This is a genomic window from Campylobacter sp. RM9331 (genome assembly GCF_020137685.1).
Taxonomy (GTDB): Bacteria; Campylobacterota; Campylobacteria; order Campylobacterales; family Campylobacteraceae; genus Campylobacter_E.
This window is the reverse complement of the sequence record NZ_JACGBA010000017.1, coordinates 1-49,749: the sequence shown is the minus strand read 5'-3', so window position 1 is coordinate 49,749 and position 49,749 is coordinate 1. Positions and strand designations below refer to the sequence as shown.

General features: G+C 27.3%; 49 protein-coding genes, 1 tRNA gene and 2 pseudogenes. 32 read left to right on the top strand and 20 right to left on the bottom strand.

What is annotated here, in order from left to right; genetic code table 11:
- The 3 genes from AVBRAN9331_RS07355 to AVBRAN9331_RS07345 form a co-directional block, all read right to left on the bottom strand.
- On the bottom strand, positions 1-1,034 hold a 1,034-nt coding region (locus tag AVBRAN9331_RS07355), incomplete at its 3' end, for a cache domain-containing protein (RefSeq protein WP_336612718.1).
- A gap of 63 nt (positions 1,035-1,097) precedes the next feature.
- On the bottom strand, positions 1,098-2,090 hold the full coding sequence (locus tag AVBRAN9331_RS07350; protein WP_214120552.1) for a sensor histidine kinase: 993 nt from the start codon (positions 2,088-2,090) through the stop codon (positions 1,098-1,100).
- Positions 2,080-2,754: a response regulator transcription factor gene (locus AVBRAN9331_RS07345; RefSeq protein ID WP_239803033.1), complete on the bottom strand. Its 675-nt coding sequence runs from the start codon at positions 2,752-2,754 to the stop codon at positions 2,080-2,082. Before AVBRAN9331_RS07345 ends, AVBRAN9331_RS07350 begins: the two co-directional genes overlap by 11 nt.
- A gap of 163 nt (positions 2,755-2,917) precedes the next feature.
- Between AVBRAN9331_RS07345 and AVBRAN9331_RS07340 the strand changes: the two genes are divergently transcribed.
- Positions 2,918-3,220 carry a c-type cytochrome gene (locus tag AVBRAN9331_RS07340; RefSeq protein ID WP_214118628.1) on the top strand — a complete coding sequence of 101 codons (303 nt, stop codon included), beginning with the start codon at positions 2,918-2,920 and terminating at the stop codon, positions 3,218-3,220.
- A gap of 31 nt (positions 3,221-3,251) precedes the next feature.
- Here the strand turns inward: AVBRAN9331_RS07340 and AVBRAN9331_RS07335 are convergent, their stop codons facing one another.
- Positions 3,252-3,716 carry a YjiG family protein gene (locus AVBRAN9331_RS07335; protein WP_239803032.1) on the bottom strand — a complete coding sequence of 155 codons (465 nt, stop codon included), beginning with the start codon at positions 3,714-3,716 and terminating at the stop codon, positions 3,252-3,254.
- Positions 3,713-4,375, bottom strand: a complete 663-nt coding sequence (locus AVBRAN9331_RS07330) for a hypothetical protein (protein WP_214120551.1) — start codon at positions 4,373-4,375, stop codon at positions 3,713-3,715. Before AVBRAN9331_RS07330 ends, AVBRAN9331_RS07335 begins: the two co-directional genes overlap by 4 nt.
- Positions 4,376-4,475: 100 nt before the next feature.
- On the opposite strand from AVBRAN9331_RS07330, the gene AVBRAN9331_RS07325 reads away from it, so the two are divergent.
- The 3 genes from AVBRAN9331_RS07325 (at position 4,476) to AVBRAN9331_RS07315 (ending at position 7,870) form a co-directional block, all read left to right on the top strand.
- Positions 4,476-5,567 (top strand): amidohydrolase, encoded by a 1,092-nt coding sequence (locus tag AVBRAN9331_RS07325; RefSeq protein WP_336612717.1) that lies wholly within the window; start codon positions 4,476-4,478, stop codon positions 5,565-5,567.
- Between the two features lie 7 nt (positions 5,568-5,574).
- Complete coding sequence (locus tag AVBRAN9331_RS07320; RefSeq protein WP_214118621.1) at positions 5,575-6,726, top strand: hypothetical protein; 1,152 nt, start codon at positions 5,575-5,577, stop codon at positions 6,724-6,726.
- Positions 6,727-6,823: 97 nt separating this feature from the next.
- Complete coding sequence (locus AVBRAN9331_RS07315) at positions 6,824-7,870, top strand: hypothetical protein (RefSeq protein ID WP_214150211.1); 1,047 nt, start codon at positions 6,824-6,826, stop codon at positions 7,868-7,870.
- Positions 7,871-7,921: 51 nt separating this feature from the next.
- On the opposite strand, the gene AVBRAN9331_RS07310 is transcribed toward AVBRAN9331_RS07315, so the two are convergent.
- Genes AVBRAN9331_RS07310 through thyX form a run of 3 tightly spaced genes read right to left on the bottom strand, consistent with a single transcriptional unit; the run spans position 7,922 to position 9,913 of the window.
- The gene (locus AVBRAN9331_RS07310; protein ID WP_214118617.1) at positions 7,922-8,440 is read right to left on the bottom strand and encodes a cysteine hydrolase family protein; all 519 of its coding nucleotides are present in this window, start codon (positions 8,438-8,440) and stop codon (positions 7,922-7,924) included.
- On the bottom strand, positions 8,437-9,303 hold the full coding sequence (locus AVBRAN9331_RS07305; protein ID WP_336612716.1) for a menaquinone biosynthesis family protein: 867 nt from the start codon (positions 9,301-9,303) through the stop codon (positions 8,437-8,439). Before AVBRAN9331_RS07305 ends, AVBRAN9331_RS07310 begins: the two co-directional genes overlap by 4 nt.
- Entirely contained in the window at positions 9,290-9,913 is a 624-nt protein-coding gene (thyX, locus tag AVBRAN9331_RS07300) for an FAD-dependent thymidylate synthase (protein ID WP_336612715.1), read from the bottom strand. The genes AVBRAN9331_RS07305 and thyX overlap by 14 nt, the downstream gene beginning before the upstream one ends.
- A 63-nt stretch (positions 9,914-9,976) precedes the next feature.
- Between thyX and AVBRAN9331_RS07295 the strand changes: the two genes are divergently transcribed.
- The 16 genes and pseudogenes from AVBRAN9331_RS07295 (at position 9,977) to AVBRAN9331_RS07220 (ending at position 26,624) form a co-directional block, all read left to right on the top strand.
- Positions 9,977-11,146, top strand: coding sequence for an MFS transporter (locus AVBRAN9331_RS07295; protein WP_214118611.1), 1,170 nt, complete (start codon positions 9,977-9,979; stop codon positions 11,144-11,146).
- Between the two features lie 13 nt (positions 11,147-11,159).
- Positions 11,160-12,215, top strand: coding sequence for a recombinase RecA (recA, locus tag AVBRAN9331_RS07290; RefSeq protein WP_214118609.1), 1,056 nt, complete (start codon positions 11,160-11,162; stop codon positions 12,213-12,215).
- A complete protein-coding gene (gene eno / locus AVBRAN9331_RS07285; protein ID WP_214118607.1) occupies positions 12,193-13,398 on the top strand; it encodes a phosphopyruvate hydratase in 1,206 nt (401 codons plus the stop codon). Before recA ends, eno begins: the two co-directional genes overlap by 23 nt.
- Positions 13,398-13,667: a hypothetical protein gene (locus tag AVBRAN9331_RS07280; RefSeq protein ID WP_214120447.1), complete on the top strand. Its 270-nt coding sequence runs from the start codon at positions 13,398-13,400 to the stop codon at positions 13,665-13,667. Before eno ends, AVBRAN9331_RS07280 begins: the two co-directional genes overlap by 1 nt.
- Entirely contained in the window at positions 13,657-14,409 is a 753-nt protein-coding gene (locus AVBRAN9331_RS07275; protein WP_336609600.1) for a UDP-N-acetylmuramate dehydrogenase, read from the top strand. Before AVBRAN9331_RS07280 ends, AVBRAN9331_RS07275 begins: the two co-directional genes overlap by 11 nt.
- Before the next feature lie 395 nt (positions 14,410-14,804).
- A pseudogene (locus tag AVBRAN9331_RS07270) lies at positions 14,805-16,127 on the top strand (sodium-dependent transporter); the annotation flags it as partial.
- 32 nt (positions 16,128-16,159) lie between these two features.
- A complete protein-coding gene (pckA, locus tag AVBRAN9331_RS07265; protein WP_214118600.1) occupies positions 16,160-17,719 on the top strand; it encodes a phosphoenolpyruvate carboxykinase (ATP) in 1,560 nt (519 codons plus the stop codon).
- Positions 17,716-18,768 carry a hypothetical protein gene (locus AVBRAN9331_RS07260; RefSeq protein WP_336612714.1) on the top strand — a complete coding sequence of 351 codons (1,053 nt, stop codon included), beginning with the start codon at positions 17,716-17,718 and terminating at the stop codon, positions 18,766-18,768. The genes pckA and AVBRAN9331_RS07260 overlap by 4 nt, the downstream gene beginning before the upstream one ends.
- On the top strand, positions 18,755-19,276 hold the full coding sequence (locus AVBRAN9331_RS07255) for a ribonuclease HII (RefSeq protein ID WP_336612713.1): 522 nt from the start codon (positions 18,755-18,757) through the stop codon (positions 19,274-19,276). The genes AVBRAN9331_RS07260 and AVBRAN9331_RS07255 overlap by 14 nt, the downstream gene beginning before the upstream one ends.
- Positions 19,257-19,883, top strand: a complete 627-nt coding sequence (locus AVBRAN9331_RS07250; protein WP_336612712.1) for a uracil-DNA glycosylase — start codon at positions 19,257-19,259, stop codon at positions 19,881-19,883. The genes AVBRAN9331_RS07255 and AVBRAN9331_RS07250 overlap by 20 nt, the downstream gene beginning before the upstream one ends.
- A 64-nt stretch (positions 19,884-19,947) precedes the next feature.
- Positions 19,948-21,774, top strand: coding sequence for an RNA polymerase sigma factor RpoD (rpoD, locus tag AVBRAN9331_RS07245; RefSeq protein ID WP_214118593.1), 1,827 nt, complete (start codon positions 19,948-19,950; stop codon positions 21,772-21,774).
- Complete coding sequence (locus AVBRAN9331_RS07240; protein ID WP_214118591.1) at positions 21,771-21,962, top strand: hypothetical protein; 192 nt, start codon at positions 21,771-21,773, stop codon at positions 21,960-21,962. The genes rpoD and AVBRAN9331_RS07240 overlap by 4 nt, the downstream gene beginning before the upstream one ends.
- Before the next feature lie 382 nt (positions 21,963-22,344).
- Positions 22,345-23,265 (top strand): hypothetical protein, encoded by a 921-nt coding sequence (locus tag AVBRAN9331_RS07235; RefSeq protein ID WP_214118587.1) that lies wholly within the window; start codon positions 22,345-22,347, stop codon positions 23,263-23,265.
- A 329-nt stretch (positions 23,266-23,594) separates the two neighbouring features.
- Positions 23,595-24,602: a hypothetical protein gene (locus tag AVBRAN9331_RS07230; protein ID WP_214118586.1), complete on the top strand. Its 1,008-nt coding sequence runs from the start codon at positions 23,595-23,597 to the stop codon at positions 24,600-24,602.
- A 64-nt stretch (positions 24,603-24,666) separates the two neighbouring features.
- Positions 24,667-25,632 (top strand): hypothetical protein, encoded by a 966-nt coding sequence (locus tag AVBRAN9331_RS07225; protein WP_336612711.1) that lies wholly within the window; start codon positions 24,667-24,669, stop codon positions 25,630-25,632.
- Positions 25,633-25,646: 14 nt separating this feature from the next.
- Entirely contained in the window at positions 25,647-26,624 is a 978-nt protein-coding gene (locus AVBRAN9331_RS07220; protein ID WP_214118697.1) for a hypothetical protein, read from the top strand.
- Between the two features lie 107 nt (positions 26,625-26,731).
- On the opposite strand, the gene AVBRAN9331_RS07215 is transcribed toward AVBRAN9331_RS07220, so the two are convergent.
- Positions 26,732-27,703 carry an argininosuccinate synthase domain-containing protein gene (locus AVBRAN9331_RS07215; protein ID WP_214118699.1) on the bottom strand — a complete coding sequence of 324 codons (972 nt, stop codon included), beginning with the start codon at positions 27,701-27,703 and terminating at the stop codon, positions 26,732-26,734.
- Entirely contained in the window at positions 27,704-29,431 is a 1,728-nt protein-coding gene (gene dnaG / locus AVBRAN9331_RS07210; protein WP_239803014.1) for a DNA primase, read from the bottom strand.
- 46 nt (positions 29,432-29,477) lie between these two features.
- On the opposite strand from dnaG, the gene AVBRAN9331_RS07205 reads away from it, so the two are divergent.
- The 8 genes and pseudogenes from AVBRAN9331_RS07205 to AVBRAN9331_RS07170 all read left to right on the top strand — a co-directional run bounded on the left by AVBRAN9331_RS07205 (position 29,478) and on the right by AVBRAN9331_RS07170 (position 35,293).
- Complete coding sequence (locus AVBRAN9331_RS07205) at positions 29,478-30,182, top strand: tetratricopeptide repeat protein (protein WP_239803013.1); 705 nt, start codon at positions 29,478-29,480, stop codon at positions 30,180-30,182.
- Positions 30,179-30,568: pseudogene (gene rnhA, locus AVBRAN9331_RS07200) on the top strand (ribonuclease HI); the annotation flags it as partial. The gene AVBRAN9331_RS07205 and the pseudogene rnhA, both read left to right, overlap by 4 nt.
- Positions 30,569-30,634: 66 nt before the next feature.
- Complete coding sequence (gene rnc / locus AVBRAN9331_RS07195) at positions 30,635-31,303, top strand: ribonuclease III (protein WP_336607624.1); 669 nt, start codon at positions 30,635-30,637, stop codon at positions 31,301-31,303.
- On the top strand, positions 31,296-32,489 hold the full coding sequence (gene aroC, locus AVBRAN9331_RS07190; RefSeq protein WP_336612710.1) for a chorismate synthase: 1,194 nt from the start codon (positions 31,296-31,298) through the stop codon (positions 32,487-32,489). Before rnc ends, aroC begins: the two co-directional genes overlap by 8 nt.
- Positions 32,490-32,723 (top strand): tautomerase family protein, encoded by a 234-nt coding sequence (locus AVBRAN9331_RS07185; protein WP_214118708.1) that lies wholly within the window; start codon positions 32,490-32,492, stop codon positions 32,721-32,723. It begins immediately after the preceding gene.
- A gap of 248 nt (positions 32,724-32,971) precedes the next feature.
- Positions 32,972-33,541 carry a hypothetical protein gene (locus AVBRAN9331_RS07180; RefSeq protein WP_336612709.1) on the top strand — a complete coding sequence of 190 codons (570 nt, stop codon included), beginning with the start codon at positions 32,972-32,974 and terminating at the stop codon, positions 33,539-33,541.
- 333 nt (positions 33,542-33,874) lie between these two features.
- Positions 33,875-34,639 (top strand): PH domain-containing protein, encoded by a 765-nt coding sequence (locus tag AVBRAN9331_RS07175; RefSeq protein ID WP_214120298.1) that lies wholly within the window; start codon positions 33,875-33,877, stop codon positions 34,637-34,639.
- 417 nt (positions 34,640-35,056) lie between these two features.
- Positions 35,057-35,293 carry a hypothetical protein gene (locus AVBRAN9331_RS07170; protein ID WP_336612708.1) on the top strand — a complete coding sequence of 79 codons (237 nt, stop codon included), beginning with the start codon at positions 35,057-35,059 and terminating at the stop codon, positions 35,291-35,293.
- Between the two features lie 52 nt (positions 35,294-35,345).
- Here the strand turns inward: AVBRAN9331_RS07170 and AVBRAN9331_RS07165 are convergent, their stop codons facing one another.
- The 4 genes from AVBRAN9331_RS07165 to AVBRAN9331_RS07150 form a co-directional block, all read right to left on the bottom strand.
- Positions 35,346-35,864, bottom strand: coding sequence for a DUF2393 family protein (locus tag AVBRAN9331_RS07165; protein ID WP_336612707.1), 519 nt, complete (start codon positions 35,862-35,864; stop codon positions 35,346-35,348).
- A 9-nt stretch (positions 35,865-35,873) separates the two neighbouring features.
- Entirely contained in the window at positions 35,874-36,389 is a 516-nt protein-coding gene (locus AVBRAN9331_RS07160; protein WP_336607621.1) for a DUF2393 family protein, read from the bottom strand.
- Entirely contained in the window at positions 36,389-37,450 is a 1,062-nt protein-coding gene (locus AVBRAN9331_RS07155; protein WP_336612706.1) for an SPFH domain-containing protein, read from the bottom strand. Before AVBRAN9331_RS07155 ends, AVBRAN9331_RS07160 begins: the two co-directional genes overlap by 1 nt.
- Before the next feature lie 172 nt (positions 37,451-37,622).
- Positions 37,623-38,540, bottom strand: coding sequence for a branched-chain-amino-acid transaminase (locus AVBRAN9331_RS07150; protein WP_214118718.1), 918 nt, complete (start codon positions 38,538-38,540; stop codon positions 37,623-37,625).
- A 99-nt stretch (positions 38,541-38,639) separates the two neighbouring features.
- Between AVBRAN9331_RS07150 and msrP the strand changes: the two genes are divergently transcribed.
- The 3 genes from msrP to AVBRAN9331_RS07135 are packed head-to-tail and all read left to right on the top strand — an operon-like array spanning position 38,640 to position 40,646.
- Positions 38,640-39,506 (top strand): protein-methionine-sulfoxide reductase catalytic subunit MsrP, encoded by an 867-nt coding sequence (gene msrP, locus AVBRAN9331_RS07145; protein ID WP_336609608.1) that lies wholly within the window; start codon positions 38,640-38,642, stop codon positions 39,504-39,506.
- Positions 39,506-39,991 (top strand): hypothetical protein, encoded by a 486-nt coding sequence (locus AVBRAN9331_RS07140; RefSeq protein WP_214118720.1) that lies wholly within the window; start codon positions 39,506-39,508, stop codon positions 39,989-39,991. Before msrP ends, AVBRAN9331_RS07140 begins: the two co-directional genes overlap by 1 nt.
- Positions 39,972-40,646 (top strand): MqnA/MqnD/SBP family protein, encoded by a 675-nt coding sequence (locus AVBRAN9331_RS07135; RefSeq protein ID WP_214150241.1) that lies wholly within the window; start codon positions 39,972-39,974, stop codon positions 40,644-40,646. Before AVBRAN9331_RS07140 ends, AVBRAN9331_RS07135 begins: the two co-directional genes overlap by 20 nt.
- A gap of 30 nt (positions 40,647-40,676) precedes the next feature.
- Here AVBRAN9331_RS07135 and AVBRAN9331_RS07130 read toward each other — a convergent pair whose 3' ends face one another.
- Positions 40,677-40,991: an HU family DNA-binding protein gene (locus AVBRAN9331_RS07130; RefSeq protein ID WP_214118724.1), complete on the bottom strand. Its 315-nt coding sequence runs from the start codon at positions 40,989-40,991 to the stop codon at positions 40,677-40,679.
- A gap of 215 nt (positions 40,992-41,206) precedes the next feature.
- Here AVBRAN9331_RS07130 and AVBRAN9331_RS07125 point away from each other — a divergent pair.
- Positions 41,207-41,283 (top strand) — tRNA-Met (locus AVBRAN9331_RS07125).
- Between the two features lie 112 nt (positions 41,284-41,395).
- Here the strand turns inward: AVBRAN9331_RS07125 and AVBRAN9331_RS07120 are convergent.
- The 5 genes from AVBRAN9331_RS07120 to AVBRAN9331_RS07100 form a co-directional block, all read right to left on the bottom strand.
- Entirely contained in the window at positions 41,396-42,322 is a 927-nt protein-coding gene (locus AVBRAN9331_RS07120; protein ID WP_214118727.1) for an exopolyphosphatase, read from the bottom strand.
- A complete protein-coding gene (locus tag AVBRAN9331_RS07115; RefSeq protein ID WP_336612719.1) occupies positions 42,319-43,590 on the bottom strand; it encodes a hemolysin family protein in 1,272 nt (423 codons plus the stop codon). The genes AVBRAN9331_RS07120 and AVBRAN9331_RS07115 overlap by 4 nt, the downstream gene beginning before the upstream one ends.
- A 162-nt stretch (positions 43,591-43,752) precedes the next feature.
- A complete protein-coding gene (locus AVBRAN9331_RS07110; protein WP_336612705.1) occupies positions 43,753-47,868 on the bottom strand; it encodes a hypothetical protein in 4,116 nt (1,371 codons plus the stop codon).
- 75 nt (positions 47,869-47,943) lie between these two features.
- Positions 47,944-48,951: a sensor histidine kinase gene (locus AVBRAN9331_RS07105; protein WP_336612704.1), complete on the bottom strand. Its 1,008-nt coding sequence runs from the start codon at positions 48,949-48,951 to the stop codon at positions 47,944-47,946.
- Between the two features lie 40 nt (positions 48,952-48,991).
- Positions 48,992-49,666 carry a response regulator transcription factor gene (locus AVBRAN9331_RS07100; protein WP_336612703.1) on the bottom strand — a complete coding sequence of 225 codons (675 nt, stop codon included), beginning with the start codon at positions 49,664-49,666 and terminating at the stop codon, positions 48,992-48,994.
- Between the last annotated feature and the right edge of the window lie 83 nt (positions 49,667-49,749).

Genomic DNA, 49,749 nt, shown 5'->3' with positions numbered 1-49,749 from the left:
GCTCCGAATTCATCTTTAGAATTTAAATCAATCTTACTTGCTGTTTTTCTTTCGTGATTTATTAGTGCGAATACTTCTCTTAGACCTTTTTGAATGATTTCAAGTGGGCGTAAAGATTGCTTGATTAATAAATATAAAATAGCTGAAATTATTAGCAATGAGATGATAAACATTGTTAGGTTTTGTTTTAATAAATTATTTAAATTTTCATCAAAATCTTTGTTTTCATTAGTGCTACAAATTGTCCAATTTAATTTATCATAAGTTGTACAAACTGCATTTTTATCATGGTTTTCAAAATTGTATTCAATAGTTTTAAACCCGTTATAATCTTGTGCTTTAGACAATTCTTGTTTAATTGTGTCTATAACAGGATTTTGTTTTAATTCATACTTTGGATTTATATGTAAAGTAAATTGATTGTGTGTATCAAATGCAAATATCGCATTTGTAGCTGAGTATTTTAGTTTTAATACACTATCTTTTAATGGTTTTAGAGTTAAGTCTCCGCCAATTACTCCAATAATTTTTCCATTTTGCATAACCGGAGCATAAATTGTCGCTATAACTGTCTTTAATCTATCATCATAATAAATATCGTCACTTAAATTTACAACTTTATCAACTAAAGCTTCTTTAAACCAATTACGTTCCCTAGCATCAAAATCCTTAATTATATGTGCTGCTTCTTCATTACCCTTATAGAATGTTTTGCCATCTTTAACCTTAGCAAAATATAAAGCATTAAGTCCTGATGGAGAATATAATAAATTTAGTCTTCTTAAAATCATATCTTCATCTGTATCAATATTAACTTCTTCAATAGCTTTAGCAAATTTTGTTAAAAAATTCATCTTACCAGAGAAATATGAATCTACATAGAGCATTGTAGCTTCAAGTGTTTTTTGTTTACCTAAATTAGAATAATTTACAGCGTCATTTTTAGAACTGTTATAATTTAGCAACCCTAATAGAATAAAACAAATAACTAATGGAATGCTTACTAATAGTGGTATTTTGTTAGTTAATTTCATAGATTTTCCTTTAAAAGTAATTGCTTAAATGAAAGATTATAGATATTAAGAATTAATTAAAACTTAATCTTTGTGTTTTGTATTTTTAAATAGTAGTAAAAATTCACTCCCTTTATTTAGCTCGGAATTTAACATTATTTTAATTTTATGTATTCTAGCTATCTTTTTTACTATTGAAAGTCCTAAACCTGTGCCTTTTATTTGTTTGTTTCTGCTTATGTCTTGTCTAAAAAATCTCTCATATATTCTATTTTGAATATCCTTGCTAATGCCTATACCAGTGTCTTTTATAGATAAAACTATGTGTTTTTTGTTTATATTCAAACTAATAATTATTTTGCCATTATCTATATTATATTTAATCGCATTATCAATTATATTATAAAGCATAGTTTTTATTAGTTTTTCATTGGAAAAAAATATAAACTCATCTATATTCATAAGTATTTTTATATTTTTTTCACGGATTTTAAAATCTAATTCTTTAATAATTTGACTTAAAACATTGCTTATATTTACATTTGTCATCTCAAAATTATTAACTTCATCTAAAAATGATAATTTAATAATCTCATCAATCATCTCAAGTAAAGCACTTGATTGATTGTAAATTGTATCTATGAATTGCTTTTCATCTTCTTTTTTTACTAGATTATTTTTAAGCATTTCAGAGCTTAACATTATTGAAGTAAGTGGAGTTTTTAACTCGTGAGTAACATTTGCACTAAACTCAGCTCTTATCTTTTTAAATTGTTTATTATGTTCTTTTACTTGAGATAAAAAAGTCTTTAATTCATTGTATTGAAATGATTTATCAAGCTCGTTTATGTCAAGTTCGTATAATGGTTTTACTATGCTTTTGCTTATAAAATATGCAAGAGTTAAGCTAAGTAATGTTATTAGTAAAAATACTAAAAATATTGTTTTAAAAATTTCTATTTTAAAATCAAGATTTATAAAATAAATATTATCAAAAACGCTAAAAATCGCTGCTTGTAATAGTATCAAAACAAAAAATGAAACAAAAAATATAGCAAAAAATATCCTAGTTCTCATAAGCTATTTTATATCCTACTCCACGAATTGTTATTATGTATTTTGCATAATCTTTTAATTTATTTCTTAAAGTATTTATGTGTATATCTAAAGTCCTACTTGAAATATTTGCTCCCCAAATCTCTTTTAATAAATCTTCTTTTTTAAGGCAAATGTTTTGGTTTTTAATGAGTTTTGTAAGTAATTCAAATTCTTTTAAAGTAAGGTTTATTTCTTCTTCATTAATGCTTACTATTCTAGTTTTTAGGTTAATTTTTAAATCTTTAAAAATGATTTCATTATTACAATCAATTCTTCTTAAAATATTTCTAATTCTTGCTAGGAATTCTAAAATAGAAAAAGGCTTAGTAATATAATCACTTGCTCCTAAATCAAGACCTTTTACTTTATCGTTTTCTTGATTTAACGCACTTAGTAAAATTACTTCAATAGCTTTTGTTTTTTCATTAGATTTTATTTTTTTTAGGATACTAAAACCATCTTCGCAAGGTAGCATAATATCAAGCACTAAAATATGTGGAATTTGATTGTTTAATTCGCTAAAAAGCTCTTTTGCATTAATTAAACTAATGACTTTAAAACCACTGCTTTCTAAAGCATATTTTATTAAGTTATTAATGCTTAAATCATCTTCTAAAACATACACCAAAGGTAAATCTTGCATAAGTTATCCTAATTAAAAAATATTTAAAATATTACAAAAAATAAGTAAGAAAAATAATATGAAAATAATTATTAATTTAAATAAATTCTAAATATTAAATTAATTTTGGTTTGTTTATCAAAAAGGAATACAATTTCACTCATTTTTTAAAAAAGGAGACAAAATGAAAAAAGTATTATTAAGTTTAGCAGCATTATCTTTATTAAGCACTGCAGCAATGGCTAATGATGGAGCTACATTATTTAAAAAATGTATTGCCTGTCATGGTAAAGCAGCTGAGAAAAAAGCTCCAGGTGCAGAAATTATCATCAATACTTTAGATGAAAAAACAATTTTAGAAGCTTTACAAGGTTATAAAGCTGGAACATTTGGTGGAAAAGCTAAGAAAACTATGGAATTACAAGTTAAAAATCTTAGCGAAGATGATATGAAAGCATTAGCTGCTTATATCGTAACTTTAAAATAATTCTTAAGTTCAGGAGCAATCCTGAACTCTTTTACAAACTAACAACAATTTTCATCATAAACATACAAATAAAAGCATTTAAAATACTTGTTATTATTAGTAGTATCCAGTATTTTTTAGCAACTCCTGCAACAGCTAATAATCTTCCTAAATACTGAAGTTGAGCTCCCATTAAAAATATAGCAGGTAAAACTATGCTAACGCCAATATTATCAATAATCCCATTTGCATATAAATTAACAGCAATTCCAACTCCAGCTGAAGTGCTAAGCCACGCTGATAAAAGTATAGTAATTGCTTCTCCTGGTAAGCCAAAAATATTCATAATAACGCCACAATAATCTCCTAAGAATTTCATAACTCCTAAGATTTTTAACATTTCAGCTATTACATAAGCCATTAAAACATTAGGAATTAGATTGTATAAAGCGATATTAAAACCTTTTTTAGCACCTACTATAAAAATATCTAATGGGTTTTTGCTCTCATTATTCATTCAAAATCCTTTTTATAAAATGTATTTAAAACTATTCTTACAAAAATAGCTCCTACGAATTTCATAATTAGCATTAATATAAGTGGAATTATTGGTAAGCATACTAAATGTCCTAATAATGCTGAACCTATTGCAAAAAAGTTATTAATCATACCAGCCCCACTATATTGCCAAGCGCAAATTACTACTAAATCTTTATCGTTTATATAATTTTTATCTCTTGCTTCTTTACTCATAGCAGCACCTGCATCTGTGCTTTGTAAATCAGTAATTAATATAAGCCCACATAATCCAGGAACTCCTAAAATAGGTTTTAAAATAGGATTTAATAATTTTTGAGCAGCCTTAATAGCTCCATAATGCTCCATTACTTCAATTACTCCAAGTGCAAGCATTACAGCAGGAATTAAGCTAAATGCAAATAAAAATCCAGCCCTAGCACCACTTCCACCATCTCCTATGAAAGTTGTAGCTTTTATATTAGCTTCATCTAGGATTTTTGGGATTTTACCAAAACCACCTGTTAAAGTAGAAAAATCAAAAGCCTTTAGCATATCATGTCCTGCTAAAAGTCCTGAAAAAAATAAGATTAAAAATATTAAAGCAAGATAAGCACTAGGTTTTACTTTTCCTACTTCAAATTCTGTAGCTTTTTGCATACTACTCCTTTTAAATAAAATAAAGTTTTTATTCTACAATATTTTTTAAGAAAACAATAAGAAATAGTTATTAGTATTTATATTTTTTAAAGGAGTTAATATGGAAGTTATCAAACATTATGAGTATTTACACGAAATTCCAGAGCTTGGATTTAAAGAATTTAAAACGAGTGAGTATTTAAAAACTACTCTTAAAAATGCAGGTTTTAGTATAACTAATCTAGGAGATACAGGTTTTTATACGGAGTTAGGAAGTGGTAGCAAGGTAATTGGACTTAGGGCTGATATTGATGCTTTAGGTCATATAATTGATGATAAAGCTTGTGCAAGGCATACTTGCGGGCATGATGCACATATGTCTATGCTACTTAGTGCAGCTTTAATGGCAAAAGAGCAAAATATCATTAAAAATAACAAAATAAGATTTATATTCCAACCTGCTGAAGAATTAGGCAGTGGGGCTTTAAAAATGATAGAATTAGGAGCTTGTGAAGGTTTAAGTTCTATTTTTGGAATGCATATTCGCCCAATTCAAGAATGCCCAAGTCCTAAAGCAATAGCTTCAATGTATTATGCAGCAAGTTCAGCTATAAAAATTACTATTAAAGGCAAAGCAGCTCACGGAGCAAGACCACATTTAGGAATTAACGCAATTGATGTAGGTGTTAGCATTATTGATGCTGCGAGAAAAATTTATATAGACCCAAATAAACCAAGTAGTATAAAAGCAACTAGATTTATATGTGATAGTGGGGTTACTAATTCAATTCCTAGTGAAGCTATTTTGGTATTTGATTTAAGAGCTCAATATAATGATAGTATGCAAGAGATGAAAGAAAAACTTGAAAAAATCATAACAAATATAGCAAATGCTTATGATGCTAAGGTGAGTTTTGAATACTTAATTAATATTCCCGCAGCTGTAATTAACAAAGATTTAGCTAAGATTTGCGAAAAAGTTATAAGCAATACTTTAGGAGAAGAGAATTTAATCAAAGAGCAATTTACACCTGGTGGGGAAGACTTTTTCTTCTATCCTATTAAACTAGGCATTCCATCAGCATTTATGGGCTTAGGAGTTGATTGTGCTCCTGGACTTCATCATCCCGAAATGAGTTTAAATAAAAATGCCTTAGAAAATGGTGTTAAATTGTGGCTTAATTTAATGCTTGAGCTTGAGAATTTAAAATAGGAATTAGATGAATTATAAATTAGGCGTTATTTTATTAATTGATTTATGCGTTTTATTGTGGCAAAACAGCTTTTTAAGTATTAGCCCTTATGAATTAAACGAGCTTAGCTCAAATAGTTTTAATGGGCTTTTTGCTAATTTTGCCTTAAGTGTTTTTGGCAATGAAAATATAAGATTTGCTTATATAATCTTGCATATTTTAAGCAATATTTTGCTATATAAAATATCAATTAAATACCTTAAAAATAACGCCTATATATCTAATATTATCTTTAATCTTACTCCAGGAAGCCTTGCTTCAGCATTACTAATTAATCCTGCAGGAATTATTATATTTACTTCATTACTTCTTGTATATCTTGCTATAAAAAGGCAATTTTATATATTTTATGGGGTATTGATTGCTTGTATTTATATTGATAAAGCTATGATTTCATTATATATTGCTTGTATTTTTTATGCTTATTTTAATAGATTATCAAAGTTATTAATTTTATCAATTTTACTAATGTTTGCTACTTTTATAATGTATGGATATGATTTTTCAGGCAGACCTAGGGGGTATTTTTTAGACTCACTTGCTATTATGTCGGCTGTGTTTTCTCCGCCTTTATTTTTGTATTTTTTCTATACGATTTATTATATTAGTTTTAAGGGTAAAAAGGACTTGCTATATTGTATAAGTGCGAGTGCTTTTATAATATGCTTATTATTATCATTTAGACAAAAGCCAGAAATTGCCGAGTTTTTACCATTTTTACTACCTGCTATACCTTTAATAATTGCTAATTTTTTAACTTCTTTTAAAGTGCATTTACCACAATTTAGAGCAAAACATAATGTGATATTATTTTTTGTATTAATTTCTTTAGTGATTAGCTTTTTATTTGTGATATTTAATCCATTTTTATATAGATTTGTTGATGAAAACGAGCATTTTGCTAAAAATTATCATTTAAATAAAGAATTAGCAAAAGAGCTAAAATCACAAGGCATTAATGAAATTAGTGTTCGTAATGATAATTTTAAAGTATTAGAATTTTATGGGATTTTGCCTTGTTATCAAAATTGCAAAATAATCACTCCTTGTGAAAAAGGAAATATCAATATAAACTTTTTTGCTAAAGAATTTTCATTTTGTTTAAAGAATGAAATTTAATATAAATATATAAGTAATTATTGTAATAATTTTCAAAAATTTTTAAGTATCATTAAATAAAATTAAACGAAAATTAATTATTTAAAAAGGAGATTTAATGCAAGTTAATTTATCTAATATTTATAATAATACTTATCATAAAATGGGCGAGAGTTTTGGTGGAGTAAAGAGTGAAAGCGAATTAAAACAAATTGATGAAAATATCAAAAATAATAAAATTGATGATATAAAAACAGGCAATAATAGTGGCAATAAAATCTATTTTGAAAGTAAAAATGGCATAAGTTCTGCAAGTATTAGTGATGAGAGTTTAGATAAATTAAAAAGCCATTTTGATAGCAAAGACTTTTATAAGCGTGAAGATGGCAGTATTATTTTAAATGGTAATGCAGAAAAATATATAAGTGGTTGGTTTAGTGACATTGCTTATGCTAGGGGATATGTAGCTGCTAATAAAAACAATAATGATTTTTTAAATAAAGATGAATTATTAGAGCTTAATGTAGTAGCTAAGTTTAGTTTAGATGGAACAAATCCGCAAAATTATCAAAGCTATCAAAAAATTGAGCGTTTTTTAGCTGATAATACTACGATTTTAGATTCTGTGCCTAAAAATATTGATGAAGCATTAAATCAAACAATATTATCAAATAGTGATTTTGATGATACGATAACTTTAGGTGAGAGCGAAGAATTTGCAGCTAATAAAAATCCACAAAACCTAAACACACAAAATACAAGCACTCAAAATGTAAATCTAGCATCAAATGAAATAAAAAGTACTAATGTTGATGATGAAGAAGCAAAGAAAAAGCAAGAAATCGCAAACGCACTATCAAGTCTAACAAGGATTAAAAACACAATTAATACAAACGGAGTAAAAGCACTTAGCAAGGCTGATTTAGATAAACTTGAAATCTTAAACATTGACCCAAATTCATTGCAAAATCCTCAACTTTTAGAGCAATTTAACAAAGCTAATGATAAAGCTAACGAGCATTACGCTAATTTTTTAAATGTTGATAAGACTTATATAGATGAGAAAATGGCAAAAAGTGATGAGTTTTTAGGTGATTTTACTCACGATAGTGCTGATATAGTAAAAGATTTGCTAAAGAATAAAACACTAGATAAATTAGCATAAATTAATATTATTTAATTCAAATTCAATTTTAGAATTTGAATTAAGTATTTTTTAAATAATATTTATATGAAGACTTTTTAAAATATCTAAAGCCTTTTGGTGCAAGTCTTCATCATAACTAGCGGTTGCGTTTTTATCTATAAAAATATTTGCATTAGGAAGTGCAGATTTTGCAATTACTGCATTTGATAAGACGCAAATATTGCTTACAAGTCCAACAATTTCAATATTTTTATAATTTTTATTGCTTAGATAATTTCCAAGTTCAATTGAGCCAAAAGTATTTTTATAAAAGCATAAATGGTTTTTAGAAAACTCATTTAATTTCCCATAAATTTCTATCCCATTTGTGCCTTTAATACAATGTTTAATAGGTAGATTTTGCCCTTCTATAGTGTCTAAATAATCATCATTATGTGTATCAATAGTAAAGATTATCTCATCATTGTTTTTAAGATATTTTTCATATTTTTCTAAGATGATATTTTCTAAATTCTGTGCCTTTAAAAACCCTAAAGAGCCTGTTACAAAATCATTTTGAAAATCTACTATTATTAAAAGATTTTTCATGAATTTCTTAAGCTTTCGTATTCGCTTGGAATTAGATTAAGCCTTACATCACAAGGACTAAATCCAACTCGCTCACCTAATTTAAACAATACTTCAAGTGATTTTATTTGCTCATCTTTTAAGCTAATACTATCATCGTTTGCATAAAGACTTAGATATTTATTAAGCTCATCTTCATTTACTCTCACTTCGTTTTTGCCAAGCAATATACGACTTAATAAAGCTTTATTTTGAGTAGCGACTTTTACTGCACGAGTTAGCTCATTTTCAATTTTAATTGCATCGCTTAGCATTAAAGAACGGCGTATTGCCATTCCACCAAGTGGTAAGGTAAGCACTTCGCCACATTCAGCCTTGCAAAACTCCGCCCAAATATCCCAAATCTCACGCTCAACTCTTAATTTATCACTAAAATTAAGAATACTCTCATGTATTAACACCCCAGCATCTACACTACCATCTAAAACAGCTTTTTCTATATCTAAAAAGTTCATATAAGTAATTCTTGCATTAGGATATGCTAGTTTAAAAATTAAAGCATTTGTGGTATTTTCCCCACTTAAAGCCACTTTAAAATTAGGTTTTAAAATCTTATCTTTTAGAGTGATGAGTTTTGGACCATAGCCATTGCCAAAACTAGTAGCACATCTTAGCAAGGCGTATTCGCTTTGAATTTTAGGATACACAGCAAAAGAAATTGCACAAACATCATAAATATTATTTAAACTTGCTTTATTTAGCGTTTCTATATCATCAGCAACGCTAGTATAATTAAACTCCGAACTTATCCAACCATAGCGAATTGCCGCATACATAAAAATATCATCAGCATCAGGGCTATGAGCTAGGCTAATTTGCTTCATTTAAACAACCTTTAAAAATGAATTTATGCTCTTTAGGTAAAGCTTCATAGATATTGTAAGCTAGCTCTCTAATCTCTTTAAGTGCAGCTTTACTAGTTCTAAGAGTTAAGAAATTTTGTAAAGCTCTTGCATTTATACTCCAAGTAAGCTCGGTTTTATAACATTCTGGCAAGGCATATTTTGCAATATCTTGTGTCATTCCTTCGGTATTTAAAATAATTCTTAGTTTTTCTAAAGCACAAATACTAGCATTATCAACCAAGCGATTTCCAGTTAGCACAATATATTTTTGTGCATTAGCAAAATCAAATTCCTTAAACTCACTTTCATTTCTTAGTTCTTTTAGAGTATATCTAGTGCTTTTTACTGATAAACTTGCGTGGCGATGTCTTGCTAATTCTTGCAAACAAGCTCTTGAAATGCCTTGAATATAAAAATTATAATTTAAATGTTCAAGCGTGCTAGAGTGCTTATAAATATTTCCGATACGATTTATTAGTTCGCAGTCTTTTTCTCCTCCGTTATCGCTTTTATCAAAGCTTTGCCAACAAGTTCTCATAGCGTGAGAACAGATATTTAGTGGGGTGTAATTAAGTAGTGTAATTCTCATTATTTGCCTTTAATTTGATTTTTTTCATTATAGTTTTTTTATATAAATCTTAAGGAAACTTCAATGAATATGCTAAAAATCTCAATTTTAAGTATTTCCTTAGCAACCGTTACAGGTGGAGCTGCCGTTGCACCTGCTTTAGGACTTATTGCTAAGCATTTTTCAAATGATAGTGAATTACTTATTAAATTAATTATTACTTTACCTTCACTTTTTATTATCTTTTCAAGCTTAATTTTTGCAAAATTAGCAAATTATTTAAGCGTTAAGCAACTTGCTTTTATAGGTTTTATATTGTTTATAGTTGGCGGGGTTGCTCCGTTTTTCTTAGATGACATAATTCAGGTTTTGGTGTTTAGAGCGATTTTAGGCTTAGGCACTGGCTTTTTAATGCCATTAAGTGTTTCTTTACTTGGCTTTTTATTTAAAAAAGAAGAGCAAGGAAAACTAATGGGACTTAGTGCAATGTGTAATCAATTAGGAGCAGTTATTACCGTTAGTTTTTCTGGCTTTTTAGCGTCAATTTCTTGGCAATATAGCTTTTTAATATATCTTTTTGCTTTGGTTTTATTTGTTTTAAATATGATTTTTTTACCTAATATAAAAATAGCGGAGAAGAAAAAGAAAATAGATTTAAGAAATATAAAAAATCTTAGTGGAATTTATATTAATTTATTTTTAGTCCAAGTTTTGTTTTTTAATTTTACGAATAATTTTTCAATAATTTATCAAAAAGAGCAAATTATTAGCGCAAGTTTTATTGGTGTAATTATGGGATTTAATGGCTTGTTTGGTGCAATTGCTTCTATGAATTTACATAAAGTTGTCAAAAAAATTAGAACAAAAATCAAAATCTTAGGAGCATTTATTTATATTTTAGCCTTTTTACTTTTTGCTATAAGATTTAGCGAACATATAGAAATCGCAGGAATTAATTTAATGCTAATAATAGGAATAATTGCAGCTATTTTAAATGGTCTTGCAGTTGGCTTTAGCTTACCATTTTTGTTTTCACAAATTAGCACTAGAAGTAAAAAACAAAACCTAGCTACAAATATGGCATTAGCTAGTATTGCGACATTTAGCGGACAATTTTCTAGTCCATTAATAGATGAATTATTAGAACATATTTTCAATCTTCATCATCCAAGAGACGCATTTTTAATAGCTATGTTTATTGCAATATTCTTATTTATTTATAATCTTAGGTTAAAAATCAAATTAAGAAATTAAAAAAAGGAAAGGTATGGCAAAAGCAAAAGAAACAGCAGTAATTGAAGATAAGGCAAAAGCCCTTGAAGCTGCATTAAAAGGCATTAATAAAGCTTGTGGAGAAGGTGCTATTGTTAGATTTGGAGATAAGCCTATTGTAAAGGCTGAGCCAATTTCTACAGGCTCACTTGGGCTAGATATTGCACTTGGAATTGGTGGAGTTCCTAAAGGAAGAATAGTAGAGATTTATGGGCCAGAAAGTAGTGGTAAGACAACGCTAACACTTCAAATCGTAGCTCAAGCTCAAAAGATGGGTTATACTTGTGCTTTTATTGACGCTGAACACGCACTTGACCCTGTATATGCTAAGAATTTAGGCGTAAATATTGATGATGTTTTAGTATCTCAACCAAGTTGCGGAGAAGAAGCATTAGAGATTGTAGAACGCTTAGCAAGTAGTGGAGCGGTAGAGCTTATAGTAGTAGATAGTGTTGCTGCACTTACTCCTAAGGCTGAAATTGATGGAGAGATGGGAGATACTCATGTAGGTCTTCAAGCAAGACTTATGAGCCAAGCTTTAAGAAAACTTACTTCAGTAGTTAGCAAGATGAACTCAATGGTAATTTTCATAAATCAAATTCGTATGAAAATAGGTCAAACAGGTTATGGAAGCCCAGAGACAACAACGGGTGGAAATGCACTTAAGTTCTATGCAAGTGTAAGAATTGATATTAGAAAAACTGCTACATTAAAACAAGGCGAAGAGCCTATTGGAAATAGAACAAAAGCAAAAATAGTTAAAAATAAAGTTGCACCTCCATTTAAAACAGCAGAATTTGATATTATGTATGGAGAAGGCATTAGCTACGAAGGCGAATTAATTGATTATGGTATTAAGCTTGATATTGTAGATAAAAGTGGTGCTTGGCTTAGCTATGGTGGTAATAAACTAGGTCAAGGTAGAGAAAATGCTAAAATTTTCTTAAAAGAAAACAAAGAAATAGCAAATGAAATTGCAGAAAAAATTAAAGCTAGTATAGGCGATGATATTACATTAGAAGGAGAAGTTGGTGAAAATAGCGAAGATTGATGCACTTGAAGTGCTAGATAGTAGGGGTAATCCTAGCGTTAAGGTTAAGGTAGTTTTAGAAAATGGTATTAGTGGTGAAGCAATAGTTCCAAGTGGTGCTAGCACAGGGATTAATGAAGCTTTAGAATTAAGAGATGGTGGGAGCTATTTCTTCGGTAAAAGTGTAAGTAAAGCAGTAAATAATGCTAAGCATGTTGCAGCTGGACTAATAGGCAAATGCGTATTTAATCAAAGAGAAATTGATGAGCATTTATTAGCAGTTGATGGCACGAGTAATTATTCTAGCTTAGGTGCTAATGCAGTTTTAGGAATTTCAATGGCAGTTGCAAAAGCAGGAGCAAATGCTAGTAATTTACCATTATATAGATATTTATGTGGAGAGTTTAACGCACTTCCTACACCTATGCTAAATGTATTAAATGGTGGAGCTCATGCTGATAATAATATAGATATTCAAGAGTTTATGTTGCTTCCAACAGGTTTTGATACTTTTAAAGAAAAATTATTCTCAAGTGCAATTACTTATCATACTTTAAAAGATATTTTAAAGAAAAAAGGCTTAAGCACAGCATTAGGAGATGAAGGTGGATTTGCACCTAATTTAAGAAGCAATGAAGAAGCTATTGAATTATTACTAGAAGCTATTAATAAAGCAGGTTTTAGTGGCAAAATCAATCTAGCATTAGATGTTGCAGCAAGTGAGCTTTATAGTGATGGAAAATATGATTATGAGGGCAAAAAGTTAAGCAGCGATGAGATGATTAATGAATATGAAAAATTATTAAAATATCCTATTTTAAGCATAGAAGATGCACTTGCAGAGCAAGATTATGAAGGCTGGGTTAATTTAACTAAAAAAATCGGCTCAAGAACACAATTAGTAGGAGATGATTTATTTGTAACTAATGTTAAATTATTACAAAAAGGTATTGATGAAGGTATGGCAAATGCGATTTTAATCAAGCCTAATCAAATCGGCTCAATCTCTCAAACAATAGATGCTATTAAACTAGCTCACGCAAATGGCTATAATACTATAATGAGCCATAGAAGTGGGGAGAGCGAAGATAATTTCATAGCTGATTTTTCATTAGTTTGCAAGTATATTAAAACAGGTGCTCCTGCAAGGGGAGAAAGAACAGCTAAATATAATAGATTGCTTGAAATTGAAGCAGGATTTTAATGCAAGAATTATTAGACAATCATAATTATAAAAAGTCTAATTTAAAGATTTTTACAAAGGGCATTTTAGAAATTGCCCTTTATGTATTTATTTTATTTTTTGGGCTTTTTGCGATATTGTTTTCTAAATCATCAATAGAGACAACTATGATGCTAGATACAAGGATAGAAAAGCTAAAAAATCAAATATACGAGCTTAATAAAACCAATGCACAATTGCAAAAAGATTATTTTGAATTGCTAAGCATTCAAGGCGATTATGATAATTGATTTTTCAAAATACTCAAGCGTAAAAATCGGCGCAAATTGTGAAGTAAAAGTAATTGATGAGATGATTAAACACGATTATTTAGTCATTGGAAATGCTAGTAATTTGCTAATCAATCAGCCTAAAAATCTTGCAATTTTAGGCAAAAAATACGAATATATTAAAGAATATAATGATTATTTAGAAATAGGGGCTAGAACTAGCTCATATAAATTATTTAATTATTGTAAGAAAAACAATCTAACAGGTTTAGAATTCTTATCACACCTACCAGGACAAATGGGCGGCATTACTAAAATGAATGCAGGAATGAAAGAATTTGAAATAAAAAATTATATTTTAGAAGTAAATGTTGATAATGAATGGATTAATCCAAATTTTACTTATAGAAATAGTGATATAAAAGGCACAATTTATGCTATTAGGCTTAGATTAAACAAAGGTTTTAGCCTTGAATTAGTAGAGCAATTTAGCAAAATGCGAGAAAATCAGCCAAAAGGTGCTAGTTTTGGTAGTATTTTTAAAAACCCACAAGGCTTTAGTGCAGGAGCATTGATTGATAAAGCAGGGCTTAAAGGCAAGGTAAAAGGCGGTGCAAAGATTAGCGAAATGCACGCAAATTTCTTAATAAATTTTAATAAAGCTAGTTTTGAAGACGCATTGTATTTGATAAATCTAGCACAAGATGAGGTTTTAAAGCAATTTAACATACTTTTAGAACCTGAAGTTCTTATTTTAAATTAAATTCCAATATAAAAATATTTCAAAAAATTTTTAATTTATTTACTTTTGTTAATGGGGGGGGGTATTATAATCATTATCAATTTAAAAATTTAATAAATTATTTATATTCTAAGGAATTTGTTTTGAATATTTTCAAAATTATCATATTTGTATTGATTTTAGTAGGTTTATTGACATTTACGGCTTATTTTATTTTGCTTAGTTTTGAAATTATTTAAAGATTTTATCTTATTGTTTTAGGCAATTAACCCTAAAATATCATTAAAATTAATATTTTTATTAAAAATATACAAATAATTTTTAATTTCCTTGCATTTTGCTATCTTTTAGGTTATTATTTTGGCTTATTTTTTTAAAAAAGGAGATTATTATGAGGAGTTTACTTTGGCTCAGCTAGGAGCACTTTTTCTAAAGTAGGTTTTGTTTTAGCTCTTGCGGGTGGTGCTGTTGGACTTGGAAATGCGTGGAAATTTCCTACAATGGTTGGGACTAATGGTGGTTCTGCCTTTGTTTTACTTTATTTATTCTTATGTTTAACCTTAGGTTTATCTTTATTTTTAGCAGAAATTGCATTAGGAAAAATTACTAAAAGTGATTTAGCTACAAGTTATTTTACCCTTGCTAGATTTAAGCCAAAATTATGCAAAATGGGTGGGGTTTTTATGCTTACTGGAATACTTGTATTATCGTTTTATTTAGTGGTTTTATCTTTAGTATTTCACTATATATTTTTAAGTTTTTCTTTACCTAATACCTTAGATGAAGCAGGAACGCTTTTTAATAATGCAATAGGCGAGAATTTATTTATTAGCATAATTTGCTTTAGCATTTGCTTTTTTATGACTATTTATATAGTTAGTCGCGGGATAATTAATGGGATTGAGAAATTAAATGTGATTTTAATGCCTGCATTATTTGTAATACTTTTATTAATGCTAGGTTTTAGCTTTACTCAAGATGGATTTTTAGATGCGTGTGAGTTTTTATTTAAACCTGACTTTTCTAAATTAGGGCTTAATTCTTTGCTTGATGCTTTAGGACTTAGTCTTTTTACTTTATGTCTTGGGATAGGTTGTATTAGCACTTATGCTGCTAGTTTAGATGAAAAAACTAATATTTTAAAATCAAGTTTATTTGTAGTGTTTATAAATCTTTTAATAGGTCTTATGATGGGACTTATTGTTTTTACTTTTGTATTTAAATTCGGAGCAAATCCTAATGAGAGTGGAGCAGGACTTGTATTTGTTAGCCTTGCTACTTTATTTTCAAAATTTGGTTTTTTAGGCGAAATTTTATCATTTAGCTTTTTTATAGCTTTATTTTTTGCAGGAATTACGAGTGCTGTTTCTATGATTGAGCCATTTACTTTTTATCTTGAAAATAAAATGAGTAGAAAAAAAGCTTTGATTATTATTGGAATTTTTGTTTATATAATAGGTATTTTAGCTCTTCTTGGAATGGCTAATAAGCTTAGCTTTAATACTTTTGATGCTTTAGATTTTTTCACAAGTAATATAATGCTTCCTTTAGGAGTGTTGTTTTCTAGTATTTATGCTGGATTTTTAATGAAAAGATATTCATTCTTTAAAATCTTTTTACCTATATTTGGCAAAAATTTAACTAAGTTTTATTTTATTTTTTTAAGATTTGTAACACCAATTATAATAATTTTGATATTAATTAATAATTTTTACCCCTTAGGAAGTTTTTTAAAGTAGAATTAGGCAATTTTTATTTACAGGAGTTAAAAATGTTAGAAGATTTAGGCATAAAGCCGGAGAAGATTTTTTACAATTTAAGTTATGATGAGTTAAGAGCTCACGAGTTAGAGTGCCGTGAAGGTGAAGTTTGTCAAAATGACACATTTGCAGTTGATACAGGTATTTTTACGGGTAGAAGCCCTAAGGATAAGTATTTTGTAAATTCTCATCCATCAAGTGAAAATATAGCGTGGGGCAATGTAAATAGGGCTTGCACTAAAGATATTTTTGATGATAATTTAAGAAGAGCAAAAGAATATTTAAATGGCAAAAAGCTTTATGTTATGGATGTATTTTGTGGAGCTAGCCTTGATAGTAGAAAAAAAATAAGATTTATAACAGAAATTGCGTGGCAAGCACATTTTGTTAAAAATATGTTTATTCGCCCAAGTGATGAAGAACTTAAAGACTTCAAACCTGATTTTGTAATCATAAATGCGTGCAAATTAAAAAATGAAATGTATAAATATCAAGATTTAAATAGCGATGTATTCGTAGGATTTGATATAGAAAATAACATAGGATTAATTCTTGGCACTTGGTATGGTGGCGAGATGAAAAAAGGTGTGTTTTCTATGATGAATTACTGGCTGCCTTTACAAGGTAAGATGAGTATGCATTGTAGTGCGAATGTTGGTAAAGATGGAGATGTTTGCTTATTCTTTGGTCTTAGTGGCACAGGTAAAACTACTCTTAGCACAGACGCAAATCGTGCTTTAATAGGTGATGATGAGCATGGTTGGGATGATAATGGTGTGTTTAACTACGAAGGTGGTTGTTATGCAAAATGTATTAATCTTGACCCAAATAGTGAGCCTGAAATTTACGCAGCGATTAAGAGAAATGCTTTACTTGAAAATGTAGTTATAACTTGCACTAAAGAAGTTGATTTTTGTGATGCTAGTAAGACAGAAAACACTCGTGTAAGCTATCCAATAGAGCATATTGAAAATCACGAACCAAGCTTAAAAGCAGGTCATCCATCTAATATAATTTTCTTATGTGCTGATGCTTTTGGCGTTTTACCTCCTGTATCAAAACTAAACAACACTCAAGCAATGTATTATTTTTTAAGTGGATATACTGCAAAAGTTGCAGGAACTGAGCGTGGTATAAAAGAGCCTGTTGCTACATTCTCTGCTTGTTTTGGCGAACCATTTATGCCGCTTAGTCCTAGTGTTTATGCGAAATTATTGGGCGAAAAGATTAAAAAACACAATGTAAATGTATATTTAGTAAATACCGGTTGGAGCGGTGGAAGTTATGGCGTTGGTAAAAGAATGAGTATAAAAGCAACTAGGTCTTGCATTAACGCTATTTTAGATGGCTCTATTCAAAATTGTGAATATTACAATTATGATGTATTTAATTTAGCAGTGCCAAAGAGTTTAGATGGGGTTGATGAAAGATTATTAAATCCTATTAAAACTTGGGAAAATGAAGCTGATTTCATAGCTACAAGAGATAAATTAGCAAAAATGTTTATAGAGAATTTCAAAAGATACGGCGATAAGGCTAATGAGTTTTTAGATGCTAGTCCTAAGCTATGAGCCTAGATAGTTTTTTACAATTTAAAATAAACAAAGATGGTTTAAAACCAAGAAAACTAGATACCTTACCACGATTTGCCCTAATTTATGGGGCAATTTCTAGTGGTAAAAAATCTTTAGCATTTTATAATTTAGATGAATTTACTTATATTAATATGAGTGATTTAAGATTTATAAATGCTGATTTTAAAAGCTTCATAGAAAAAAATAAAATCAAAAATCTAATAATAAATGAGCCTTTTTTAGAATTTGAATTAGGAAATTTAGAGCGTTGTTATATATTAAGCTCTAATAAAAATTATTCTTATAAAGACTTTATTAAAATAAGGCTTAATTTTTTAGATTATGAAGAATTTATTTCATTTTCAAAGAAAAATTATAGCCCTAGCGAGCATTTATCAAATTATTTATTATTAGGGCAAAATCCTGCCAATGTGGATTTAGACCCACTTAACGCTGCTTTAAATACTCAAGCTATTTTAAAACAACATTTAAGCGAAAACGAAATAATCACTCTTAAAGAATTAGCTTTAAAAATAGGCGTTCAAACAAGTATTTTAAGTCTTTTTAGTGAGTTTTTAAAACATAAAAAAATAGCAAAAAATGATTTTTTTAAATGCGTTTATTCTTTAGAAGATAGATTTTTATTGCATTGGGTAAAGCATATTAAAAAAAATCTAAAAAAACCTTATTTTTATGATTTTTCAATGAAAAACTCACTTAGTTTTAAAAAGGATTTTTCTAAAACTTATGAGAATTTAATAGCTAATGAACTTTTGATGGTTTATGATGAGATTTTTTATGATGATGATATAAATTTTATTATTAGTTCGGCTAGTTTAGGAATACTATGCGAAGCTTTTACTAATAAAGATTTTATAAAACTAAAAAGCAAAAAATTAAGCAAAAAAGCCAAAGAATTAGAGCTTAAAAATATCTTAGTTTTATCATTAAACGAGCAATTTAATTTCGTTAATGATGAAATTAGATTTATAGGACTTACTTTAAATACTTGGCTAATTTCAAAGGAATTAAATGATTGGGATTGACGAAGCTGGGCGTGGAGCGTTTGCGGGTCCATTAGTGCTTGCAGCTTGTAAGCTAAAAATAAATATAAACGAATTAAATGATAGTAAAAAACTAAGTGCAAAAAAGCGTGAGAATTTGTATGAGATAATTAAACAAAACTCTGATTATTTAGTAGTTTTTGTTGATAATGAATATATAGATTTAAATGGAATTAGAGCGGCTTATCAAAAAGCTTTAGGAGAAATTATAGAGCATTTTGAAAAAGATGAATTATTATTTGATGGTAATACTGATTATGGAATGGGTATAAAAACTCTAATAAATGCTGATGAGATAGAGCCTTGCGTTATGGCTGCTAGTATTTTAGCTAAGGTTAGTAGGGATAATTTTATGGCTAATTTAGATGATAATTTATATGATTTTAAATCTCATAAAGGCTATGGAACCAAAACTCACATAGAAGCTATTAAAATTTACGGCTTAAGTTTATTACATAGAAGGAGTTTTTGTGCTAAATATAGTAGATGATTATTTAGCTACTGCTAAGGGTCAAGAGCTTTTAAATGCTTTAGATTACGAATATGAAAATAATATAATTTATCCACAAAAAAAGGATTTATTTAAAGCCTTTAAATTATGTGAAATTCCAAAAGTAGTGATTATAGGACAAGACCCATATCACGATGGAAGTGCTGATGGTTTAGCGTTTTCATCTAGTATTAAAATTCCACCTAGTTTAAGAAATATTTTTAAAGAAATCTTAAATGATTATCCAAATGAAGCTGTATTTTTACAAAGTGATTTGAGCTATTTAGCAAGACAAGGCGTGGCATTATTAAATGCAAGTTTAAGCGTGCAAAAGAGCAAACCTAATTCTCACAAGCATTTATGGGAAGATTTTTTCCTTTATGTTATACAAAGGATTAGTAATGATTATGATAATTTAGTCTTTATGTTGTGGGGGAGTTTTGCAAATAATTATGCAAAATATATTAATACTAAAAGGCATTTAATATTAAGCTCAGCTCATCCAAGCCCACTTGCAAGGGGTAAATTTTTTAACAATCAACATTTTTTAAAATGTAATGAATACTTAAAATCAAAAAATAAAAGCCTAATTAATTGGTTAGAATAGTTTTTAATAATGCTTAATTTATTAATCTTTTGTATAATGTAAGTTTTTTCAAAAAGGAGCAAAAATGGCAGATTTAGATAAAGAATTAGAGGTTTTGTTTAAGGACAATACAGATGATTATTTAACTTATGAGATGATAGTTAAGTTATTTAAAAAAGCTCCAACAGCAGCAAATATAAAGACTATTAAGAATTTAGTAAAAGAATATAATGTAAATCTTCTAAGCTCGGCAGAAATTGCTAAAATGAGAAATCTAAAAGAAGCAAAAGAAAGAGCAAAACAAAGAGAATTATTAAGAGAAAATGAATTAGAAGGCGATTTAAGCAAAGATTATGATTTAAGCGAAATTAGTAGAAGTGAAAGCCCTGTTAGAATGTATTTAAGAGAGATGGGGCAGATTGATTTGCTTAGCAAAGAAGAAGAAGTTGAAATAAGCAAAAGAATTGAACTTGGCGAAGATATTATAATTGACGCTTTTTGTAGCGTTCCTTATCTAATTGATTTTATATTAGACTATAAAGATGCTTTAATTAATCGCGAGCGTCGTGTGAAAGAATTGTTTAAGAATTTTGATAATGATGAAGATGAAAATGAAGAAGATTTAGAAGAAGATGAATTAGATGATAGCGATGAAGAAAGAAAGCCTGTAAAATCTTTAAAAGAAGATAAAAGAGCAATTAAAGTCATTGAAAGCTTTAAAGCTTTAGAAAAGGCAAAAAAAGAATGGTTAAAAAGCTCACACAAAGAGCAACTTAGCAAAGATGAATTACAAAATCATATAAATATTGCTTTCAAAAAGAATATTTTAAAAGAAAAATTATTAGCTTTAGGGCCAACTTCTAAACTAATTAATGAAATCGTAAAATCTATGGAAACGGTTTTAAAAAGTGATGTAGATTTTGATAAAGAATTAAAACGCTTAGAATATCGTTTGCCTATGTTTAGCGATGAATTAAAAGAAAGACATAAAAAAATCTTAGATAATATTACCAATTTAAGTAAAGAAGAAATCACAGAATTAGCTTTAGAAAATACCATGGTTAGCACTTATATGGAGATTAAAAAGCTATTCCAGACAAAAGAAGCTAGTGAAAATTGCTTTGATATGGATAAAGAAAGATTAAAAGAGATTTTAGAGCAAATCAAGCGTGGTAAAAATATTAGCGATACTGCAAAAGGTAAGATGGCTAGGTCAAACTTAAGATTAGTTGTAAGTATTGCTAAACGCTATACTAATCGTGGTTTAGCATTTCTTGACCTTATTCAAGAAGGAAATATCGGTCTTATGAAAGCGGTTGATAAGTTTGAATATAAGCGTGGATATAAATTCTCAACTTATGCTACTTGGTGGATTAGACAAGCAATTAGCCGTGCGGTAGCTGATCAAGCAAGGACAATTAGAATTCCAATCCATATGATTGATACGATTAATAAGATTAATAAATTTAGTAAAAAGCGTGTGCAAGAATGTGGAAAAGAGCCTACAATTGATGAAATTGCTAAAGAAATCGGTATGAGTGAAGATAAGGTTAAACAAGTTATGAAAATAGCAAAAGAACCTGTAAGTCTTGACGCACCTGTTGGAAGTGATGATGATGGAAGATTTGGTGATAGCGTAGAAGATAGAAGTAGCATTAGTCCGCTTGAGCATATTTTAAAAGAAGATTTAAAAGAGCAAATAAATGGAGTTTTAGAGCAACTTAATGAAAGGGAAAAAACCGTTATTAAACTTCGTTTTGGACTAACTGATGATGAGAGTGATAGAACTCTTGAAGAGATAGGAAGTGAGTTAAAAATCACTCGTGAGCGTGTAAGACAAATAGAAAGCACAGCTATTAAAAAACTTAAATTCCCTAAATACGGAAAACAATTAAAAGGAGCAAGTTCGTGAAAAAATATGAAATATTTAATGTAAATTGCTCTCATTGTGTTAAAAAAATTAAAGATAATTTAGAAGATGAGTTTAATAATATTACTTTTAGTGATGATTTAAAAACAATTATCATTGATTGTGATGATAAAGATTATCTTAGCAAATGCTTAGAAGAACTTGGCTTTAAATTAGGCAAAGAGATTTGAATTTCAAAAGGCTTTTTAAAAATTATTATTAAAAAGCCTTTTTTATAGCGGTAGAATTTATAAAGCAAAAAAACAATCAATTTTATTTTAATATTAGTTAAGATTATAAGCTAAATAACGATTTGAGATTAAATCTAGGTTATGAAAGAATTTTCGGTGCTGATTTGAATATTAACAATCAATTTAACATAGCTATAAGATATATTCTAAAACATTTCTAACATTGCTAGGGGTTAATATTAAATATTTTTTATTACTAAACGAAACAATATAATTATAAATCATAAAATAATATTAATAATTTTATAAAGCTTGAGTTATAATGCAAAAATTATTTTATAAATAATATTAATTTATTTGAATATATATATAGGTTGTTTAAATGAGATTATCAAATACTAATATTACTAAGCCTATTTTGAATGTTGTGTGTAAAGATATTAGAGCTTTAAACCAAGTTGTTTTTAATCAAGCAGAGCAAGTAAAGGCTACTGATGTAAAAAGCATATATAATACCGAGTATAAAACTAATAAAAATGATTTTTATAATACTTATTTTTCTTTTAATCAAAAAACAATAGGATTTGATTTAAGCAATAAAAATCGTGAAAAATTACAAGAATTTTTTAATGAAGATAATTTTAAATATTTTGATGATAAATTGATTTTGCAAAAAGACGCTGCTTCTTATGTTGGTTCTTGGTTTAATTATGTTGCTTTTAAGCAAAACTATTTAAATGCAGATATTAATAAAAATGGTGTTTTAAATAAAACTGAAATGTTAGATATAAAACTTCAATTTCCAAATAGCAATGTTTTTACTAATATTAGTAAAACTGATATAGATTGTCTGGAGCTTTTAGGAGAATTGCAAAACTATACAAGTATTAGTAATATGATGAATTATTATATTCAAGATGATAAAAATTATGATTTAGCAATAACAGGTCTGGAGAAAAACGGAGTAGCTGGGATTAATTATGTAGTAGAAATAATTATGAATAATATTGATAAAAATAAATTGCAACAAAGTATTACTAAAGCAACTCAAGAAGACATTAAAAGACAAAGCGATTTAGCCAATGCTCTTATAAAAATAAATAATGATGATTATAGTAAGCTTAGTGAAGATGAGAAAAAAATCTTAAATTCTTTAAATATAGAAATTAATCTAATAAATATAATAGGTGAAGATAAAATAAATGAATTAGTTAAAAATAATAAATTAGATGATTTTATAGATTTTACTAAAGACTTTTTAGAAGAATTAAATAATATAAAATTAATTAACATTAAGGTTTAAAATATTTTTTTTAATTTAATGTTACTAAAAGTTACAATTTATCAAGATATTAAATAAAATAGTAATAGTATTAAATAAAATCAAATTATAATAATTCAAATCAATTTTAATATATTTAATTTCACAAAAATACTAGTTCGTATCATAAGTTTTGGTATTTTAAGATAGCTTTTTTGTAAGTATTCTAAAAGATATTAAAGACCAATTAATTGTGGTTATAGCTATAAATATCGCAAGTATATGTGTATGAATTATTGATTTAATGGCAGACTTTATTGCCGTTATGTTTTTAAATATTTAATTAAAGTAATAAACATTAAGGATTATTTATGAAACACTATATTAACAATACTTCTAACACTCCAATTATGTGGCAAGATAATATTGCTAAAAAAGAGTTAAGCACACAAGAACTAGCAAGTATAAATGCTAGTATAAAGAGCAATTCTTTTAGCGTTAAAACAAATAGAGCACAAGATTATAATACTTATTTTAAATTTGGTAATGAAAACATTGGAGTGAAATTAAATGAAGCTAGTATTGAAAAATTAAAAGATTTTTTTGATGAAGATAATTTCATTAAAACTAATAAAGGAATTATTTTAGATAAAGATGCAGCTTCTTATGTCGCTGGATGGTTTAGTGATATTGCATATAAACAAAAATTTCTTGAATCAGATATTGACAATAACGGAGAATTAACTCACAAAGAAGCAAGGAATACATTAAGTGGATTTGATGAAGATGCAGTTCTCATAAGCGATGAAAAAACCAAAGAAAAATATATAGTTTCAAATTCTATTACGAAAACTTATAAGAAAAGTGATTTTTTACCAAAAAATGATGGTTATTATTCAGATATTTCAAATTCTATCAATGATGCTATAAGAGATGATAAAAATCTTGATGGTATTATTACATTTGGTGAGTTTATGGATGTAGGTGAAAAGGGATATTTTGAAGATTTTATGAGCGAAAGTGGCTCTAGTGCTCCTGCAATTAGCCTTGATGATTTGATAAATGGACTTACTAAGCATTCTAGGCAGCTTGCCGAAAAAGCTGAAGAAAAATTAACTGAAGTAATAGCCAAGATTAAAAAGCTTGGAGTTGATAAGTTAGACCAAAGTGATAAAGATGTATTAATTCAACTAGGAATTGACCCTGCACCTTATGAGAGCGAATTTAAATTAAAACAGATTATAAGTGATAAACTAAATATAAGTCCTGATAAAGTAGAAAGCCTAGCAAGTGAAAATAAATTAGATGATTTTGTAAATTTTAGTGGAAATTTTGCAATAACTCTTAGTGAAACAAAATTACTTGATATAAAAGCTTAATTTTTAATTTAAATTCTTTGTAATAAAATGGGCTAGTTTAGGGTAATAAACATTAAGGAACTTTATGAAAATAGATATCTCGCAAGTAAAAAATACTGCTATTGCTAGGAAAAGTGATATAAAAATTAAAGAATTAAATACTCTTGATATAAATAAATTAAATGCAAGTATTAATTCAAATTCTTTTAGCTTTAAGACAAATAAAGAGCAAGATTACAATGTATTTTTTAGACTTGATAAAGATAATATCGGGGTAAAGCTTAGTGAAAATAATATTAATAGATTAAAAGAATTTTTTAATGAAGATAATTTTATTGATACTAATAAAGGAATTATTTTAGATAAAGACGCAGCGTCTTATGTAGTGGGTTGGTTTGCTGATACGGCATATACAAGAAATTATCTTGCAGCCGATAAAGACAATGATGGAGAAATTACGGCTTTAGAAGCTTGGAATTTGTTTGACTTAGTTAATGTAAATTATGAATTATTACAAGATAAAAATAAAGAATATTTCCTAAAGGCAACAAATATAGATGAAACTTATGATTCAAATAGAATAGCTCATAGTATTGAAGGTAAGTCTGATTTAAGTGAGGCATTAGATATTATAATTGATATGGACAAAGACTTAGATGGCAAAGTTACAGCGGGTGAATATTGGAATGTGGAAGATAAAGATTATATAAATGAGTTTGGGATTGTATATGATGATGAAAATCACTCTTTTATGAGTATTCCACATAAAAAAATTAAATTTAATATAGCAGAAGAAGAGCTTAAGAGAGTAAAAGAACAAATTAAAATTAATAATATAATTGCAAAACTTAAAAAATCACAATCTTTAGATAATAACGAAAAAGAAATATTACAAAAATTTAATATCCAAAACATAAGTAATGAATTAAAAATAAGCGAAGATAAATTAAAAGATTTAATTAGTAATGATAAGCTAGGAGATTTTATAGATTTTACGAAAGAATTTAAAAAAGATTTAAGCGATACAAAATTAATTGATATTAAGGTTTGATATTAGGAGATTTTATGAGAATTAGTGGTTTTGATGTTGATATTTCAAAAGTATTTGATACTAGCTATCATAAGGCGAATTTGAGTAATTTTCACAATTTAAATCAAGAGCAAATTAATGCTATAAAAGATGATATAACAAATCAAAATTATGCTCTAAAAACAAGTGATAAAGACAATATAAATGTTGTTTTTAGTTTTGATAATAATACTCAAGGAGTTAATCTTAGTAAAAATACTATTGAAAAATTAATGGCTCATTTTGATAAAGCTGATTTTATCTTAAGTGATGATAAGCTTATTTTAAATGGTAATGCTGCTAATTTTGTCTCAAGCTGGTTTAAAACAATTGCTTATGATTTAGGACTTGCAAAAGCTGATAGTAATCAAGATGGTAGGATAAATAATGATGAATTAAGTAATGCAAGGCTTGAAGTTGGGGTTTATGGTGAGTTTAATGGATATATTTATGTAGTAAATAAATTAAGTGATGAAAGATTTATAAATACTAAAACATATGATAAATTAACTTTAGAAATTGGCACAAGTATTAGTGAGTATTTAGATAGTGTAATATCTAGTGATAGGGATTTTGATGGGGTTTTGAGTTTTGCTGAGATTAATTTTGAAAATATTAGCGAAGAACAAGATTATAAAAGTGAATTAAAAGAGAAAAATACAGATATAAAACGCTATCAAAATGAATTTCAAAGGTCAATTGCTTATTTTGCAAAAGAAGGTCAAAGTACCGAAGAAATCAAAAACAAGCAAAAAGAAAAAGAATTAGAACAAGCCGAGCTTTTAGCAAAACTTATGCAAATAACTCAAAAAATCAAACAACAAGGTTTAAATTCACTTACAAGTGATGATAATAAAATCTTAGAAAAATTAGGCAAAAGTGCAAATGCGATTGCAAATAGTGTAGAAATTGACTTAAGTATTAGTGTGGTAGAAGATTTAGTAAATAACAAAATCTTAGATATAAAAGTCTAGTTTTATGATTTTATTTATGCTTAAAATTAAGTTATTTTGATACTTATATAAAATCTTAGAATTTGAAATTCTTATTTTAAATTCTAGAATTTCAAATAAGAATTTCATCAAACTATAAAGTATTTTTGAGCATCATCTTTGCTAAGTGCATTAGCAAAATAATTATTTTGCATAAATTCACAATCTTTATTAGTAGGATTTTTTGCATATGCAAGTGCTAAAGAACAAGCAAGTTTAATATCTTCTAAACTAGCGTCATTATCAAGTAAAGAAATAGCACCTATTAAATCGGTTCTAATTTCGCTCATTTTTATCTCTTCATTATCTAATAATTTTAAGATTTTTAGACCTTCTTCTTCGTTTCTTGAAATTATCATTTTAGCACCATTTGGCAGTCTTAAATGCCTTCCATATCTTAACAATTCAGCGTTTTTACTATCTAGCGTTTTGTATTTTAGATAATCTTGGATTTTGTTTTTATATGCTTGTAAGGTTAGCAAACACCCACCAGCAGGGCTTTCATAATCACTATAACCATAAACTTTTGCAAGTTCCATTTGTCTAGTTCTACCCCTACCACTAAAATCAAATAATTTTTCTCTATCAACCCAGCCTTTAAGTTCAGGCATAGTAGGTGCTAGTAATTTTGCACTAAGTGGGCGTAAAATGATATTATTTAAATCTTCGCTAAGTTTTGCAACACTATTTAATGCTTGTGCTCTTTGGCTCATTGGACGCTGACCTAGCACTTCTCCACTAATTACAAAAGAAGCACCTAAATCATCACACATACTAAGAGCAGTTTTAAACATATACCCATGACAATCAATGCAAGGATTAATAGCCTTGCCATAGCCATATTTTGGATTTAACAATACATCTTGTAAATATTTACTACTAATATCAACAACCCTAAAACTAGCTCCAGCCATATTTGCACGACGCTCTAAAAGGGCGAAATTCTTTCCGCCAAACCCTGTATCAATGTGAATAGCTTCAACTTCTATTCCTTGCTTTGCAATGGTAGTGATTGATAACATACTATCAAGACCACCACTAAATAAAGCTAATGCTTTCATTTATTCTCCTAATTTTCTTATATTATCTTTAAGCCTTGCTCTTTCATCATCGCTTAATTGCTTATTATGATTTGCTATTAGTTCTACTAGGCAATGATAAGCCTTTTTTAAACCATCATTACTATGAATTAATTTATGATTTTTTATTAATTCTTTAGCGTAATTTTTAAAAAGCAAGGCGTTTAGGATATTACAACTTGCGTAATAATTGGCTAAATTATTAAAAAATACTAAGATATTATCTACTTTTTTAGTAGGATGAATATTGTTTAAAAACTCTAGCATATTAGCATTTGCGTAGTTTTTATTTAATACATCATCAATTAAATTATTATGAAAATATTCTCTTAAAATAAGAATATTAAAATTAGCTTTTGAAATAGCTAAAAAATAAATTATCGCATCTTCTAAAGAATTGCTTTGAGTTTGTTTAGCTTGTGGTTTTTTATCTATTACTTTTGCTTTTATTCCGTTTAATAAATCAAAATCAAGCCCATAATTTTCGCAAAATATTTTAAGATGAGTATTGGCTAAAAATTTATCAATAGTATTGGTGTAATTTAGCACGGCTGAATATGCTTGTTTGATTAAAAATGGCTCAATTTTGCTTATGCTTAATTTGTCTATATAATCTAAATTCAATTCTTTTTTAAATATATATTCAATACAAAAACTAATTATATTAATAGTATTATTTAGTTCGGTTTTTAGCTTTAATTCTTCATTATTTTCAATGTATTCGCCTGGGTCTTTATATGTTTTTAGCCTTATTACTTCGGCGTTGTAGCCAAATTTACTCAATAAAACTCCCGCTTTAAAAGCAGCTGCATTTCCCGCTGCATCTTTATCAAAGCATAAAGATACAAAACAATCTTTTTTAATTAATTTTAAATGCTGCTCTGTTAGTGCAGTTCCTAGCACTGCTACTGAATATGTAAGTCCTGCTTTATGAAGACTTATTGTATCCATATAGCCTTCGCAAATTATCATTCTTTTGTGTTTATTAATATCATTTTTTGCTAGATGATAAGCGTAAAATATACTACTTTTATCAAATAGTTTTGAAGCGGGAGAATTTACATATTTTGCAGGATTTTGTGGATTTAATGTGCGTCCTCCAAAACCTACTAAATAACCTGTATTATCGTAGATTGGAAAGGTAATTCTTTCTATAAAAGATGGATAAATTCCATTATCGTTTTTTTTAACTACCCCTTCTATTAATGCTTGTTCTAAAGCTATATTTGATTTTTGCAAAATCCTTAAAGTATCATTTGCACTTGGTGCATAGCCAAGATTAAACTTAATTCTTAAATCCCTTGTGATTTTTCGCTTTTCAAGATAGGCAATCAAATTCCCACGGATATTTAATTCACTTATATAATATTCGTTGAGTATTTTACAAGCGTCGTTGTTTTGAATAATTTTTGTTTTTTTATCATCTTCTAAAATAAAGCCATAAATATTTGCTAATTCTTTTACTGCTTCTATAAATTCTAAATTATGATATTTTTGCATAAAGCTAATAGCATCACCATTCGCCCCACACCCAAAGCAGTGAAAATATCCTTCATTTTCACGAACAGCCATACTAGGATTTTTATCAGCGTGAAACGGACATACGCACATATAATTCGCACCATTTTTATGCACGGGAATGTAGTTTGAAATCAAATCAACAATGTTAATGCTATCTTTTAATCTTTGAATGCTCTCGTTTGTAATCATAAAAGTATTATATGTATAATTAATTAATTTTATTTAAAGGATATTAGTGGATTTAATACTTAGCTATTATAGAAATCCTATTTTTGGAATTTTAGTTTTAATTAGCCTTGTTTTAATTATTGCTTTAGCTCAAATAATTTTTGCAAGTTTAAAAGAAAATCAAACTAATAAAAATATCAAAAAATATCTTGCTAATTTTAATGCAATTGAGCCTAAGTATTTAAGTAGTTTAAGTTTTGATGAAAGGCTTAATTTAGCTAATGGATTTTTTAAAGCTTCAATGTTTTTAGAGTGCAAATATGTTTTGATTAATTTATTAAACGAATTTGCAAATGATAAAGATTTATTATACTTATTATCTGTTTGTGATTTAAGGCTTGGATTATTAAACGATGCTAAACAAAATTTATTAAAGATTTTAAAATCTCGTGCTAGAGATGAATTAGCACTACTATGCCTTGGATATATTCATTTTAAATTAAATGAAATCAATGAATGCAAAGAAGTTTATAAATGTTTGTGCGTTTTAGGAGATTATGAAAAAGATTTAGAATTTATAAATAATTATAAAAGCTTTAATACTAAAAGTTTTAAAGAAATTAAAATTGATGATGAAGCAATAAATCCAAATAATATCAGTCAATTTTATTTATGTAAAAATTGCTCTTCACAATCTATTTTTTACACTCCGTTTTGTTCGCAGTGTTTTAAGTGTGATACAATGCAAGCTAATTTAAGGATAAGGATATGAAAAAATTAACGATTTATACTGATGGGAGTTGCCTTAAAAATCCTGGAGCAGGGGGTTGGGCTTGGATTATTATAGATAATGATTTAATCATTAAAGATAGTGGTGGAGATAAGCTTACAACCAATAATATTATGGAATTAAGTGCCTGTATTAACGCTTTAAAAAGCTTAAAAGAACCTTGCAAGATTGATTTATATAGCGATAGTCAATATGTAGTTAAGGGTATTAATGAATGGCTTAGTGGTTGGGTTAAGACTGATTTTAAAGGCAAAAAAAATGTTGAATTATGGAAGAGTTATTTAGAAGTTAGCAAAATCCACGATATTAATGCAATTTGGGTTAAAGCTCATAATGGTGATAAATACAATGAAATGTGTGATGAACTAGCTAGAAGTATGGCACTTGAGTATGAAAATAACACTATAAATGCTAATGTAGTGCTAGAAAAAAGAATTTCAAAATATCATAAAATTGAAGAAAAACTAGGATATAAATTTAAAAACGAAACCCTATTAAATCAGGCTTTAACTCATAAAAGTTTTAGCAAAACTCATAATGAAAGGCTTGAGTTTTTAGGTGATGCTGTGCTTGATTTGATAGTAGCAAATATTTTATACAAGGATTTTTCTCGTTATAGTGAAGGGGATTTAAGCAAATTAAGAGCAGCTTTAGTGAATGAAAAGTCTTTTGCAAAAATTGCTAGTTATCTTGAAATTGGAGAGTTTTTGCAATTATCAGTATCTGAAGAAAATAACGGCGGAAGAAAAAAACCAAGTTTATTATCAGATGCTTACGAAGCAATAATAGGTGCAATTTATTTAGAAAGTGGATATGAGATTGCTTGTGCTGTTGGCTCTAAGATATTAAATGAAGTTTTTCCTAAGATTGATATAGAATTAATTAAAGACTATAAAACAAAATTACAAGAAAAAACCCAAGCAATAATGGCTCAAACCCCTGAATATAGGATTTTACACACAAAAGGGCCTGATCATAAAAAAGAATTTGAAATAGGGCTTTTTTTAAATGATGAATTGTTTACAAAAGCAATGGGTAATAGCAAAAAAGAAGCAGAGCAAAGTGCTGCTAAATTAGCGTTAGAGAAGTTAGAAGATGAATAGTTTTGGAACATTTTTAAAATTTAGCACTTTTGGAGAAAGTCACGGAAAAGCAATTGGAGTGGTTATTGATAACTATCCTGCAGGGGTTAGAATTGATACTGATTATATAAATTCCTTGCTTAAATTAAGACAAGGTGGTGGAGCGTTTAGCACTCCTAGAAAAGAAGCTGATGAAGTTAATATTATTAGTGGAGTATTTAATGATATTAGCACAGGTGCTCCAATTTGTGTGCTAGTAGAAAATAATAATACAAGAAGTAAAGATTATAAAGAGCATTTACGCCCTGCACACGCTGATTTTACATATTATGCAAAATACGAGCATTTTGATTATCGTGGCGGTGGTAGAAGTAGTGCTAGAGAAAGCGTAGCAAGGGTTATTGCAGGTGCTTTTGCTGATTTAATATTAAAAGAATTTAACATTAGAACTTATGCTAGTATTTGTGGGGTAGGTGGTGTTAGTTTAGATGAGTTTAAATTCAGCGAAGAAGAGTATAAAAGGGCTTTAGAAAAAGATTTTAATGCTTTAGGTGATGATTTATTTAAAGAATTATTTAAAGATGAAATCACAAAGGCAAAAAATAATAATGATAGCGTAGGTGCAAGTGTTAGCGTAGCAGCATTTGGCGTAATGGCAGGGCTTGGAGATGGGCTTTATGATAAATTAGATGCTAGAATTGCTAGTGCGTTTATGGGATTAAATGCTGTAAAGTGCGTTGAAATCGGAGCAGGAAGAAAGCTTAGCTCAATGAATGGCTCTTTTGCAAATGATGAGATTTTAGGTGTTAGCAATGCTGAATTAATGCAAAATCAAAATAGCTCTATTTTAAAACAAAGCCCTAATTTTAAGTCATTTAAAGTAGCAAAAACTAATATTAATAAGCCTTTATTTTTACATACTAGACATAATTTTAGTGGTGGAATTATCGGTGGAATTAGCACAGGAGAGAGTATTTATATTAAAGCTCATTTTAAGCCAACTCCATCAATTTTTAAAGAACAAACTATGTTAAATAAAGACTTTAGCCTAATAAAAGATGCAATTTATGGAAGGCACGATCCTTGCGTAGGTGTTCGTGGAGCTGTTGTCTTAAAAGCTATGCTAAGTTTTATAATAGCTGATTTTTTAATGTTAAATTCATCTGCTAAAATAAGCAATCTTAAAAAAATCTACAAAGGAGAATAAATGCCAATAATTAATGTAAAATTAGCAGCACCAATGCCAAATAAAGAAAAATGCGAAGAAATAATAAGTGATTTAACAAATTATTTTGAAACAAAATTAGGCAAAAAGCGTGAGAGAATAGTGGTAATGCTAGAAGAAATTCCGCAATCTCATATAGGTTTTGGCGGAAGAAGTGTTGAAACTATTAATAATGCTGATTTTGTTAATAATTTTAAACTTGACGATGATAGATAAAAAGCTCCCTAATTTAAGGGAGTAATTATGGAAATTTTATTAATTATATTATTTGCTATTGCAATTTTTCTTTCAGTAATTTATGGTTTTTTTATTTTATATGGAAAGCCTTTAAAATTCTTTATGCTACTTTTCCTTTAGTGTATTTAGCGATTTTTACAATCTTATTTTTATTATTTATCAAAAAAAATAAAAAACTAAAATTCAAAACTTTTTTAATCATTAGCCTAATAATTATTAGTTTTGAAATGTTTTTTATTAGACCTGTGGTTGATTATTCTAGTTTTAATAATTTTAGTTATGTTTTTAAAAGCAATTATGAAAAAGACTTGCAAGGATATTGTGTAAAAGAAAATAAGATTTTAAGTAAAGACGAGCTTTTAAGAATAGCTACTAATGATTTTTTAGATAAAACTATAGTTTATTATAAAAATATAGCTAATAAGTATGAAAAAGACAGGATTTATTTTTATACCCTTGATGAGGTTAAGGAATTTAATGATTTAAAATTATTTGATTTAGAAAAATTAAAACAACACAAAATAAACACTAAAAACTATTTAGCAAACTTACCAAAACTATTAAAAAAACCATTATTTTTATCTACTCCTTATAGTTTTGATATTGTATTTTTTAATGAAGGATTTAAGATAAATAATGGATATTTAGAGTTTTTATATACCAGAACAGATAGTGCTAACATAACTCATCAATTAAAATCTAGCATAGAAATAGACAATTGTGGCAATACCAATAGAGCTATTGATGAAGAGCCTTGTTTTGATTTTTTTGGCTGCAAATATAGATATAATTTATAAAATTATAAGAATTTTAATTAGGATTTTAAAAACTAAAATTTTTAATTAAATTCTTGCCGAAATATCATATTTTGTCATTAAAACTCATAAAATTTCTTTTAATTATATTACTTAACAATAATTATTGAACTATCATTATATATTTAATCAACATATTAGCATTGATATAATTTGTTACAAGTATAAAAAATATAAAAATAATATTTATAAATTCTAAGAAATTTGTATTTGATTATAGGATAGAAATAAATTTGTTAAAATATATTTATTTTAAGTCTTGTTTAAGATAGGGGGGGGGTAAAATACTGCCTTAATTTTATTTAAGGAGTTTTAATGAAAATTTTACCTGATGAAAAAATCATCTATAAAAAACGTGGAAGTTTTAAAGCTTTTTTTGACTGTTATGTCTATTCTAGAAAATATAAAGAAGTTGATAGTGCTTGGATATCTTGGTTTACACGCTTATGTTTATTGTTTTTAGTTTTTGCTATGTGGATGGTTTATGGTTTTTATGGTATTAAAACAGATATAGACTTAGAATTGATAAAAATTTTATTATGTATTGAATTAAATATTTTCTTAATTCCTTTATGGATACAAGTATTTAAATATATAAGCCGTTGCAATAGTCAATTTGACATAATAACTAGAGTATTAGGAAGCAGTATGGTTACAGGTATTGCTATAACCTTAACATTTGCTGTATTTAAAAACATAACTTTATCTCAAACTCACTTATTGTTAGGTATGCTTTGTGCAACATTAATTGTTGTTCTATCTATGTTGTATTGGTTATGTAAAGTAAAATCATCTTTAATAATCATAACAAATAAAAGAATGTTAATAAAAACAGGCATTATTTTTCAAGATTCAACCATTACAGATCTTAAAAGAATTGCAACTATTGACGTAAAACAAAGTGTTATTGGAAGTATTTTTAGATGTGGCGCTTTAGCCTTTCATGGTTACGGAATAGGTGGTTTTTGCTTGCCCTTTATGTCAAGTCCTACTGCATTACGTGATGAAATTTTAAAAGCTCAAAATGGTATAAATAATGATGAGCAAAAAATATACGATGAAGCGCTAGATGAATATTAAAAATAATTGTTAGTTTATATTATGTTACAGCATTATTTATTATTGCTTGTTCTGATGATAAAGCAAAAGAAAATAATGCTAATAATGAAATAAATAATAAGACTATTGAAGTGAATAAAATTAATCAATATATATTCAAGGTTAGCATTTAAGATAAGACTGAAGAAAATTTTTTGACTAAACATTACGAAACAACAAGATATTTAATTATGACAGCTAAAGATGATATAGAAATTACAAAAATTACAGCAAATCGTGGTGCTTGTGAGGTTTAAAATAGGAATTACGGCTCATATATTGGTAATAATTTTATATCAGTAGAAATTCTGGCTAAAACATATTATAAAAATTATTAGATATTTACCCTAATTTTGTACTTATCTAGGTGATTGTAAGGCATTAATAAAATGGCTGGAGTTGAGTGGAGATTATAAATATTTTTATAATATTTGGTTTAATATACTAGAAAAAGGAAATCAAAAATATATTAGATCTTGTAAAAAAGCTAAGGAACAAGCTCAAGGAAATTACTATTATGTTTATAAGTTACCTATGAAATTCGGTAAAACTGCAAAATTTTCTATAAGCAAATGTTCTGAAGTTTTAGAAATTACAATATTTACAAACAAAGATGATTTTACATATATATTTTAGAATACTTTTAATATTATTTCAAATTCTAAGATTTATCTAGAATTTGAAATATTTACTTACAATTTAAAATATATCTTAATTTATAATCTTCAAAATGTTTTGGATAAGGGACACTTACTTTAAAGCTTTTTGATGCGTTTTCATTGATAATCCCTTCTATTTTAAAATCGTGAGAGTAAAAATTGCGAATTTTATTAAGTTTTAATGGGTCAAAGCCTTTGCTTAAATCAAATATACTTCCATCTACTTTTTTGATACCAAGATTTATTATTCCTATATTTAATTCGCAGGTTTTTACAGGAACTTTTCCATTATTATATATTTGACCACTAATTACTACTTCATTTGCTGATTTATAGTCTTTTTGATTTCTTAATTCTACACTTTTTAAAAAGCTATCTATGGTAAGAAGAGTTGAATATCCAAAAATCAATACAAAAATTATGAGTGTAAAAGAAAAGGTATAAAGTTTGTTTTTTTCTTTAAAAAAATAAATAATTAAAAATTGTGAAAATATATAAATTACAAAAGCTGCAAATATTACAAAGATATGAAATTGTGATAAATACATAAATATCTCCTAAAAACAAGTAATTAAAGTATCAATTGTATATTTTTTAACATTACTAGGTATTAATAAATAAGATTTTTCGTATGAATTTTTTGGAATATCTTTTAAAATAATTTCTGTTGTTTTTAATGGTTTTAAGGTATTTTTGATTAGTTCTAAGTTATTTTTGCTGATTTTTTTTATATTGAATTTAATTTTGCATATTTTAAAATCTCTTTGAGATTTGTTATGTAATTTAAAATCTAAATATATATTATCGCTGAAAATTAATTTATCATTTTTGATTATTTCAAGTTCTGCTGGACGATATGTAGCATTTATATAGTTTTCTCCAATAAAAAACAATACAAATTCTAAAACAATACCTACTATGATTAAAAATATTGAGAAAGTTGGCAATTTTCTTAAAAAAATCGCAAGAATTAAAATCACTATAAAAAATAAAAAACAAAGCCCAAGAAGAATTAAATCTTGGGCATAGAAATTCGCTAGATAAAAATGAATAGTATCTAATAATTTTTGCATTAATTATTAAGGCTGGTTGTCTTTTTTGTGCTTGCATTATCTAGCCAAATATTAGGCACAGCTCCGCCAGGTGTTAAGAAAATCTTAGCATCATTATTAACCTTTAAAGCTTCGTTAAATTCTTTTTGGGTTTCAATTTGCTTTAATTCTAATAATTCTTTACTTATACTTTTTGCGATTTCTCTATTTGCATAAGCTTGTGCGTCTGCTTCTATTTTTTGTGCATCTGCTTTACCTTGTGCTTCAATAATCGCAGCTTTTGCTATACCTTCTGCAAGTGCAGCTTTTTTAAGTGCTTCTTGATTTGCACGCTCAACTTCATATTTTGTTCTTTCTGCTTCTTGTTTAGCTATTTGAACTTTTTCAATTTGCTCTTTAACATTTGTTGGTAGTATTATTCCACGAAGTTTTACACTCTCAAGTAATACAGGTTTATTATTTTGAGCGTCTATGCTTTTTCTTGATTCAAGTTCAATTGAAGCAGCGATTTCATTACGCTTTATAGGTAATTCTTCAGCTGTATATTTTCCAACCACACTTCTTACAACTTCTAAAATAACAGGGTCTATAATTTTATTTTCCCAATCAAGTCCCCATTGAGCTATAGTTTGAGGTGCATTACTTGCATCTAAGCGATATTGCACTGTTATATCTACTGATACAGGTAAGTTTCTAGCATCAACAACCGTGATTGATTCTTTATTGATTATGCTTTCTCTACCATAAGTTCTTTCACTCGCACCTTCAACGCTAGCATAATTTATTTGTCTTACTTTAGTATCTACAATTAAAACTTTTTGAAAATACGGGATTATAAAGTGAAAACCAGGTTGAAGAGCTATCGGATCATACTTACCAGTAGTTGATCTAATACCTACTTGTCCTGAATTTACAACTACAAATGGCTTAGCTATTACTACTATTAAAAATATAACAACAGCTGCAATTATTACTCCGTTAAATTTACCAAAACCTTTAAAATTAAAATCAATATTAAAATCTGTTTTTTTATTGTCATTTTTTTTGTTTTTATTGAAATAATCATTCAAATCTGCTGGCATTTATACTCCTTGTTAATTGATAAAGAAAGCATTTTACATTGTATAAGTTTATAATTAGAAAAAAGATTTTATAAAAGATAGTCTTATTGTTAATAAAATTAAAAGTTAAAATCAAATTCTTATTTTAGATTCTATATATTATAAAGTTTAGAGCGATAATCCGCTCTAAAAATTAAATATAAGTTAGCCAAGAAGCGTATTTTTCATTTCTTCCATATACTATATCAAAGAAAGCATCTTGGATTTTTTTAGTAATTTCTCCACGAGCCCCATTTCCTATTACTCTATGATCTAGTGAATTAATAGGAGTAATTTCAGCTGCTGTTCCTGTAAAGAATGCTTCATCACAAACATAAACTTCATCTCTACTAATTCTTCTTCTTTCTACACTAATACCTAAATCTTTTGCAATTTTTAAAACAGAATCTTGAGTGATTGATTTTAGAGCATAATCATTTGGTGGAGTGATTAATACGCCATTTTTAACCATGAAAAAGCACTCGCCTGTGCCTTCTGCTATAAATCCTTCTTCATCACACATTAAAGCTTCTTCAAAACCTGAATTAATAGCTTCATATTTAGCCATCATTGAGTTTAGATAGTTTGCACTTGCTTTTGCTTTATTGAAATTTGCTTTTGTGCTATTTCTCATTAATGATGAACAACATACTTTAATACCTTTATTAAGTCCATCTTCTCCTAAATAAGCACCCCATTCCCAAGCTGCAATACCTACTCTAACAGGAGCTTTTGCATGATAAATTCCCATAATACCATCGCCTAAGAAAATTAAAGGGCGAATATATGTATTTGAATTAAAATTATTGCGTCTTAATAACTCAATTTGAGCATCTTCTAATTCTTTTTGCGAAAATGGTGGAGTAATTGCAGTGATTTTTGCACTTTCTAATAATCTTTTAGTGTGATCTTGCAATCTAAAAATAGCCATACCATTTTCTGTTTTATACGCTCTTGTTCCTTCAAATACTGCGTTAGCATAATGTAATGAGTGAGTTAAAAAATGAACTTTTGCATCAGCAAAGTTAATAATTTGTCCATCCATCCAGATGTAATCAGCTTTAATTGCCATACTTTTTCCTTTAAATTAAATTTTTGCGAAGTTTAACAGATTTTTCATAATAAGTATTTATTTTTTTTACCTAGAATTAAAAATTAATAAGGAGAAAAAATGGTAACAGATAAAAATTATTATTTAAATAGAAGAAATTTTTTAAAATTAGGTGCAGGAACTATAGTTTCAAGCCAAGCAATAGCTGAAGAATTAGCAAAAACCAATCTTGATTTAGTTCCAAGCGATAGTGAATATGCTTATAATTATGTTAATTTTTATGAGTTTAGCACAAACAAAAGCGAATGCGTAAGATTAGCTAGTAAATCAAGCTTAAATGATAAAGCTATTTCAATTGAGATAGGTGGTTTGTGTGAAAACCCAATGACCTTAACTGATTTATCAGCTTTTAAAATTGTTGAAAGGGTTTATAAATTACGCTGCGTAGAAGCTTGGAGTATGAATTTACCTTGGCAAGGATTTGAATTAAGAGAATTGATTAATCTTGCAAAGCCAACAAGTGAAGCAAAATTTGTTAAATTTACAAGTTTATATGACCCTGATATTTTTCCTGATCAAAGATTTAATGGAGTATTGGATTATCCTTATGTAGAAGGATTAAGATTAGATGAAGCAATGCACCCGCTAACATTACTTGCAACAGGGCTTTATAAAGAAAAATTAAAAGCTCAAAATGGAGCTCCAATTCGCTTAGTTGTTCCTTGGAAATATGGTTTTAAATATATTAAATCAATTGCTAAAATTGAATTTACTAAAGAACAACCTATTAGCTCTTGGGAAAAATACAATCCGAATGAATACGGCTTTTATGCAAATGTTAATCCAAATGTCCCACATCCTAGATGGTCTCAAGCATCGCATAGGGTTTTAGGTAGCTTTTTTAAAGAAGATACTCAATTATTTAATGGTTATGAAGAAGAAGTTGGGTATTTATATAAAGATTTAGATTTAAGAAAGAATTTTTAATGATTATTGCAATTAAAATTCTTTTAGTTTTAGCGTCTTTTGGGTATTTTATATCATCTGTTTTATTAGGATATGATTATGTAAAAGATATTTATAAAGCAAGTGGGCAACTTGCTTTAATATCTTTATTTTTAAGTATTGCTTTACCTAATAAATTCTTAGTTTTTATAAAGTTTTTTGGTAAATTAGCTGGATTTTTTGCAATATTGCATTTTTTAAATTTTGTTATAGTAGATAATCAATTTAATATAAAAATATTATTTACAAATACTATTGCAATAAGAAATCTTTTAGGATTAATTGCATTTATTTTTATGATTTTAATGTTTTATAAAAAGTATTTAAATTATTCTAATTTTGTGTTTTTACTAGCGGCATTTCATTATTCTTTAAGTGTGAAAATTCCTGAAACATTGCATTATTTAGTTATATTAGTGGCATTTTTATTTTTATTTAGGAGTAAAAATGATATTCGGAAAGATTGATTATATTAATTTATTACCACTGCATTTTTATTTAAAAAGCTCAAAATTACCAAGCTATGTAAAAAAAAGCATAGAGTATAAAAAAGATGTTCCTGCAAAATTAAATAAAGCATTGAAAGAAAAAAGATTAGATTGCGCAATTATTTCTAGTATTGAAAGTAAAAGGTCAAAATATAAGAATTTAAATATAGGAATTTGCGCTAACAAAAAGGTATTAAGTGTATTAGTTGAAAAGAACTCAAATGCACAAAATGATAAAGAATCAGCCACTTCAAATGCTTTAGCTAAGGTTTTAAAATTAAATGGTAAAGTAATTATTGGAGATAAGGCACTAAAAGAATATGTAAATAATAAAGAAAAATACATTGATATGTGTGAAAAATGGTATGAATTAACTAAATTGCCTTTTATGTTTGCAAGGTTTTCAAGTATTAAAAATCATAATAGTGCAAAAAGAATTTTAAAACCTTTTATAAGAAAAAATCTAACTGCAAATCAAAGAATAAAAATACCTAATTATATTTTAGATTATTATTCAAATACAAGAAAAATTAGTAATGATGATATTAAAAACTATCTAAAATATATTTATTATAAAATTGGGAAAAAAGAATTAAAAGCGTTGAGTATTTATACTAAAAAAATATATATTTAGTGGCATTAAAAACGCCACTAAATTGGGTAATTATTTCTTTTTCTTACCACATTTACCAGTTTTGCAAGCTGTTGCAGCAACTTTTTCTTTTAACACGCTGCTAACTTTGAATTTAACAACTTTAGTTGCTGGAACTTTAATTTCTTTACCTGTGCTTGGAACTCTTGCAGTTCTTTCTGCTCTATCAGTTGTTGAGAAAGTTCCAAAACCATTAAATGGAATTGATTCACCTTTTTCTAAAGACTCAGCTAGTGCTTCAAATACAGCATTTACTGCAGTTGTAGCATCTTTTTTAGTAATTTCTGCTTTTTCAGCAACTAATGAAATAAAATCTGCTTTAGTCATCTAAAACTCCTTAATATTGATTAAAAGCCCTATTTTACAATAAAAAAACAATATTTAGCTAAAAAACAAAAAAAATATTAGTATTTGTGTAAAAATATAGCAAAATTAGTTTTTAAATAGCATAGTTGGCAAGTTTAATACGCAATTTATTAGAAATATTTTTAATTTTATAAAATTTTAAGCAAAAATATATATAATTTGCTTTTTTTATTCACGCTTAGGTAGCTCAGCTGGCTAGAGCGCTGGTCTCATAAGCCGGAGGTCGGGAGTTCGAGTCTCCCCCTAAGCACCATTTCATAACTTCAAATAATTTTTCCAATTTAATTTTTTATAGTTTTTATATTTTTTTGATTTTTATTAGAAAACTCGTTTTAAATATAAGAATTTAAAACGAGTAAGAAAGATTAACCATCAGCGTTAATTTTAGCAATTAATTCATTTAATACAATATCTGCATTTTCGTGAGCAACTTGACAAGTCCCAGCAGCTTCGTGTCCGCCACCGCCGTATTTTAACATTAGCTCACCTATGTTTGTTTTGCTAGTTCTATTAAATATACTTTTACCTGTCGCATAAACCATATTTTGACCTCTAAATCCTAAGATTTTATGAATTGATATATTGCATTCAGGATAAAGTGCATAAATCATAAAGCGATTACCTGGATAAATGATTTCTTCTTTGCTTAAATCTAAAACAACAAGGTTTTTATAAACTTTAGAGCATCTTTTTAGTTGTTCTTTAAATTCTTTTTCGTATTTAATGTATAAATCGCTTCTTTCTACTACATCAGGTAATTTCATAATATCATCAATTTTATGATTTTTACAATAATCAATTAAATCCATCATAAGGTTATAATTGCTTATTCTAAAATCGTGAAATCTACCAAGTCCAGTTCTACTATCCATTAAAAAGCTTAAGAATTCCCAACCTTTAGGCTCAAGTACATCTTCCATTAAAAATTGAGCGCTATCTGCTTTATCAACAGCTACCATCATATCGTGCCATTCTTCAGGAAATTTTACGCCTTGTTTTTCATAATAATCATAAACAACTCTAGCAGCACTTGGTGCATCTGGAATAATTATATGATTATCTGCTTTTCCGTTTCTAATACTTTCGCTTTCGTGATGGTCAAACACTAAATAAGCATTAGGACAATATGGTAAGTTTGTAACAATATCATTATTTGTAATTTCTATTGTTCCATCTTGCATATCTTTTGGATGAACGAATTTAATATCACTTATTAAATCCATATGTTTAAGCAAAACAGCACATACAAGTCCATCCATATCACTTCTAGTAATTAATCTATATTTATTCATAGTTTTTCCTTTGTTTTTTTGATTATTTTTAAGTATTTTATACTATTTGATTGCATTTGTTTTATTTCATAATAACAATGCTCATCTTCACATCTTTCTTTTTCACTTGGAACATGTCCTAAACGATTAAAGACATAACCACCAATTGTAAGTTCTTCTAATTCATCATCATATTTAATATCTAGAATTTCTTCAACACTTTCAATATCTAGTCTTCCATTTACTATATAAACACTATCGTTAATTTTTCTGAAATCTTGTTCTTTTTTATCATGCTCATCGTTTATATCTCCAACAAGTTCTTCAATAATGTCTTCCATAGTTAAAAGCCCAGCTGTTCCACCATATTCATCAATTACTATGGCTGTATGAATTTGCTCTTTATTCATTTGAACAAGAACCTTTGAAATACTAATATTTTCTGGAACAAATAGAACTTTTCTTACACATTCATTTAAATCTTTATTTTGATTATCTAATAAATCTCTAATATGAATCATACCTAAAACATTGTCTTTACTAGCATCTATAAAAGGAAATCTAGTGTGTTTATAATCATGAACTATTTTTATATTTTCTTCGTATGAATTAACTTTATTTAAGCAAATCATATCTCTTCTAGGAGTCATTATTTCTTTTGCTACAATATCACTAAAATCAACAGCATTTTGTATAAGTTCGGTTTCAAATTCATCTAAAACGCCACTTTTTTGACTTTCGCTTGCTATGAATTTAATTTCTTCTTCAGAGTGAGCTGCGTGCTCGTTTGTTTTTATTCTTAATATTTTTAATATAGATAAAGATAAGAAATCAAATGTAACTATGAAAGGTGCAAAAATTATTCTAAATAAATAAAGTGGTCTTGCTATCCATAAAACTATGCTTTCAGTTTTTGCAATTGCTATACTTTTTGGAACAATTTCTCCTAAAACTACATGAAGTAGTGTAATTAATATAAAAGAAATAGCAACAGAAATACTATGTATTGCTATAGGATTTACATCAAAGCTTGATAGAATTTTATTTAATAAAACAGCGACAGAACTTTCTCCTAACCAACCAAGAGCCAAAGAACTTAAAGTAATACCTAATTGAGTAGCTGATAAATAAGTATCTAAATTTTTATACATTTCTAAAGCTAGTTTTGAATTAGCTCTTTTTTGATTTACAAATTCTTCTAACTTACTTTTTCTAATCTTGACAATACTAAACTCAGATAATACAAAAAATCCATTTAAAAAAACACAAAACAATGCTAAAAACAGCATTAATGCCGTATAACTGGGGTCCAAAAAATCTCCTTGTAAAAAATAAAGCTAAAATTATAAACATACAAACTTAAAAAATAGTAAGAATTATAAAAAGGCATTTTTATATTAAAAATTAAAAGGAATTTAAAATAATTTGATTTATTTTAAATTCCTAAAAAATTATTTAGTGTATTCTACGCTAAAGCTTTCTTTTGCACTAATTTCGCTATTTGAGTGCATTCTAATTAAATCTTTTATATATTCATTAGTTTTTTTATCACTTGATAATTCAAGTTCAATACTTCCATCTGTAAGTTTTTTGATATTAGAATTATAATCACTTGTAAAAGAAATATTATTAATAATATCAGCAATTGGTTTTAGATAATAATGCCCGCTAGTAGTTGTGCTTGTGTATAATTCGCTAATTTTACCAGTTGTATTTATATATTTTAATTTTAAATCACTCGGTAATAATTTTTTATATTTTTTACCCGCATCTGCTTTAGTATCTTTATACATTGCATAAGCAAAAATAAATGGATAATTTTTTGTAAAATTAACAGGAGTTCCTTTATCTATTGTTATGCTACTTGTAGTATCAAGATTAAATTCATTTACATCAGGCTTATTTAAAATGTCTTTACTAGGTGCTAAGTCATTTGTTTTTTGGAATTTTGTATAGCCTATTTTTGTAATAAATTCTAAATCATCAGGACTTGCTTCGTATTTTTTAGCAACGCTACTTAGAGTATTTAAATTTTTATTGACTTCGTTATCTAAATTTTGCATTTTTGAATCAAAAATTGCATTTAGTGTAGTATTGCTAGCACTTAAAGTCATTTTGATTTTTTGATTTGTGATATTCATATTTTTAATACTTAATTTATTTGTATAAATTCTATATCTACTACTAGCTTGAGTATCGTTATTATCTAAGAAATTTAAATCAAAATCTATATCAATATCGCTAGGAAAATACTTATATACATATTCTAAACTATTAGCAGAACTTGAGCCTTTATTTTCTATATTTACAGGTATATTTAGTGAATGTGTAAAATCACAATTTATACCAGAACATTTACCCAAATCAGCTTCGCTTTGTCCTACAACTTCATCAGAAAATAAAACAGCATCAGATAAACCATCAGATGTTTTTATATTATTTAAATTCGTAGTAGATGAGCTAGTAAAATCAGCATTAATAGGCTTAATTAATATATGGCAAGATATTTTTCCATTAGCGTTGATTGTATTTGAAAATCCAGTATTTTCACATTTTTTATTAGTAATATCACTTCCTACAAAATCATTGTCTTTAAACTCAATAATTCCACTTCCAGCAAAAGGATAAGCAACTACCATATCAAAACTATAATCTTTATTATTGCGTTTAAAATTAATAGGATTTAGTTGACTAATTTTGTTATAAGCACTTGTTTCTAAATCAAATGTATAAAAACTACCTTTGCTATTTGTAACTTTTAATTTAGCTTCTTTAATTCCTATATTTGAATTAATACTTAATTTTCTATCTTGAGTATCTAATACACTTGCTTTAAGAGTAGTTGGTAAAGGTTTTTTTAATCCTTCTCCTGCTTTAGTAACAAAATTATTTATTTTTATTTCAGCTGGTCTTACCATAAAGTTTTTGCATATTGGAGTAGGGGTTAATAATTTACCTTGCATATCTTTTTGAGTATAGCAAATATCGTGGCGACCTGGAGTTATATTGATAAATTCAATTATAAAATCTCCCATCATTTGATTATCAGGATTTACTCTAAAATCATCTTTATCGTATATTAAAACCTTAGTAGCTCTTCCATCATCGTGATTTACACTTGCAGTATTAGAAAAGAAACTAATTCTAGTTTTATCAGCTGCATGAACAAAACCTATATATACATTATCTCCAACCATTCTTGTATATGTATCATTAGCTATTTTTGCTTTTTTATCATTTAAATCTTTAATACTAGGTCTTAAATCTTCTCCTAGACTAGGTTTTCTATTTAGTATTTTCCAAATACTTCCAAAATAGTGTTGTTTTTGCACTATTTCTTCATCTGTTAAAATAAATGCTGCAGTATCACTAACACCTTTTATAATATTTTTACTATCTACTTCAAACATAGGTCTTTTATCGTTATCGTAAATTCTTTCTGTTGTAATTTCTATTAACGATGGTTCTTTTAATTTAAAGCTAAGTTCTCTTATGAAGTATTCTAAGTTTTCTGAATTAGCGTAATCTAAATCTAGTTCATAATAAATTACACTTGGTTGTCTTGATACAATATTGTAATCATTTCCATTTTTTGCTAAAGTGCTAATTTGAACTCTTAAATCTACATAATATTTGCTTAAATCTTTATCACAACATTTTATATAATTTCCATCTTTAGTCTTTGTATAATCATATCTTTTTTCTAAGTTTTGACCATTATAAAATGGAGTTATATGAACTTCAGGAATTTTATTAAATATAGGATATGTTTTATCTCCTACTTTTGCACTGCCTGCTGGATTTAAATCTTTTGAAATTAAACTAAATTTAGTGCTATTTGCGTCAGGATAGAATAAGAATTTAAAATTAGCATTAATTTCAGGCTTATTTTTATAAATGCCTACAATTGTATCAGCAGGGAATTTACCATCTCCATAATTTTTACCCCAATTTACAATATCTGTAGATGTAAAATATTTTGGATTTTTTAAATGAGCGTATAAATCCCCTGGACTTGCCGTATATTTTTTCATATTATCTTTATAGTATTTATATTCTTCTTTTAATGAAGTTGGTCTTAAATGTAGGCTAAAGATTTTTGTGCTTATATTTTCTTGATTACCTATATCTTTAGGCATAATTCCAGCTCTTTCTCTTATGCCGTTTTGTTTGTATTTTGAATTCTTACATTCTTTTCGTATATCAAATAATCCAGGTCCAACTTTGATTATACAATCTTTTGAATTTTTGATTTCTTTATATATTGCTTTTTCGCCTATTGCTCCATCTCTAGTTTTATGAATACTATAAATACTTCTTTCTTGTGTTGTATCTATGTAAGGAGAAAATCTTTGGATATACTTAGCATTTGCAAGTGATTGATTGTTGTTATAAACGAAATTCCTAAGCCTTAAAGCTTTTATATCATAGGTTTTATGTTCGTTTGATTTCCACTGACTTTTTTCATTGTAATATCCATTGCTAGAAAAATAATATCCATCGTAATATTCCATATTAAATGTGTAGCATTTGCTTAGTCCTGATTTATTTTGTGCGAAATATTGATTATTTAAAAATCCCCATTTAGCATTACCTTTTAAAAATTCTTTAGGAGAATACAAGGCATTATTTTTTAAGAAAAATTGTTCTGAATATTTAGCGCATTCATCATTTGTATAATAAGCATTATCAGTTAAGGTCGCACCTACTTCGTTCTCATCTAGCGTTAAAGGTATTCCGCTAGCAAATCCTTGGTCAGGATTTAATCTACAACCTTTGCTTTTCATAAATCTTACAAAATCATTGTATGCGTTTTCGCTATCAGAAGTTGTGCTTGAGCCGTGCTGATAGCCTAGATAGGTATTTGCAAATCTATAAGCATTTGAGTTTTTTTCATTATTTAGTAATTGTTCGCTTAAAAAATAGCTAAAAATTGAATCATTATTGCTACTTGCTAAAAGTATGATTTTGCCTGTTGTATTAACTTCAAATTCTTTAAATACATCTTGAATATACGATTCATCATAAAAATAAGATTTCATTGGAAAAGTAATTTCAGTATTTTTTACACTATCTAGCTTTTTAGGTTTTGAGTTTTGATGAGAAATAAAATCATCGTAATTATTAGGATTATAATTAGTTCCCGCTGCATTATCTTCGTAATTTACGCAAAATACATTTTCTCTAAATCTTCTTGAATCGGTATGATGAGATGATTGATTGCCTTTAAAAGAGCCAAATTTTTTCACAATGCTATTTTGATAATCTAGTTTAGCCCAAGCATAATCCCAATTAAATCCCCAATTTACAATAATTCTTTGCTCATCTTCAGCATCAGTTCTATTAAAATGATCATCTATGTTAAAGATTTGATAAAGTTGAAAACAAGCGCTTCTGCCTTTATCATTATTTCTTGTATTATTTATAACGCAATCAGCTAAATCTATATCTGTATGTTGTTTATGGTTTTGAGTTCCAAAATACATTCCGAAAGGATGAACTTTATTTGTATATTCATAAGAATAAAGATTAGATATTACGAGTAGTGATATGAGGACTTTTTTCATTATGCACCTTTAAATTAAGATTTTAAGTTAATTAATTATATTTTTTAGTTTTTAAATTAAGATTAAATTAAAAAATTATGATTTAAAAGAGTATTTAAAAATAGCCCCTTTTTCATAATTAAATGCTTCATATACAATATCGTATTTTTTGCAAATATTTCTTACTATATTAAGACCTAAGCCAAATCCACCTTTAGCCAAATCTTCTCTAGCATATCTTTGCCAAATTCTTTTTGTATCTTTTATGCCAATTCCTTCATCTTGTATTATAAAAATTATTTTTTCATTTGATTGGTTTAAAGATATTGTAATTTTAGAATTAACTTTTGTATATTTAATTGCATTTGAAATATTATTATCTACAATTCTTAGTAACTCTACTTCGCTGATTAATACATATAAATCATTAGTGATTTCTAAATGAAATTCCACACTTTTCATACTAGCAATACTATTAAAAAAATCAATTCTTGTTTTTAAAAAATTAGAAAAATTAATATTTTTTAGTGGGTATTTAGCATTTGGATTTTCTATATAAAATCCTACATCATCATATGTTGTTTTCATCTGATTTAGTGCTGCTTTAATTCTTTTTTGATATCTATTACTTTCTAACATATCAGCATTTAATAAGGCTATACCCAATGGCGTTTTTAACTCGTGCATTGCATCATAAAAAAATGTATTCATAGTGTTTTTATACCAAATTAAACTTTTGATATTGTTTTTATAAACTAAGTAAATTAAAACAAATAATATAAAAGTTCCCCCACCAAACACTATAGCAGCATTGATTATGCTTTTGTTATAAACGCAAGGTTTTGATAGCACCACATTGTATGTTGTATTGTTTATTTGTTTTTGGAATTTGTAATAAAGCAAAGAATTATGAGTTTTATATATAAAATCATCTTTTATATAGTTTATATCAAGTTCGCATTTTAAAATTTCTTCATTATTGAAAATACATATTTTTATATCTTTTAAGTTATTTAAATCCTTATTTATATAACTTGCTAGTTCTAATAGCGTAGAGTTTTTATCATTAGCTACACTTAATTTCAATATATTTATAGCTAACATTGATATGACTAAAGCTATAAGGGTTAATAGTATTGTTTGCTTAGACATTGATTTTATAGCCAAGTCCTCTAGATGATATTATAAAATCATCGCAAGTTTTTGCTCTAATTCTTTTTACATATACTCTTACATCGCTTGAGCCATTGTTTTCAAATTCTTCATTTGCCCCCCCCCATACGTATTCATAAATACTGCTTACATTTACATAACTTGATTTATTGCTTAACAAATATTCAATCAATGTGATTTCTTTACTAGTAAGCTCTATTAGAGTTTTATTTTTGCTAAGACTTTTAGAAATATAATCATATACAAACTCGCCTGAAATTGTGATTGTATCATTGCTTTGAGTGTTAAAAAATTGTTTTAATAATTCTTTAATTCTATATTTTAATTCATCTAGTTCAAAAGGTTTTTTAAGGTATTCATTGCAGCCTAGCTCATATCCTTTTTTAATACTTGCTATATCAGTTCTTGAAGTCATCATCATAATAGGGTTAGTAATATTTAAGCTTTTTATATAACTTAATACATCAAAGCCATTAGTATTTATTACTTTTATATCAAGTATATAAAGATGATAAAATTTATTTGCGATAGTTTTACAGGCTAAGTCGCCATCACTAAAAACATCAACACTAAATCCTAAATCTTGCAAATATTCACAAATACTAGTAGCATATAAATAATCATCTTCAAGCAATAAAATATTCATAATTACTTCCTTAAAAAATGTTTATTTTAGTTTTTTAATATTATTTTTAGCTAAAAAGTGTCTAAATTAGGATATTTCAATCA

Bases quoted from the DNA above. Each gene is read 5' to 3' on its own strand.
- AVBRAN9331_RS07120 (WP_214118727.1), bottom strand. From the start codon at position 42,322: ATGAATAAATATAGATTAATTACTAGAAGTGATATGGATGGACTTGTA.
- AVBRAN9331_RS07345 (WP_239803033.1), bottom strand. From the start codon at position 2,754: ATGCAAGATTTACCTTTGGTGTATGTTTTAGAAGATGATTTAAGCATT.
- AVBRAN9331_RS07330 (WP_214120551.1), bottom strand. From the start codon at position 4,375: ATGCAAAAAGCTACAGAATTTGAAGTAGGAAAAGTAAAACCTAGTGCT.
- AVBRAN9331_RS07295 (WP_214118611.1), top strand. From the start codon at position 9,977: ATGAATATGCTAAAAATCTCAATTTTAAGTATTTCCTTAGCAACCGTT.
- AVBRAN9331_RS07260 (WP_336612714.1), top strand. From the start codon at position 17,716: ATGAGCCTAGATAGTTTTTTACAATTTAAAATAAACAAAGATGGTTTA.
- rpoD (WP_214118593.1), top strand. From the start codon at position 19,948: ATGGCAGATTTAGATAAAGAATTAGAGGTTTTGTTTAAGGACAATACA.
- AVBRAN9331_RS07175 (WP_214120298.1), top strand. From the start codon at position 33,875: ATGAAAATTTTACCTGATGAAAAAATCATCTATAAAAAACGTGGAAGT.
- AVBRAN9331_RS07310 (WP_214118617.1), bottom strand. From the start codon at position 8,440: ATGAAAAATCTTTTAATAATAGTAGATTTTCAAAATGATTTTGTAACA.
- AVBRAN9331_RS07110 (WP_336612705.1), bottom strand. From the start codon at position 47,868: ATGAAAAAAGTCCTCATATCACTACTCGTAATATCTAATCTTTATTCT.
- AVBRAN9331_RS07350 (WP_214120552.1), bottom strand. From the start codon at position 2,090: ATGAGAACTAGGATATTTTTTGCTATATTTTTTGTTTCATTTTTTGTT.
- AVBRAN9331_RS07255 (WP_336612713.1), top strand. From the start codon at position 18,755: ATGATTGGGATTGACGAAGCTGGGCGTGGAGCGTTTGCGGGTCCATTA.
- AVBRAN9331_RS07315 (WP_214150211.1), top strand. From the start codon at position 6,824: ATGCAAGTTAATTTATCTAATATTTATAATAATACTTATCATAAAATG.
- thyX (WP_336612715.1), bottom strand. From the start codon at position 9,913: ATGAGAATTACACTACTTAATTACACCCCACTAAATATCTGTTCTCAC.
- AVBRAN9331_RS07280 (WP_214120447.1), top strand. From the start codon at position 13,398: ATGCAAGAATTATTAGACAATCATAATTATAAAAAGTCTAATTTAAAG.
- AVBRAN9331_RS07305 (WP_336612716.1), bottom strand. From the start codon at position 9,303: ATGAAGCAAATTAGCCTAGCTCATAGCCCTGATGCTGATGATATTTTT.
- aroC (WP_336612710.1), top strand. From the start codon at position 31,296: ATGAATAGTTTTGGAACATTTTTAAAATTTAGCACTTTTGGAGAAAGT.
- AVBRAN9331_RS07115 (WP_336612719.1), bottom strand. From the start codon at position 43,590: ATGCTGTTTTTAGCATTGTTTTGTGTTTTTTTAAATGGATTTTTTGTA.
- AVBRAN9331_RS07220 (WP_214118697.1), top strand. From the start codon at position 25,647: ATGAGAATTAGTGGTTTTGATGTTGATATTTCAAAAGTATTTGATACT.
- AVBRAN9331_RS07325 (WP_336612717.1), top strand. From the start codon at position 4,476: ATGGAAGTTATCAAACATTATGAGTATTTACACGAAATTCCAGAGCTT.
- AVBRAN9331_RS07230 (WP_214118586.1), top strand. From the start codon at position 23,595: ATGAAACACTATATTAACAATACTTCTAACACTCCAATTATGTGGCAA.
- AVBRAN9331_RS07160 (WP_336607621.1), bottom strand. From the start codon at position 36,389: ATGCAAAAATTATTAGATACTATTCATTTTTATCTAGCGAATTTCTAT.
- AVBRAN9331_RS07180 (WP_336612709.1), top strand. From the start codon at position 32,972: ATGTTTTTTATTAGACCTGTGGTTGATTATTCTAGTTTTAATAATTTT.
- AVBRAN9331_RS07275 (WP_336609600.1), top strand. From the start codon at position 13,657: ATGATAATTGATTTTTCAAAATACTCAAGCGTAAAAATCGGCGCAAAT.
- AVBRAN9331_RS07235 (WP_214118587.1), top strand. From the start codon at position 22,345: ATGAGATTATCAAATACTAATATTACTAAGCCTATTTTGAATGTTGTG.
- AVBRAN9331_RS07340 (WP_214118628.1), top strand. From the start codon at position 2,918: ATGAAAAAAGTATTATTAAGTTTAGCAGCATTATCTTTATTAAGCACT.
- recA (WP_214118609.1), top strand. From the start codon at position 11,160: ATGGCAAAAGCAAAAGAAACAGCAGTAATTGAAGATAAGGCAAAAGCC.
- AVBRAN9331_RS07320 (WP_214118621.1), top strand. From the start codon at position 5,575: ATGAATTATAAATTAGGCGTTATTTTATTAATTGATTTATGCGTTTTA.
- AVBRAN9331_RS07135 (WP_214150241.1), top strand. From the start codon at position 39,972: ATGATATTCGGAAAGATTGATTATATTAATTTATTACCACTGCATTTT.
- AVBRAN9331_RS07105 (WP_336612704.1), bottom strand. From the start codon at position 48,951: ATGTTAGCTATAAATATATTGAAATTAAGTGTAGCTAATGATAAAAAC.
- pckA (WP_214118600.1), top strand. From the start codon at position 16,160: ATGTTAGAAGATTTAGGCATAAAGCCGGAGAAGATTTTTTACAATTTA.
- AVBRAN9331_RS07335 (WP_239803032.1), bottom strand. From the start codon at position 3,716: ATGAATAATGAGAGCAAAAACCCATTAGATATTTTTATAGTAGGTGCT.
- AVBRAN9331_RS07185 (WP_214118708.1), top strand. From the start codon at position 32,490: ATGCCAATAATTAATGTAAAATTAGCAGCACCAATGCCAAATAAAGAA.
- AVBRAN9331_RS07225 (WP_336612711.1), top strand. From the start codon at position 24,667: ATGAAAATAGATATCTCGCAAGTAAAAAATACTGCTATTGCTAGGAAA.
- AVBRAN9331_RS07215 (WP_214118699.1), bottom strand. From the start codon at position 27,703: ATGAAAGCATTAGCTTTATTTAGTGGTGGTCTTGATAGTATGTTATCA.
- AVBRAN9331_RS07100 (WP_336612703.1), bottom strand. From the start codon at position 49,666: ATGAATATTTTATTGCTTGAAGATGATTATTTATATGCTACTAGTATT.
- AVBRAN9331_RS07150 (WP_214118718.1), bottom strand. From the start codon at position 38,540: ATGGCAATTAAAGCTGATTACATCTGGATGGATGGACAAATTATTAAC.
- dnaG (WP_239803014.1), bottom strand. From the start codon at position 29,431: ATGATTACAAACGAGAGCATTCAAAGATTAAAAGATAGCATTAACATT.
- msrP (WP_336609608.1), top strand. From the start codon at position 38,640: ATGGTAACAGATAAAAATTATTATTTAAATAGAAGAAATTTTTTAAAA.
- AVBRAN9331_RS07130 (WP_214118724.1), bottom strand. From the start codon at position 40,991: ATGACTAAAGCAGATTTTATTTCATTAGTTGCTGAAAAAGCAGAAATT.
- AVBRAN9331_RS07140 (WP_214118720.1), top strand. From the start codon at position 39,506: ATGATTATTGCAATTAAAATTCTTTTAGTTTTAGCGTCTTTTGGGTAT.
- AVBRAN9331_RS07165 (WP_336612707.1), bottom strand. From the start codon at position 35,864: ATGTATTTATCACAATTTCATATCTTTGTAATATTTGCAGCTTTTGTA.
- AVBRAN9331_RS07155 (WP_336612706.1), bottom strand. From the start codon at position 37,450: ATGCCAGCAGATTTGAATGATTATTTCAATAAAAACAAAAAAAATGAC.